Source organism: Streptomyces mesophilus, from assembly GCF_040300965.1.
Lineage (GTDB): Bacteria > Actinomycetota > Actinomycetes > Streptomycetales > Streptomycetaceae > Streptomyces > Streptomyces mesophilus_A.
In genome coordinates this window covers 1-51,790 of record NZ_JBEPEW010000047.1, presented here as the reverse complement: position 1 = coordinate 51,790, position 51,790 = coordinate 1, and the positions used below count along the sequence as shown (strand labels likewise).

Below are 51,790 nucleotides of genomic sequence, written 5' to 3'. Positions count from 1 at the left end.
GCCTTGCGCGCCCGGCGCACCTCACGGCACGGGCCACCGCCCGCTTCACCATCCCGCCACCGCCCCCGCGTTCACGTCCGGCGCGCCCCGCCACGCCGCCGCCCGCCGTCCCGAGGCCCCCCGTCACGGCCCCGGTCGTCGCGCCGCCGCCCGCCGAGGTGCTCCCGCTGCTGATGCCGCCGCCGGGTGTGGAGGCGGCACTGGGCGCGGTGCCCCCGCCGCCGGGTGCGGTCGGACCTCCCGCGGTGCCGCCTGCCGTGCCGCCTGCCGTACCTCCCGCGGTGCCGCCCGCCGTACCTCCCGCAGTGCCGCCCGCCGTACCTCCCGCAGTGCCCCCTGCCGAGAACCCGCCGGGTGACCCGCCCACCGCGCAGCCCCCTGCCCACAATCCGCTGCTCGGTCTGTTCGTCCGCCCGGACCACAGCCCGACCGGACTCGGCCTGCTCAGCGCGCTGTTCCTCGTACTGCTGCCCGCGGCCCTGGCGGCCGCGGTGCTCGGCGCGCGCAGGCGCTGAACCGAACAGGACGGACCACCACCCAGATGACCGAAACCCTCGCCATCGTCGTCGGCGTCGCCCTGCTCGCCGCGGCCGTCGTCCTCGTCAAGCACCGCCTGTGGCCGCTCGGCCCGGACGACGAGCCGCGCGAAGACGTGGCGGAGTACATCTCGATGATGGTCGGCGTCCTCTACGCCCTCATCCTCGGACTCGCCCTGGTCTCGGTCTGGGACAGCCACTCCACGGCGGAGGAGCACACCGCCACCGAGGCGGGCGCCGCCCACCAGATCCATCTCCTCGCCGACGGACTGCCCGGCGCACAGGCGCGGGCCCTGCGCGATCAGATCGAGGCCTACGCCCAGCACGTCACCGCGACCGAATGGCCGGCGATGGCCCAGGGCGAGCTGCCCGGCGGCGCAGGCTGGCAACTCCTGGACCACGTACGCGCCGCGGCGCAGCTGCCCGCCGACGCCACCCCTGCCCAACAGGTCGCCGGACTCGAGACGCTGGGCCAGCTGGGCACCCTGGACGAGGCGCGCAGAGGCCGCGAGGCCGACGCGGCGCAGAGCCTGTCACCGGTGATCTGGCTCGGGCTGATCACCGGTGGGCTGCTCACCGTGGCCTTCATGTTCATGTTCGGCGTCAAGCGCAGCTTCACCCACGTCGTGATGGTGATGGGCCTGTCCGCGCTGATCACGTTCACCGTGCTGCTGATCTATCAGCTCGACAGCCCCTTCAAGGGACTGTTCGCGGTGGGGCCGGACGCGTTCACGCGGTACTTCTGACCTCTCGGGTGCATCGCGGGGCGTACTGGGGAGCCACCCTCAACTCGCCTCGCTCGCCGGACCGTCCACCGGAGCCTTCGCACTCGGATCGACCGCGTCGAGCAGCGGCAGAGGGCGTGGATAGGGCGCGCCCAGGCCGTATGCCTCCGCGAGCCGGTCGGCGAAGGCGGCCGCGATACGGAGCTCGCCGTTGGGGTTGGGATGGGTGCCGTCCCAGGTGTGCTCCGGCGCGCGGAAGTCCGCGGCGGTCTCGGCCACCGGGACACCCTCCTCGGCGGCGACCTTCCGCAGCACCTCGTTCGTCGCGGCGACGAGAGCCGCGAACTCCGGGTCGTCCAGGGCCTTCTGCGTCTCGAGCACCGTCCCGATCAGGACCTTCAGGCCGGGCGCGGGACGGCGCGCGTTCGCCAGGAACTCCCGCAGGTTCGCGGCGAACTGAGGAGGCGTCACCCCGTACCAGAACAGGTCGTTGATCCCGAGCAGTACGAGCAGGTACTCCGGCTCGTACTCGGCGACCTTCTCCTCGATGACGTCCTTCTCCTGGACGTACGGGCGCCCCCACTGGGCGTCGTGGTCGCGGTCGAAGTCGGGGTCGGCGTACGTGGCGTCGTCGTCACCGACCTCCGCGGTGCGGGCGTTGTCCAAGGTGTCCTTGGGGCCGACGAGGTCGATGCTCAGCCCCTGGTTCTTCAGGTGCTTCCAGAAGAAGTACCGCCAGGTCCAGTCACCACTGCTGCCGTGACTGATCGAGTCGCCGACGATCATGATGGGGATATCGCCCTCGGCCGGCTTCTTCATGTGACGCTCCTTGCGTGGGTGGACGGATTCCTCAGCCAGCCCTCACCGGGCAGATACCGCCGTACGACACGCGCCGGCACCCCGGCCACCACACAGTGGTCGGGGAACGTGCCGCGCACCACGGCACCGCCCGCGACCACCACATTGCGGCCGAGGGTGGTCCCCGGCAGCACGATCGCCCCGGTGCCGAGCCAGCAGCCGTCCCCGATGACCACGGGGGAGTTGGCCGGTGGCTGGCTTCCGACGGGGGTGTCCGGATCGGTGTACGTGTGGTTCTGGTCCGTCACGTAGACGTACGGCCCGAGGAACACGTCATCGCCGATCGTGACGGACCGGTGCCCCACGATGTGGCTGCCCCGGCCCACACAGCACCGCGCCCCGATCCGGACCACGAGCCCCGGCTCCGGCTGCTGTCCCGGCCCGAAGAACCCGGCCGAGATGCTGACCTGCGCCCCGACGAGGGTCCCCGCACCGATGGCGATGGCCCGTTCACCGAACACGGCCCCCGGCGGAAACGCGAAGCACGCCCCTTCCCCGAGCCGTGCGAACCGATAGGGCCCGGGCCGTGCCGCGGACACCCGCCCGTACCTCTCGGCGAAAGCCCAGGCACGCTGCACGAAGGCGCTGCACAGACGGTGCAACAGCGGGACTGACATGAGGACTGGATAACCCCTGCACCCGGCCGTCGATCACAGACGCCGAGACCGGCGGCGCACATTCCATCGTCCGGCTCAACGCGGGCAGCACCCGAACCCGTTCCGGGATCAGGCCCTGGCCCCAGAACACGGATCAGGGCCCTGGTCCTCGAACACGGACCAGGGTTCTAGCCCTCGAACACGGACCAGCAGATCTCGTTGCGCAACCGCTGATCGTCGAGGACGAGCTCCCGGATCACCCCGGGCAGCCGCCCCCGCTGCCACCGGCACTCGGCCCGCCCCGCGGCGTCCCCTTCGGCGGCCCGTACCGCCTTGATCGCATACGCGGCCGCACCGAGCTCATGCGCGGCGACATGCGCGACACAGGCGGCCTGCCCGGCGGCGTACGCCGCGTGCCGCGCCGCCCCGCGCAACTCCCTTGCCGCGCCCATGGCATGACCGCCGGCCGCCCTGGCCTCCATCATCCTGAGCTCACCCCGCACCCACGCCCGCGCAGCCCCGATCGCCTCCCGAGGCCGCGAATCCCCGGGCACCTCGGCCTCGAACAACCCGAGCACATGCTCCGCACACTCCGCGGCCCACAGCGCGAGCAACCGGTGATCCGCATCGGTCAGCGTCCCGCCCCGTCGCAGGGTCACGAACCGGGGGTCGCGCACCTTGGGAAGAATCACTGTCGCCCTTCCTCGTACCTCGGCACCTCGCCGCTCCTACTCTCTCCCGTATGAGGGTCCTGATCATCGGCGGCAGTGGCTTCCTGGGTACGGAACTGATCCGCCAGGCCGTGGCGGCGGGGCACGAGACGGCCGCCACGTTCACAACCCGGCGCCCCGACGTTTTCCCCGGCGTCGCATGGTGGCACCTCGACGTCAGGCGCGCGGCGGACGTGGCCGGGCTGATCGCCGACCTCGCACCCTCGGTGGTGCTCAACGCGTCGAGCGGCGGGGCGCATTGGGAGGTCACCGCCGACGGCGCGGCCCACATCGCGCTGTCCGCCGCCGGGCACGGCAGCCGCCTCGTCCATGTCTCGAGCGACGCCGTGTTCTCCGGCGCCCGTACCCGCTATGACGAGAGCTGCCCGCCCGACCCGCTCACCCCGTACGGCGCGGCAAAGGCCGCCGCGGAGACGGTCGTACGCCACCTGGCGCCCGGCGCGGCCGTGGCACGCACCTCTTTGATCATCGGCCGTGGCCGGTCCACGCACGAACGCCTGGTGCACGCCTTGGCCGCCGGCTCCCGTGAGGGTGTGCTCTTCACCGACGACGTCCGCTGCCCGGTCCATGTGACCGATCTGGCGGCCGCGTTGTGGGAGCTGGCGCTCTGTGACACACCCGGAATGTTCCACCTCGCGGGCCCGGACGCCCTCAGCCGCCACGAGCTCGGCGTCCTCATCGCCCGCCGCGACGGCCTCGACCCCACCCGCCTCCCCACCGGTCTGCGCACGGATGCCCCGCATCCCGGCCCCGTAGATGTACGCCTCGACAGTTCGGCGACTCAGCGGCAGTTGAGGACAAGGCTGCGTGGTGCGCGCGAGTTCCTCGGCTGAGGGGAGGGCCAAGAGGCATGGGGTCTTGATCGAGGGTTCCGCGTAGGCGAGGGTCGGTTGACCGCCAACGAGGGAGAAGGCCGTGAACGAGATCCCGTCGAACAGGGTGACCTGGTTCCAGCTGCCCGCCGAGGACGTCCAGCGGGCCTGGCGCTTCTACGGCGAGGTCTTCGGCTGGAGCCGGGAGGAGGCCTACGCCAACGAGGTGCGCCCAGGTGCGATCAACGGCGAGATCGCGGCGCGTGACAAGGCGCTGCGCGAGCCCCGGCTCGTCGTGCGGGTCGACGATATCGACGCGACGATCGAGAAGATCACCGCGGCCGGCGGCCGGTTGGCGGTCGGGCGGACGGAGATCCCCGAGATCGGGATGGTCTACGCCTCGTTCATCGACACCGAAGAGAACACGGTGAACATCGTCGGCGACCTCTAGGCTCGACGATCTCCGGGAACGGCACAGTGGGCTCAGGGAACGGCACGGTGATCGCCGGGAGCGGTACGGCGGGCGGGGGGAAGGGCGGTATGGAGACGCGGCGACGCGGGCGCGCGGTGGACGCGGTGCGCAGGACCGTACTCGGGCTGGGGCTGCGGGTCGACGAGGTCGTGGTCGTTCACGATTCGGACCGAGCCGCCCTGCGCCTGCTTCCTTGTGACGTGCTGGCCCGGGTCGGGCCCGCGGAGGCGGGCGGGTTCGAGTTCGAGGTGGAGGTGGCCCGGCGGGTCACCGCGGCCGGGGCTCCGGTGGGTGAGCTCGAGTCCCGGGTCGATCCCGGTGTCCATCTGTGCGACGGCTTCGCCATCTCGCTGTGGAGGTACTACGAGTCCGCCGGTACGGAGATCGCTCCGGCCGCGTACGCGGATGCGCTCATGCGGCACCATGCCGTCCTGCGCCGGACCGAGCTGGACGCGCCGCATTTCACCGAGCGGGTCGACGCCGCGCTGAGAGAGGTGGACGACGTCGACCGCTCGCCCGAACTGCCCGCGGCCGAACGGGATTTCCTCAGCGCCACGCTCGGCGGACTGGCGTCCGCGATCGGCGACGACCCGGAGCGGGACCAACTGCTGCACGGCGAGCCGCACCCGGGCAACCTCCTCGGCACGAGTCGGGGGCCGCTCTTCGTGGACCTCGCCACGTGCTGCCGGGGACCGGTCGAGTTCGACCTCGCCCACGCCCCCGAAGCCGTGGACGCGTATTACACGGGGGCCGATCCCGCACTCGTCCGTCAGTGCCGCGCCCTCAACTGGGCGTTGTTCTCGGCCTGGAGGTGGCGCGAGGAAGACCGGATGCCCGACCGGGAGCACTGGCGGGCGGAAGGCCTCGACCGGATGCGTGCCGCACTCGGTCGCTGAGTCCCCGCCGCTCCCCGGCCGCCTAGCTCACCTCACCCCGCCCCGCACAGCGGCAGCACCACCGACCGCGACCCGAGCACCCCAGTCCGCACCGCCGCCCAGCACGCCACCGCCGTCGGCTCCACCGCGAGGCCGCGCCGGGCCAGGTCGCGGCGGGCCGCGCCCAGGTCGGGCTCGGGGACCGTGAGGAAGCCGCCGCCGAACTCCCGTACCGCAGCGAGGATTTGACGGGCGCGGGGCGGGTGCGGGATCGCGATGCCGGCGGCCGCGGTGTCCCGCAGTGGCGCCGGATCGGTCAGGTCGGCGGAACCCGCCGCCCACGCGCGGGCCAGCGGGGCGACCGCCTCGGCCTGCACCGCGTACAGCGCGGGGAGCCGGTCGATCAGGCCGGCCGTGTGCAGTTCGCGCAGCGCGAGGGCCGCGCCGAGCAGCAGGGTGCCGTTGCCGACGGGGACCACGAGCGCGTCCGGCAGACGTCCGCCGAGGTCCTCCCAGATCTCGAAGACGTAGGTCTTGGTGCCGTGCAGGAAGTACGGATTGTGCACGTGCGAGGCGTAGAAGGTGCCGGGGGAGTCCGCCGCGGCCCGGGCCGCGCGGGCCGTCGCCTCACGGTCGCCGGGCACCTCTTCGACCTGCGCGCCGAACTGCCGGATCGCGGTCAGCTTCTTGGCGGCGGTACCGGCCGGAACATACACGGTGCACGGCAGTGAGGCGCGGGCGCAGTACGCCGCCACCGCACGCCCCGCGTTGCCGCTGCTGTCCGCGATGACCTGCTCGGGGCCGAGGCGCGACGCGAGTTCGGCGAGCATCACCGCGCCGCGGTCCTTGAAGGACAGGGTCGGCATCAGGAAGTCGAGTTTGGCCGAAACCTGCCCGGTCAGCGAGACCAGTGGCGTACGCCCCTCGCCGAGGCTCACGGAGGGGTTTGCGAGCGGGAGCGAAGCCCCGTACCGCCAAAGCGAGTTGACCCTGCCGCCCAGGGTCTTCAGGTCGCCGGGCGTGGGATGGAAGTCCAGGTCGAGGGGGCCTTCGCAGACGGGACAGCACCAGGCGAGGGTGCCGCCGGGCACCCGCGTGCCGTCCTTGGGGCAGACATGATCCGGCAATGAAGTCATGAGCACACGCTAATCACGCCTGGTCGCTGCAATCCGGTGAAGGCGTGTCATGTCGGCTGTATGGCACGTCTGTTACGTGTGCGCAGGACCCTTGTGGGATTCCTATGGATCCGTCAACCTTTCGCTCAGCGATCCGGCGGACACGTACCGGCATCGGATTGGCATGCCCATGTGTGCACCACGTTCGGACGCCGTTCCACGCACCCCCCGCACCACCCCCCACCAGTGCACCATCCACGAGGAGGATCCCTCAGATGGCACAGAAGCGTCCCGCACGGCGAAGACTGGCCGGCAGATCACTGGCAAGCGTCGGCGCGACGGCCGTGGCGGCCCTCGCCCTCGGCCTCGTCTCCGCCCCCCACGCAGGCGCGGCTCCCGTCGGCAAGATAGAGAACGCCGGCGCATCGGGAGCGATACCGAACAGCTACATCGTCACGCTCGACAAGGACGCCGCGAAATCGGACTCCGCGGAGGGCAAGGCGCTCGCCAAGGAGTACGGCGCTCAGATCGAGCGCACGTACAAGAAGGCGCTCAACGGCTACCAGATCGAGGCCACCGAGGCCGAGGCGGAACGATTCGCCGCTGATCCGGCCGTCGAATCGGTCACCCAGAACCGCACGTTCAAGATCTCCGCGACGCAGCCCAACCCGCCCTCATGGGGCTTGGACCGCATCGACCAGAAGACCCTGCCGCTGAACCAGAGTTACACCTATCCGGACAAGGCCGGTGAGGGCGTCACCGTCTACGTCATCGACACCGGTGTCCGGATCACCCACAGCGACTTCGGCGGCCGTGCCTCCTACGGCTACGACGCGATCGACAACGACAACACCGCCCAGGACGGCCACGGCCACGGCACGCACGTCGCCGGTACGGTCGCGGGCGGCTCCTACGGTGTGGCCAAGAAGGCGAAGGTCGTCGGCGTCCGGGTCCTGAACAACTCCGGTTCCGGCACCACCGCCCAGGTCGTCGCGGGCATCGACTGGGTCACCCAGAACGCGGTCAAGCCGGCCGTCGCGAACATGAGCCTCGGCGGCGGCGCCGACTCGGCCATCGACACCGCCGTACGCAACTCGATCGCCGCGGGCATCACCTACGCCGTCGCCGCCGGCAACGAGTCCACGGACGCCTCGACCCGCTCGCCCGCCCGTGTCGCCGAGGCCATCACGGTCGGCGCGACCACGAGCAGCGACGCCAAGGCGAGCTACTCCAACTACGGTTCGGTCCTCGACCTGTTCGCCCCGGGCTCCTCGATCACCTCGGCGTGGAACACCTCGGACACCGCGACCAACTCCATCTCCGGTACGTCGATGGCCTCCCCGCACGTCGCGGGCGCGGCGGCGATCCACCAGTCGCTGAACCCGTCGGCCACTCCGGCCCAGACGCGTGACGCGCTGGTCGCCGCGAGCAGTACCGGCGTCGTGACCAGCCCTGGCACCGGCTCGCCCAACCGCCTCCTGCAGGTCGGCGGCGGCACCACCAACCCGCCGGGCAAGGCCTTCGACAACGCCACGGACTACGCGATCGCCGACAACGCCACCGTCGACTCGCCGATCACCGTCAGCGGCGTCACGGGCAACGCCCCGGCCACGCTCCAGGTCCCGGTCGTCATCCAGCACACCTACATCGGTGACCTGCGCGTCCAGCTGATCGCCCCGGACGGCACCGCCTACACCCTCAAGGGCTACGGCACGGGCGGCAGCAGCGACAACATCAACACCACGTACACCGTGAACGCCTCCTCCGAGGTCGCCAACGGCACGTGGAAGCTCCGGGTCAGCGACAACGCGAACTACGACACCGGGAAGATCGATTCGTGGGGGCTGCGGTTCTGAGGCTCCCTGTCCACTGAACGGCTCGTGAGGACGACCGCCCCGGACCTCGTCCGGGGCGGTCGTTCACGCCTTCTGTTCCGTACGCGTGCTCACGCCTTCTGCTCCCGTGCGCGCGCGTAATGCCGGGCGGCGCGTGCGCGGTTGCCGCAGGCCGCCGAGCACCACTCGCGGCGCGGGTGGTCCTTGACGAAGAACAGGACACAGCCCGGTCCGTGGCAGGCGCGCAGGTCGTCGAGAGCGGGACCGGCGAACAGGTCGACGGCCGCCTGCGCGATCGAGGCGAGCACCGCCGTCACGGGCGGACCGTCGTGCTGGAGAGTGGACGCGGGCGACTTCTCCCACCGCAGCTCACGCCAGCACGGGGCCGCGGCGGCGCGCTCGTTGAGCATGTCCAGGGCGGCCTGCGGGGGCCGGTCGCCTCGTACGGCACAGGCCGCGATGGCCCGTACGGACTCCCGGAGTTCGCGCGCCTGCTCCAGATCGGTCTCGTCGACCGACCGCAGAACGGACTCGGAGAGCGGGACCGGAAGCCGCTCGTTCACGCCCTCGAGCCAGAGCGCGAGCTGCTCCACCGTCCGCAGACCGTCCTGCGGCCGGCCCCGGACGGCATACGTGGCGTTGGCCAGCTCGATGGGCAACGGTTCGCCGAGCTGTGGCCCCGTGGTGACCTTCTGCACCACGTCAGGGTAGTCGGCGCCGCTGCTCATCGAACCGGCCGTGCTCAGTCGAGGGTGCGGCGCAGGAATCCGCGGATCAGCTCCGCGATCTCCTCGCCGTGGGTCTCGAGGGCGAAGTGGCCGGTGTCGAGCAGGTGCAGTTCCGCGTCCGGCAGATCGCGCAGGAAGGCGCGAGCGCCCTCGGCACCGAAGATCTCGTCGTGCTCGCCCCAGGCGATGAGGACCGGCGGCCGGTGGGTGCGGAAGTACTCCTGGAAGGCGGGGTAGCCGCCGAGGTTGAACTGGTAGTCCCAGAACAGCTGGAGCTGGATCTCCTTGTTCCCCGGACGGTCCAGATACGACTGGTCGAGAACCCAGGCGTCGGGGCTCACGCGGTCGAGGCGGTCGGCGGGCACACCGTGGGTGTACTGCCAGCGCGTGGCATCCGCGGTGAGCAGCTCCCGTACCGCCGCTTCGTTCGCCGCGCGGTCCTCGGCGTGCGCGAACAGCACGTCCCAGAAGGGGGTGAAGCCCTCCAGATACGCGTTCCCGCTCTGGGTGACGATCGCCGTGACACGGTCCGGCTGCCGGGAGGCGATGCGCAGCCCGATCGGCGCCCCGTAGTCATGGATGTACAGGGCGAACCTGTCGATGCCCAGCTTGTCGAGCAGCCCCAGGGTGATCTCGGTGAGCCGCTCGAAGGAGTAGCCGAACTCCTCGTGGGACGGCATCGCCGACTGCCCGAAGCCGATGTGGTCCGGTGCGATCAGGTGGTACTCGTCGCTCAGCCCGGTCTCGGCGAGCAGCTTGTGGAACATCGCCGAACTCGACGGGAACCCGTGCAGCAGCACGAGCGCCGGCTTCGCCGGATCGCCCGCCTCGCGGTAGAAGACGTCGTGGCCCTGGATCTGGACGGTGTGGTGGCGGACGGGCTGGGGGTGGGCGGGGGAGGTGGCCGTGGCTCTGGTGCTCATCTGGGGGTCTGTTCCTTTACGGGTGAAGGGTCTGGGTCTGGGTCTGGGGCAACTGCAGGCGCAGCTCGGCGTTCTCACGCTCGAGGTCGGCGATGCGGTCGTGGAGCGAGACCAGCGCCTCTTCGACGCCGTCGCGGGGGAGCAGCTGGGGGATGTGCTGGGAGCAGTTCCAGTTGAGGCCCTCGACATCGATCAGCACCGCTCGTTCCGGCCGGCCGGAGTAGCCCTCGACCGCAAGCGCGGCGAGCGTCGCGGGGTCGTCCTCCTCCTCGACGACGCGGGCGCGGCCGAGGATCTTGAGCCGGGCCTGATGGCCGTAGTCCATGAGGAAGAGCGAGACGCGGCCGTCGTGGTCGAGGTTGCCGCGGGTGATGTACTGACGGTTTCCTCTCAAGTCCGCGAAACCGAGGGTGTGTTCGTCCAGAACCCGGAGGAATCCGCGCGGTCCGCCGCGGTGCTGGATGTAGGGCCAGCCGGTTTCGCCGACGGTGGCGAGGTAGAAACTGTCGCGCTGCGTGATGAAGGCCGCTTCGTCGGGACCGATCAGATCGACGTCCTCGGGCCCCTCGGCCATACGCCGATAGGCGCGGTGACTCCCGTGCAGTCGTTGGTGCCGCTGAACCGCGGGGGTGAAGGCCAGCTGAGCGAACCGGTTGCTCATGGTTGCCCTCTCTCGGGACGGAGCCAGTTCTAGCGCTTGTAGTCCTTCCCAACCGTTAGGAACGGTGGTTGATTCCGGGTTCGCCGGAATTTCTTCGCGAACTTGCGGCGGTAGGTAAGAGGGGGCGCCGGCGGTGCGGCGGGCCGGTGGCGCGGCGGGCCGGCAGCCCGGTCGAGAATGCACGTATGACCACGGACGTCACCCAACTGCTCGAGTCGGCAGGCCTCTTGGTCCCGGAAGCGACCGCCACGGAGAATGACGTGACGGTGCGAGACGTCTGGGACTACCTCGCCCACGACGAGTGGGAGATCGCACTGACCCTGCTGGAGGAACTCGGGGACGAACGCCCCTTGCCTCTGGCCTTCTGGCATCAACTCGCCGAAGCCGCGGAGCAGTTGCACCTCGACCGCAGCGCGGCATGGTGCCACTGGCGGTGCTCCGAGCTCCGCAACGGCCTGATCCGGGCGGACTTGACGCTGACTCCGGCCGCCGAAGCCCGCCGCAAGACGCCCATCCCCGGCCGCGGAATCCTGCGGCCCATGTGGGACATCGGGCAACGCTCACCGACAGGCGGAACCGCCGTCAGCGTGGCCGCCCTCTGGATCGAGAACGCACCCCAACTGCCGCCGGGAGGGCGCGCGTTGGTACGCCTCGTACCACTCACTCCGTCGCATTGGCGGCACGTGGAGACCGGCCGACGCATCACGATGCACGAGGACCGATCGGTGGCGGGCACGGCAGTCGTCCTGGAGGCCCACCTCCCCGCCGACGCAGCATCGGGCGGATAGCCCTGGCCGGGCCGCCCGGGCCGCCCGGGCCGCTCGGGGCAGCCCTGACCGCGCCGGCTCGGGCAGCGCTGGCCGAGCCGGCCGGATGGTCCTTCGGGCCCCGTTTCCGCTCGCAGGCCGCATGGCCCCTCAGGACCCCATTCCCGCCCGCCGACCCCGGCCTGCGAGAGTGTTCCCGTGCTGCTGGATCCTGAGAACACGCTGTTCGTCCGAGGTGCGATGCCCGTGCTGCTGCTGGCCGACGCACCCGTCCACGACGCCCTGCCCCTGCTCACTTCGGCCGACGGGGCGGTGCCCCTGTGCGAGGGCTGGAGCATCGCCCCTCGCCTCACCCTGTGCGTTGTGGACGGCCCCGGCGACCACGGCCTCGTCGTCCCCGCGCTGGCCGCGCCGGTGATCGGCGAGGCCGACGGCGATACGTCATCGAGCGACGCCGGCGGCGTGAACAGCATGGGCGACTGGTGCGCGGACGCCGAACACGCGGGCGGAGCGGTCGTCCTGTCGGTATCCCGCCTCCCCACCCGCCTCGACTGGCCCACCTTGCTGTCCTCGGGCACGGCGCGGGGTGGGTTCGTGCGGGTTCTGGGCTGAAGGTGGGCCGTTGGTGGCGCTCGGCCGGCGTGAAATCGCGAGGTCGGCCCCGACGTCGTGTCGGCGAGCGCGGCGCACAGGTCAGGCGCCCCATCGGGCGACCACGGCCTCCGCGACGCCGAAGGGCAGTTCGCAGTCCGCGCACTGGGCGCTGCCGAAGACGTAGGTCAGTTTCTGCGCGAGATCGGGATGGCCGTCCGCGGCCATGCGCGTGTGCAGACTCCCGGCCAGACCTCGCATCGCCGAAGGGTCCTGCGGCCGAAGCGGAAGATGCCTGGCGGGAGTGTGGCGCATGTACATGCTGTCCGTGGTCGAGAAGTACCCGTGCTCGCCGAAGACGATGAAGTTCTCCGTCTCGCAGGCTGGGCAGGGCAGTTCGTACTCCTCACCGTTGAGCCCGTCGATCTGCTCGCCCCACACCTGGACGCCCTCGAGGCTGAGCAGAGTCCCCAGCAACTGGACGTAGTTCAGGGCGTCCTCGGTCAGCCCGGGTTCCCGCAGCGCCTCCTCGGTCAGCTCGCGCAACTCGGCGATCGCGGCAGGGTGGGACAGGTGGGGATCATCTCCGCCGTCGGGCCGGTCGATACTCGCGACGATGGCCCCGGCCAGATACAGCGGCGACCTCCGTTCCGCCGCCGACCACCGCCGGGCCGTATCGGCGAGCGCGGGCAGCGCCGCATAACTGGCCGAGTAGACAGTGCCCTGATGACACAGACGGGACCACAGCGCTTCCCACCCGGGATCCTGCGGATCCGGACTGATGTCGGCGAGGAGCCCGGGTATGTCCTGAGCCGTCCCGTAGGCGTGGTGGAGCGTGGACCAGTCCGTCATACGTCCGATCCAAGCAAACGGTCCTGGTTCGCTGGCTGTTGGGTCCGGGCCGGAACGGTCGGTGCAGCTCACTTGACCGTCCGGACGGCTCACACCTTCGAGGCGGCCCGGATCAGCCGCAGCTGCCCCAGCTCGGCGACGTTCTTCATGAGCTCGGCGTTCAGCCAGGCGGCCATGTGCCCGACGGTGTTGTCCGGCGGGCTTTGCCACGGCAGCGTGGAGGGGGCATCCAGATCGGCGTCGGTGAACGAGTCCAAGACCGCGAGCCACTGGGTACGCAGATCCTGGAGCCAGGCGACCGCCGCCGCTCCGTCGCCGGGCCAGACGATATCGGTGCGCTCCCGAGGCGTACGTCCCTGCGCGTGATCGATGGCGGTGCTCCACCACCAGCCGATATGCCAGCTCACCCAGCCGATGGTGGGAACGGGAACGGGGTCGGGCTCCGTATCGGCCCAGTCCGGCCGCCAGCGGCCGGCGGCGTCCGGGCGTACGGTCCACGACAGTTCGGCGGGCTGCCACAGAAAGTCCTCGGGCACGAGCCGCTCCCGGTGGTACTCGAACAGTGACCAGGTCATGTCGAATTGCCAGCGCAGCAGCTCGCAGCGGGGATTGCTCATGGCGCGATCCTGGCACCCACGCGGAACGGCAGCATCACATTTTCCGCCGGCCGCAGAGCGCACCGGCGTCCGCCGCCGAGCACGGGAAAGCGCTTGGCCCGAGCACCCCGTGCCCTACCCGAGACAAAGAAAATGACCAGCGTTTCCGCTGGTCAGACAGGATAGGCGCCCCCGGCAGGACTCGAACCTGCGGCCAAGCGCTTAGAAGATGCGGGCAACTGCTGTCGGTAGGGGGCGCGCCCTGGGCGCTGAGTCCTCCGAGTGCCACCCGCGTCTGTTGCCGTCCGCACTCGTTGCCGTCAGCGCTGCCGTCACGTCCCAGTGCCCGGTGATGCTTCAGATGAGTCGGACGGGCGTTGGTGTCCGCACGCCAGGGTGGCGCCGTCTTTCCCGACCACCGTGAAGTCGAGCACAGCGTTGTAGGGGTCCCCGTCGTGGAACATCCACACCGTGACGTGATCGGGTTTGACGATCACCGAGAACTCGATCTCGACATCCGAGTCGACAGCCGGGATGACCGTGAACACTTCCCCGGGCTTCATCCAGAAGTCCTCGCCGTATGGCTCGACGAACAGACTCGTGAGTTGCTGTCCGCCGTTCTCAACGGGAAGCCTGTTCCTCATGCTTGCTCCCATACGGTCCTGGCGCGGTGTCTGGCGACGGTGGTACGCCCGCCGACAGACTACGGTCGGCGGGCGCACTGGTGACCTCTTCGTCCCGAAGCAACTTGGGTGGGGGCGCTGCCTTGGGCTGGTGTGTCTTTCACCTGCGCTGATGGCCCGTAGACGTTCGCGCTCGTCCGCCGTTGTTCATCGGCGTTGTCACGCAGTTAGACACTCACTGGCTGGGGCGCTCGATGCTCTATCCCTGCTCACGAGCGGGCCCCGGTACATCCTCGCACCCACCCGACTGTCAACGGTCCTTGCCGAGAGTGGGAAGGCCGCCATGGAAGGGACGGTATGCGGAGCCGTTCGCGCGAGGTGTGATGCCGAGCTTCTTCTTCAGCGCGGCGAGGTGCTCCTCGTCCGCGGCCGCCTGCTTGGCTTCGTCCTCAGCGGCCCGTAGCCGTGCTGCCTCCGTGTCGGAGACGATCCGCTTGGCCTTACCCGTGTTGATGTCCTCTGCCTCTAGGAGGAACCCGAGTCCTCACAGTCGGTACCGTTCGGCGGCTTCGTTGTCGCCGCTCTCGAGTGCCTCGCGTTGCTGCGCTTCGAAGCGTCGGGCCATGTCGAGGCAGACGGTGTGCCGGCTTCTACGATCCACGTTTTCCCAGACATGGTGTTGTCGCTGGCTCCCATGGTCCCCCTTCGACGCCTGCGTGACGGATCGTAGGCGCCTGACTGTGAGAGCGGGGGACTTTCGTGGAGCTGCGTGAAGCGAGCTTGGTCGGGCTGAGATCGTTGGGGGTGTCAGCGACGGCGAATGCCTGCCAATGCCGTCGACCAGAGCGAGCAGCGACGGCCGACGGTGAGCAGCTTGGGAAGCTGCGGGCACTTGGGGCTTGCTTGGGCACTGACCTGTGCGAACAGCGTGGCGGTTGCTCTGTCGGCCTGGGCTGCTTTCACCGTGGTTCCCCGCTGTTCCCCGCTCGATCTGGTGCGCTTGTGGTGCGGCCGTGGTCGCCCGCGTTAGAAGCTGGAGTCACCTGAACACGCAGACTACGCGCCCATAGTCTTCGATCTGTTGCTGCTGTTCGTCTGGGCGAGGAGTGTGCTCATCGTCCCCGCACCTGAGGACTGTTCCGTCGTCTCCTTCAAAAACGGAGACGACGCCTCCGTGATAGCTGCAAGCTCCTTGCCGACCGATGGAGTCTGACGGCCACCCGTCTGCGCACTCATAGCCCTGATACGTCCAGTGAACTGGCGTGTACGTGGCGGATGGTGTCCCAGAACTGACGGGCGGATCCTCGTCATCATCGTTCCACCCACTGAATTGGGCTGTGACCGGGAGGACGACGAAGATCCCCACGCCGATAAGACCTCCCAGGGAGTAGGCCACCACCCGAGCAACCCGCCACGCACGGCTCTCGACGAGCCTTTGCAGGAGACTACGCACGGAAGACTTCTAGCGTAGCAACGGGCTGTGGCGAGCTTCTTCGCCGACATTGGCGGCAACTCCTCAGATCCTGACGCGGCTGCTACAGGTCGTCGTGTTTCGCACTCCCGCACCCCCAACACGCGTTCCAACTGTGGTGGTGGGGAGGCGGGGTGCGTGCGGGGGCGTTCACCTGCGTTCATGGGCGGCTGGTCTGGGTGCGGGAGTGGGGTTGCGGTCTGGCATGAACGTCAGCGAACGGTGGTGAATGAGACGGAAACTGAGACGGCGGAGGTGGTGGAGCCGCCCTGGATCGACGGGCGGGGCCAAGCGCTGGGGGCAGGAGACGAGCGAGTGATCGTCCCGTGGCTTCTGCCGAGAGGGCTCACCGCGCGCGGTGTGGTTCCACGTGATGACACCTTTCCCGCCGGGTGTACCCCCCGGGAACATCCACACTGACGAATTCCCAGAAGGGTTCGGACTCGCGGAAGTGTCCGCCGCCCGTGTGCCACTGGAGCCCGGGATAGGCTCGGCGCAGAGACCGGAGAGCGGCCGAGGCCAGGCCGCAGCGTTTGTAGCCGTCGTATGTGTAGGGCGATTCGACCCAGCCGATCTTGCACTGATCGCACACCAGGTACTCGACATCGAAAGCCAGGTCAGATCTGTAGTAGGCCGCTCGGATGCGCCAGCCTGTCCGCTCGTAGTGCCCTGCGGGCCGGTCGACCCAGGGTCTCGGCGGTGTGGCGGATCCGTCGAAGCGGTACGACTCGGGTAGCACCCATCGGCGGAGGCGGTCACGCCAGGTCGGCTTGTCCGGCCACTCCCGCACCCACTGCACATGGTCAGCGAACTGCGCCACGACGGAGGCCACCGCTTCCTTTTCTGCCACCAACTCCCCTTCTATCTCATCAGGCGTCCGCGTCGTCCTAAGCTGTCCATGCGTCTGACGGGGGGCGAACGCGTACGCCATGTCGGATGTACGGGCTTCGGCCGGCGATGCGCCGATGCATGCCATCGATCTCCACGCTGCCGGATCCTGGCCGCCGCACGGGCGCCGGAGCATAGGACCAGTTTGGTGCGTCAGGCAGCGGCGCCTTCAATACCTCCTCGCCCATCCCGTGATTGACGCCCTGGCACCCGCAGCCGCACAGCGAGTCTGGTGATGCCGGCGCGCAGCTGGCTGAGCCACAGAACAGTGTGCCGTCGTCGTCCGGAGGCAGACACAGTCCAGCCTGTGAGCCGCCGCAGTCGCGGCCGAGGTTCTTGCGTGTGGTGCCGCAGACATCTTCGCTACTACGCCCCTCTAGCACCGAAGTCGGGAGGTACCGTTGCGTCCCTGTCTACCCGCCGCCGAGGAGGTACAACCAATGGGCATTCTTGAAGAAGTTGAAAGTAGCCGTCAGAATATTCGATCAGACGGCTACACGATGTCGATCGGTGAAGTTATAAACCTTTACCGCGACAAAGAAATTCAAATCAGGCCCGAGTATCAAAGGCTGTTCCGATGGCCTATCGAGAAGCAGTCTCGTCTGATCGAATCAATTTTGTTGGACATTCCACTCCCCACTATCTTCGTCGCGCAGCGAGAAGACGGCGTGTGGGAGGTTGTTGACGGACTTCAGCGACTATCGACAATCCTGTCGTTTATGGGGGAGCTTCGAGACGAAAGTACGGGCGAGGTTTACCCGCCGAGCAAGCTAACCAAGACCAAGTATCTACCCTCCCTGGAAGGGATGACCTTCGCAACCGACGCGCCACACTTCTCCCCTGAGCTGAAAATCCACTTCAAGCGAGCGCGCCTGGATTTCAGGATTCTGTTGCGTGAATCTGACGACCGCGTCAAATATGAACTCTTCGACAGATTGAACAGCGGTGGCGTCCCGACTTCTCCGCAAGAGGTCAGGACCGCTCAATTGCTGATGATCAATTCTAGCTTCTTCGAATGGCTGGATCGCCTGCGCTCAGAAGGGCCCTTCTCGGAGTGCACCCCGCTCACTGGTAGGCAGATCTCCGAGCAGTACGACTTGGAGCTAGCAACTCGATTCTTTGTCCTGCGAAACGCCACCTCGTCACAGCTAAAGAGCTTCGCCGACATGGACACCTTCCTTTCGGATCAGGTTCTAGAAATGGCTGTTTCTCCGGACTTCAACTCCGCGGAGCAGCAGGTAGTTTTTGAGAACGTATTCGAGGTGCTTTCCTCGTTGGGTCCAGATATTTTCCGGCGTTACGACGTCCGCAAGGGGCGACCTTCAGGGGCGTTTAGTGTATCCGCTTTTGAAGCGGTGACTCTCGGTGTTGCTCAGAATATCGATGGCTGGAAAGCCTTGGAGCGGAGCGCCCAGGAATCTTTGCTACGCGCTAAGCTCTCTGAACTCTGGAACGACGAGCAGTTCCGGAAGTACTCGGGCGCTGGCGTACGTGCTACATCGCGCGTGCCGATGATGGGCCCTGTGGGTGGTCGAATCTTTGTGGCGAGTTGACGATGACCACCATCCGCACGATTGATCATCTTGAGTCGTCGTTGACGGAAGACCTCAAATGGCGGACCCACGAGATGCAGCTCTGGGAGCAGGTTGCTTCATCGTGTCGGGCCCACCAGGTCGCCGGGGTACTCCGCGGGGGCCTGGCCCTTGTCTATGCTCACTGGGAGGGCTACGTAAAAGAGGGCGCTCGCGCCTATCTTGAGTACATAAGCAGAAAAGGACTCAAGGTAAACGAATTGCGGTCCGAGATCGCAGCCGTTGCTCTTAGGTCGCAGCTAGGTCGGGGTGAGGCCTCGAAAAACTCTTCCGCGCATACGGCGATTGTCGATTTGCTAAGGGAGGCCGATACTCTACCCGCTAATCTTCCTTATGTTTCTTCAACGATTCGCACCCGATCGAACTTGAAGTTTGAGGTTTTCGCGGACATCATGCATTCAATCGGCTGCGACGCAAGCCGTCACGAGATCTACCAGTCCACGATCGACAAGCGCCTGCTGAGGCATCGTAATGATATCGCGCACGGCCGCGAGGAATATGTCAGCCTGTCCGACTGGATCGACATCAGGGATCGCGTATTGGTGATCTTGAAAGACGTGAGAAGTCAGATTTCAAATGCCGCAGCGAACGAGGAATACCGGCGAAAAACCTGAGGAGAGAATGCGAGGTCGGTGGAGCGGCTTTGGGGTGGCGCTGCTTTGGCGCGAGTGATCATGGCCCCGTAAGCTTCCGGCGCGTCGGGCAGTCTATGGACCTGCCCGTTAAAGCACGACGTTGGGGCCATGATCTTCGAGGCTCGCGCCAAAGTGGCTGCGTAAAGCCGTGGAGCCGACCGCCCCAGCCACGACGTACCCCTTTCTGGCATCAGGTGGCTGCATGCTTTGAGCGCGGCACGGGCGCTGGCCGGGCTGGAGCGGGGCGGAGACAGGAGCGCAGGCCCGGCCGGGGGCCGGGCCGCGCGCGGGGAGCGGAGCGAGCCGCCTTGATGAAGTAGAGAAACTCCTACCGCGCCGGGTTCAGGGTGCGTCCGTCGTGCGACCGGACGTAAGGCCCGTGCTCTCGAAGGGCGTCGAGCACTCGTACTGAGTAGACCTCGCCCATGCGATCGGCGACCTCTGCCGGAGTCAGCCAGTCAACGGCGATGGACTCGTCTGAGAGCTTCTCCTGTCCGCCTTCGGGGCGGCAGCGGAACACCAGGGCCACGATGCCTCTGGCGGTGTTCTTGTAGACCCCGGTGAGGCGCTCGACTTCGACCTTGATGCCGGTCTCCTCGTACACCTCGCGACGAACACCCTCTTCGGGTTGCTCGGCCAGCTCCAGGACTCCGCCCGGAGGCTCCCAAGTCCCGTTGTCCGCACGCCTGATCGCCAGAATGCGGCCGTCCTCCCGCACGACCGCGCCCGCTACGGACACAGAGTGGCGCGGCGTTGACCTTTCGTCGTGGGCACTGTTACTCATGTAGAGGAGCATAGGAGGCAGGCAAGGACTATGACGAGTGCAGTAGGAGCAAAAACGGGGAAGCCCCGGTATCTCCAGATCGCTGACGACATCGAGCAGCAGATCAGGACCGGTGTGCTCGCGCCTGCCTCCGAGGTAGAGAGCGAAGCTCAGCTCATGGACCGCTACAAGGTCTCGTCGGGGACCGTGCGCAAGGCCATCGCCGAACTGCGGGCCGCGGGCCTGGTTGAGACCCACCACGGCAAGGGCTCGTTCGTGAAGTCCCGGCCGCCGGTCACCCGGAAGTCCTCTGATCGCTTCCGTCGCTCGCACCGCCGTGCCGGCAAAGCGGCCTACATCGCGGAGACCGAGCAGGCCGGGGTGAAGCCGACCGTGCGAGTCCTGTCGGTTGGCCCGGTCTCGGCCCCGGCAGAGATCGCCGAACGGCTGTCAGTGAAGGAGGGCGCCAAGGTTCTGGCCCGGCGTCGCCTCTACTTCAGCGACGGCACGCCGACCGAGGAAGCGACGTCGTACCTGCCGTGGGACGTCGCAAGGGACATCCCCGAGCTGTTCGAGGAGAACCCCGGCGGTGGCGGTATCTATGCCCGACTCGAAGAGCACGGGCACGAGTTCGCCGAGTACACCGAGACCGTGCGTGCACGACTGGCCACCAAGCAAGAAGCCACCGCGCTGAGCCTCAGCCCTGGTTCGCCCGTGATCCACCTGACGCGCAATGCCGTGACAACGACCGGGCGCGTGGTCGAGGTGTGCGACACGATCATGGCCGCTGACCAGTTCGTTCTCGACTACCGGATCCCCGCTACAGACTGACGCTCCGTCAACTCGCAGTGGCCCGCCAAGAATCTTCGGCTTGGCGGGTTGACTCATGTATAGGAGAGGGTAACTCTTGTTCACATCACTCATGTACATGAGTGCCTGAGTTTGACTCATCTAGAGGAGTGATCCACTGTGCGTCAGATCCCCGTCGACACCTCCGCTGCCTCCGTGATGGTGGCCAAGCCCCCGCAGCCCAAGATCAAGGACCGCCGTTCCGGCGAGGTTGCGACCGACATGGAGACCGGCGCGACGCTCATGACCGTGGAGGTCATGTTCGCCGCGAACGATGAGGTTGAGCTGCTGTCCGTCGTGGTTCCCGAGCCGGGTATCTCCGGTGAGATGGTGATGGGTACGCCCGTCGCGCTCACGGGCCTGACCGCCCGTCCGTGGGAGAACGACTTCGGCAACGGCAAGCGGCACGGCATCTCGTTCCGCGCGGTCGCCGTGACCTCGCTTGTCGCTGGTGCCTCGAAGCCGAAGGCGGCCTGATCATGCCCGAGTTAACGGTCACGCTGCTGCTGGTCGTTGCCACCGCGCTGATTCTGCGATGGCGGCGCCCCGCCTGGTACTGGCTAACCTTCGGCGTCACGCTCGCCGCGCTCCGCGTCCTAATCCGCTACGGCTCAGTGATGGACGCCTGCGGCCTCACGGCCCCGCCCGCTCGCTGGCGCGTGCGCCTGGCCAGGATGACCAACCAGGAGATGCCCGGCCCTCGCGCACCGCGCATCCTGCGCCTGCGGCCCACGAGGACCGGCCTGGCCCTGCGGATCAAGCTTCGGCCCGGACAGGACGCCTTCGACGTGGCTGCCTCCACGGACCGGCTCCGGCACTCCTTCGGCCTGTACGGCGTCACCTCACGCGAACTGCGCTCGGGCGTGGTCGAGATCCGGATGACCGGCTACGACGTGCTCAAACGCGTCCAGATGCCCGCCAAGACCGACCCGGCGCCGATGCGCATCCCGGTCGCGCTGCGCGAAGACGGTGCGGTGCACTACCGCGACTACCGGGCCATCCCGCACGCCCTCACCCTCGGCGCCACCGAGTCCGGCAAGTCGGTGTACCTGCGCAACCTGGTCACCGAACTCGCCCCGCGCGATGTGGCGTTGGTCGGCATCGACTGCAAACAGGGCGTCGAACTGTTCCCGCTCGCCCGCCGCTTCTCCGCCCTCGCGGACAACCCCGACACCGCCGCCGATCTCCTGGACGCGCTGGTCGAGCACATGGAGGGCGTCTACCAGCTCATACGCGCCCATCAGGGCGTCGCCTCTGCCATCCCGGATGCGGAGATCGCCGCCGACATCTGGGACCTGCCCGAAGACCTGCGCCCCGTTCCGATCGTGCTCCTGGTGGACGAGGTGGCCGAACTGGCCCTGTTCGCCAACCGTGATCAGGAAAAGCGCCGAGACCGGATCATCACCGCCCTGGTGCGCCTGGCTCAGCTCGGCCGCGCCGCCGGGGTCTACCTGGAAATCTGCGGGCAGCGCTTCGGCTCCGAACTCGGCAAGGGCATCACCATGTTGCGCGCCCAGCTCTCCGGCCGCACCGCGCACCGGGTCAACGACGAGACCAGCGCGAACATGGCCTTCGGCGACATCGCTCCGGATGCCGTCCTGGCCGCGATCTCCATCCCGGCCGACCTGCGCGGGGTCGCGATCTCCGGCGACTCGACCGGTGGTTGGTCCCGCATCCGGGCCCCGCACACCTCGCTGCGCAAGGCCGCGAACATCTGCAACCGGCACGCCGACCGCACCCCGGACCTGCCCGCCCTGGACCCGTTCCGTCCTGTCCTGCCGCGCCTGAAGCCGGTTCCTGCTCCGGCCGTTGAGTCCGCCCCGGCCGCTGCCTGATCTCCCGCTTCATCGGTTGGCGTGACCGCCTCGCGCCAGGTCCCTACCCGAGCCATGCCCAAAGGAGAACGCCCGCCATGTGCCCCCACTGCGAGGACTTCGCCCGCACCGTGGTCCTCCTCGGTCAACTGGCCCTGTACGCAGACCAGATCGACGCTGACCCGGCGTTCGTGGAATCGGTCGGCCCGTCGCTCGCCGCGTCCCTGCCCGCGCCGCCGCCCGGTCTGTTCCCGCCCGGCTACGACCCGAACGAGGGTCCCGAGTACCCGGGCGAGGGGTGGTGACCGTGGCCCCCAGGAAGCCCCCTGCCGCGAAGAAGTGCGGTCCGTGCAGGGGCACCGGTGAGGTCTCCCGACCGGTCCGAGTCGGCCGTACTCGCCGCACCGTCGGCCAGCAAACCGGCATGTGCCTCGCCTGCTTCGGCACCGGCAAGGCCACCGGCTGAATCCGCCAGGGCCGGGCGGCCGGACATCGCTCCCCGCCCAGCCCTCGGCCCAACCCACTGAAGGAGGTGAAGACCCGTGAACCGCTCGATCCGACTGGATGCCGTCCTCGTACAGGCCGTGATCGCTGGCGCCCTGTCCTTCGCCCACCTGCACGACATCGCCGCCGCTGCCGGACAGACCGGCTGGAAGGCCTGGGCCTACCCGATCTCGGTCGACCTGCTCTTGGTCGCTGCCTGGCGACGGCTGCGCACTGGGGGCCCGTCTCGGCTGGCCTGGTGCTGGTTCCTGGTTGCCCTGGCTGCGTCGCTCGGCGCCAATGTCGCCACCGCCGGATTCCTCGACCTCGAACACCCTCCGGCCTGGCTGCGGTTCGGCGTTGCCGGATGGCCCGCCCTCGCTTTCCTCGGCGGCACCCTCCTCGCCCACGCACCCGAGCACGAGACCGAGAACGAGGACCGGCCGCCTGTTGTGCCGGCACCCGCGGCCCCGGCCCCCGGTCCCGAGGCGACTCCGGCTTTGCCCGCCGCCGACCCCGTGCCCGAGGTTCCGGCCGCGCTGGTCGCGCACGCCCGCAAGGTCGCCGACGACCACCACGTCCGCACCGGTACGCCGATCGACACCGACACCCTGCGCGCCCGCCTTGGCGTCCCGGCCCCGATGGCCGACGCGATCGCTGCCCAACTCACTTGATCCGAAAGGAGAACCCCCGTCATGCCTGCCCGCGACTTCTTCCACTCCGTGATGCGGATCGGCCCGGTGCAGATCGGCACCCACCGCAACCAGCACGGCCACACCAAGCACGCCGCGGTGTGCACCAACGACCGGTGCGGCTGGTCCGCCGACTACGGCACCTCGTCGGCCGCCCAGCTCGCCGCCCGCACCCACCGCTGCCGCGCCGCCGACTAGGGAGATCCGCCATGGACGTTCCGCTCTGGCTCGCCCTGATCATCGTCGGCTACCTCGGCGTCAAGCTCATCCGCCCGCCCTGGTGGCTCGTCCTGGCCCTGCTCCTGGGCGGCTACCTCCTCGCCGACAGCCTCTTCGCCCCGCTCATCGACACCACCGTCAAGTAACGCGCCCCAGAAAGGAGATCACCCAATGTTCCGCCCCAAGATCCCGACCATGCCCCAGCCGACCGGCCACATCACCCCGCCCGCGATCGTGCAGCCGACGGCCGTCATCCCAAGCACGCAGCCCCCGCCGCCCGCGCCCGCCCCGGCTCCGGCGCGGCCCACGGTGCAGCTCACCCCCGGCACCGCGCTCGCCCTCGTCGGCGGCGGCACCGCCGTGGTCCTCGTGATCGGCGCCGTCCTGGTCTCGCTGCTGCTCGCTGTCGCCATCACCGCCGCCTCGCTCGCAGTATGCGCGCTGGTGATCCGCTCGATCCTCGCCAGCGACACCCGAAGCTGACCGGCCCCCGGGCGGCTCTGAAACCGCCAAGTCTCCGCCGCCCGGGAGCCGTCCCTGCCCGAACCAACTGATCCGGAAGGAACCTCCATCATGACCAGCCCCGTCAACCCACACGCGCAGGTCTGCCGTTACTGCAACGGCTTCGCCTCCGTCGCCGTATCCTCCGGCGGCCGAGACCAGCGCGGCCACCTGCGCACGATCACAATCGACTGCCCGACCTGCCTGGGCTTCGGCACGTTGCCCGTCCAGCCCCGCCCGACCGCGAGCGCGTGGGAGGTGGCTGCCTGATGGGCATCTTCCGCGACCGCCTGCCGCGTGACCTCTCCGAGCCGCTCGACTCCGACATCGACAAGGCCGTAAGGGTCGGTAACGCCCACCGCCGCCACGACCTCGACCGCCACCCGCGGCCGTCGAAGACCAAGGGCGACACCTCCGGACCGTCCTCCACGTCGGCCAGCACCCCGCAGCGCCGGGGGTGGCGCCGGTGACCAACACCGCGACCTTCGCGGGCCTCGACCCGACCACCCTCAGCGACCTGCTGCGGGTGGCCGGGTCCGACGGCTTCGACCGCTGGCAAGACCAGATCAAGCGCACCGGTGGCTGCGCCGACCCGATCCACCTGACCGGCTGGACCCTCACCAAGGACAAGACCAGCGGGCAGACCCTGCACCACTACACCACCGCCGACGAGCCGGGCGGACGCCTGCGCGTCGCCTGCGGCAACCGCCGCGCCTCCCGCTGCCCGTCCTGCGCCTGGACCTACGCCGGAGACACCTACCACCTGATCCGCGCCGGACTCGTCGGCGACGACGCTCGGGACATCCCCGGCACAGTCCGCGATCACCCTCGCGTCTTCGCCACCTTGACCGCTCCGTCCTTCGGCCCCGTCCACAACCGACCCGACCGCGGCATCTGCCGCTGCGGCACGCGGCACACCCCAGAAGACCCTGCCCTCGGCACCGCCCTGGACCCAGCCACCTACGACTACGCGGGCACCGTCCTCTTCAACAACCTGTCCAGTGAGCTGTGGATGCGCTTCACGAACCGGCTCCGCCGTGAGATCGCCGCTCGCGCCGGACTCACCCAACGCGAACTCGCCGACACCGCCCGCGTCTCGTACGGCAAGGTCGCCGAGTTCCAGAAGCGCGGCGCCGTGCACTTCCATGCCGTGATCCGCCTCGATGGCCCCGACGGACCAGACACGTCGCCCCCGTCTTGGGCCAGCGTCCCCCTGCTCGAGGGTGCGATCCGCGCTGCTGCCACGCACGCATACACGAGCGTCAGCGTCCCGGCCGCGGACGGGCACCCGGCCCGCACCTTCCGCTGGGGCCAGCAACTTGACGTACGCCCCGTAAAAGCCTTCGGTGACGGCTCCGACCTCACCGAACAGGCCGTCGCCTCCTACGTCGCCAAGTACGCCACCAAAGCCGCCGAGAACACAGGCACCCTCGACCGCCGCATCGGCGAACTGGCCGACCTCGACCGCCACGGCGTCCCCGATCACGCCCGCCGCCTGATCACCGCCTGCCGCGGCCTCGATCCGCATTACCCGGACCGGCGCCTGTGGGCCTGGGCTCACATGCTCGGCTTCCGCGGCCACTTCAGCTCGAAGTCCCGCCGCTACTCCACCACCCTCGGGCAACTACGCCAGGCCCGTGCCGACTTCCGCGCCGCGCTGGAACGCGAGGCCCTCGGCCTGCCCGACTTCGAGCCGGACACGGTCCTCGTCCTCGCCGACTGGCAGTACGCAGGACACGGCCACACCCCAGGCGAATCCGCCCTCGCCGCCACCATCGCCCGCGACATCCAACTCAACCGCGAGACCGCACGCGAAGCCCTGCGCGACCAAGTAGCCCTGGAAGGAGTCGCAGCATGACCACCGCCCCCGCCGAACTACTGACCGTGCCGGAGGTCATGGCGCGACTCAAGTACGGACGCTCCAAGGTCTACGACCTGATCCGCTCGAAGCGCCTCGTCTCGATCACCGATGGCCGCTGTCGGCGTATACCAGCGGACGCCCTGAACGCCTACATCCGCGACCGGATCGCAGAGGAGGACTGATGGCCAAGCGCAACCCCAACGGAGAGGGAACGATCTACCGCCGCAAGGACGGGCGGTACGAAGGTGCTGCCTACGTCCTCATGCCGGACGGCACCTACAAGCGGCGCCGTGTCTACGGCAGCACATGGGATGAGGCGCGGCAGAAGCTCACCGAGATGCTCTCGAAGAGTGATCAGCACATCCCAGCAGCCGACACCACCGAGTCGCTCAGCACCTACCTCGCGTACTGGCTCGATCACGTAGTCCGCCACAAGGTCCGGCCGTCGACGGTCTACAGCTACAGCAAGTGCGTGAACGCGTACATCGTCCCGAGGCTCGGCAAGAAGAAGCTCGCCCGGCTGTCGGCCAAGGACATCCGGCTCTTCCTCGACTGGGCTCGGCAGGCCTGTCAGTGCTGCGCACAGGGCAGGGACGCGGCTCGCCCTGAGGACAAGCGCCGGTGCTGTGCCGCTACGCCCAAGGTCTGCTGTGATCGTCACCTGTCGCCGCGCATGGTCCAGTACCTGCACGCTGTGCTGCGCAATGCCTTGCAGCATGCCGTCCGCGAGGAGCTCGTTCAGCGCAACGTCGCCAAGCTGGTTCAAGTCCAGACGCCCCGCTACCGAGTTGGACGAGGGCTGTCGATCGCCGAAGCAAGGAAGCTGCTCGCCGAGGTGAAGGACAACCGGCTGCATGCCGCGTACGTCCTGGCCCTCTACCTCGGGCTCCGCCGTGGCGAACTGCTCGGCCTCCACTGGTCAGACGTCGATCTCGAACGTGGCTCGTTGGAGATCCGCACCGCGCTCCAGCGCGTCAACGGTGAGCTGACGCTGACCGCGCCGAAGACTCGCTGATCGGAACGCCCCGTGCCCCTGCCGGCCGTTTGCGTCGACGCGCTTCGCGATCACCGGGAGCGGCAGGAACTCGAACGCCGCGAGGCTGGTGACAGGTGGAAGGACTCGGGCCTGATCTTTACGACTCGCGTCGGTACGCCGATCGAGCCCCGGAACCTGAACCGGCACTTCTACCCGATCCGTGAGCGGCTCGGTCTGCCTGTCCGATTCCACGATCTCCGGCACACCTGTGTCACGCTCCTGCTCGGCCTCGGCGTCCCGCCGCACATCGTCCGGGACATCGTCGGGCACAGTGCGCTGGACGTGACCATGAACATCTATGCGCACGCTGAGATGACCGAGAAGCGCGAGGCACTGAACAAGCTCGGTACGCTCCTGAGCGAGGAGTGATCTAGCCGTTGCCGTCAGCGTTGCCGTCAGACGCGCGAAACGCCCTGGAGGAGAAGATCCCTCCGGGGCGTTGGTGCTGGTCAGAGCCAGCGCCCCCGGCAGGACTCGAACCTGCGGCCAAGCGCTTAGAAGGCGCCTGCTCTATCCACTGAGCTACGGGGGCCGGTGTGTGGCCGGTGGCTTGGACGGCGGACTGGGGGGAGATCCGTGACCTTGCCGGGGACAAGGATAGGGGTCGCCGCCCCCTGTCCCGCGCGCTTCTGCTCCGTGGCACGATGTGGAGTTTCAGTGAAGCGGTTTCTGATAATCGCAGGCAGGTACGAATCCTGCATCGCTTTTGGCGTCTCGCGCCCCGGGTGTTGTGCACTCGTTATGCCTGCGCCCCAGTCGTCACGGTCGTCCCGGTTGCCTCGATGTCGCCGTGATTGCTCCGCTCCTCCATGCGTCCCTCCGTCGCGCGAACATGCGTTCCCGCGTACGCGAACATGCATCCTTCCCCGCGCGCGAACATGCGTCCCTCCGTACGCGAATCGTGTCGATCAGACGACCATCGGCGCGCAGAGGGGCCCATATCCTTCAGAAACCAAACAAAATTGGGCATTCTTCGCATGTGGTGACCTTGGACGTACGGCCTCAGCTGCTCGACGCACTCTCCGCCCTGCGCGACCGTGTCGCCGCCGCGCGCTTTCCGCTCCCGTTGGCGGGTGCGCCAAGGGCGCGGGCCAACCGGGAGGAGCTGCTCGCACAGCTCGACGACTATCTGGTGCCCCGTCTCAAGCAGCCCGAAGCGCCGCTGCTCGTCGTGATCGGGGGCTCGACCGGGGCCGGCAAGTCCACGCTGGTGAACTCGCTGGTCGGACGGCAGGTCAGCGAGGCGGGAGTGCTGCGGCCCACGACCCGGACGCCGGTGCTCGTCTGCCACCCGGACGATCACCACTGGTTCGCCGACCTGCGCGTACTGCCCGAACTCACCCGCGTATGGGTGCCGCAGAGCAGCGACAAGGGCGGGCGCGACGCGACCGCCAAACCCGGTGAGCGGGCGCTGAGGGTCGAGACCGCGGCCACGTTGCCGCGCGGACTCGCCCTGCTCGACGCGCCCGACATCGACTCGCTCGTCGCCGAGAACCGGGTCCTTGCCGCCGAGTTGATCTGCGCGGCCGACGTCTGGGTGATGGTCACGACCGCCGCGCGCTACGCCGACGCCGTGCCCTGGCACCTGCTGCGCACCGCCAAGGAGTACGACGCCACCCTGGTGACCGTGCTCGACCGGGTGCCGCATCAGGTCGTGGCCGAGGTGTCGCGGCAGTACGGGGCGCTGCTCGCGAAGGCCGGTCTGGGCGAGGTGCCCCGGTTCACCGTGCCCGAGCTGCCCGAGTCCACCGGTGGCGGCGGGCTGCTGCCGGCCACGGCCGTGGCGCCCTTGCGGGCCTGGCTCACTCATCGCGTACAGGATGAGCAGGCCAGGGGCTTCGCCCTCAGCCGTACGGCGACGGGGCTGCTCGATTCGCTGAACTCGCGCATGCCCGAGCTCGCGAGCGCCGTGGCCGCCCAGCACGCCGCCTCGGTGCGTCTGACGACCGTGGTCGACGAGGCGTACGAGAGCGAGCAGGCGCGGGTGCGCGGGCGCCTGCAGGCCGGTGCGGTGCTGGCCGGAGGAGCGCTCGCGCGATGGCGGGCCTATCCCCTCGACTGCACGGCGGGCGAGCTGCTCGACGCCGTGGTGGAGAGCCTCGCCACGGTCCTCGTATGTGCCGTTTCGGCTGCTGACCGCCGTATCGACGAGGCATGGCAGCGGGACGCGGCGGCAGGGGAGTTGACCGCGCGCGAGAGCGACGGCGAAGGGGCGGAGCACCGGATCGGGCTGTCCGTACGGCGCTGGCGGCGGGTGCTCGAGGAGTACGTCGAGGAGGAACTGCGCGGCCTCGACAACCCGTCCTCGAGCTCGCGTTCGGGCAAGTCGGGCGCCGCTGACGCCGAGCCCGTCGCAGCGCTGCTCGCCACGGCGCTGCTCGGCGGGCGCAGGGCGCGTTCCGCTGGGGAGTCGCTCGCCGAGCGGATCGGGGCGCAGGGCGCCCTGAAGCTGCGCGACCGCGGGGGCAAGCTGCTGAGTTCGTACGTGGAGAAGGCGCTGAAGGCCGAACGGGACCGTCGACTCGCCCCCCTCGACACCCTCGACGTCCATCCGGAACCCCAGGCCGAGTTGATCGCCGCGCTGTCCGTACTGCAGAAGGAGAGGTGACCGCCATGACTGCCGTCACTGACCACACCGGCGGGCAGGAGCCCGCGGAGCCCGTAGCGGCCGCGGAGACGGAACCCCCGGAGCAAGCGGAGGTCACGGAGGCCGCCGAGGCGGAGGAGACCGTCTGGGACGACGGTCTGATCGCGCGCCGGGTCGCGGCCGAGGAGGAGATCCGGGCGCGCGAGGAGGCGTACCACTCGCGCGGTCTGACCTACGACGCGCCGCTGCGGGCCCGGCTCGACGCGATGCGTGAGCTCGTCGGCCTTTCGCGTACGCGTCTGGACGGCCGGACGCTCGCCGAGGCCGGGCGGGTGCTCGACCAGGCCGCGGCCCGGCGGGGTCTGTCCGAGCGGCACACCGTGGTCGCCGTGGCGGGTGCGACGGGGAGCGGGAAGTCGACGCTGTTCAACACCCTTGCCGGGGTGGCCATTTCGGATACGGGAGTGCGTCGGCCGACCACTGCCGCGCCGCTGGCCTGCAGTTGGTCCGACGGGGCGGCCGCGCTCCTGGACCGCCTCGAGATCCCCGGGCGGCTTCGGCGCCGGCCGCTCCAGGGGCCCGATCCGGACCCTCGCCTCGCCGGTCTCGTACTGATCGATCTGCCGGACCACGACTCGGCCGCGGTCGAACACCGTGAGCACGTGGACCGGATGCTGAAGCTCGTCGACGCGGTGATCTGGGTGGTGGACCCGGAGAAGTACGGGGACGCCGTCCTGCACGAGCGCTATCTGCGGCCGCTCGCCGGTCATGCCGAGGTCACCTTTGTGGTCCTCAACCAGACGGACCGGCTGCCCGGGGACTCCGCCGACCTGGTGCTCGACGATCTGCGCCGGCTGCTCGACGAGGACGGGATCGCGCTCGGCGAGCACGGGGAACCCGGTGCGACGGTGCTCGCGCTGTCCGCCCTGACCGGCGATGGCGTGGGCGAACTGCGTGATGCGCTCGGACAGTTCGTCGCCGAACGGGGTGCTGCCGCACGGCGGATCTCGGCGGATCTGGACGCGGCGGCCCGGCAGCTCAAGCCGGTGTACGCGCCGGGCCGGCGGATCGGGCTGAGCGAGCGGGCGCGCGAGGAGTTCACGGACCGGCTCTCCGAGGCGGTGGGCGCGGGGGCGGCGGGTGAGGCGGCCGAGCGGTCTTGGCGGCGGGGGGCGAGCAAGGCGTGCGGTACGCCGTGGCTCAGGCTCTGGCGCTGGTACGAGGCGCAGCGCACCGGTCCCGCCGCCGCACCGGACGACTCGGCGCCCGTGGACGAGGAGGCGACGGCGCGCCAGCGCGTCGAGCAGGCGGTACGTACGGTCGGCGACGAAGCGGCGGCCGGGCTTCCCGCGCCCTGGGCGCAGGCGGTACGGGACGCCGCGGCGCGGGGCGGTGAGGGGCTGCCGGAGGCGCTCGACGAGTTGGCGGTGAGTGCGGCGCTGCCCGCGCGCAAGCCGCCGCGGCCGGGCTGGTGGCCCATGGCGGTCCTGGTGCAGGCCCTGATGACGCTGCTCCAAGTGGTCGGCGGGATCTGGCTGTTCGGGCAGGTCGTCGGGGTCGCCGAGCCGAATCTGACGGCTCCGGTGCTGCTGATGATGGCGGGCATCGTGGGCGGTCCCTGTGTGGAGTGGGCCTGCCGGATGGCCGCGCGCGGGCCTGCGAGACGGTACGGACAGGAGGCCGAGCGGAAGCTGCGCGAGGCGGCCGCGGCATGCGGGCGGCAGCGGGTGCTCGATCCGGTCGCGTCGGAGCTGCTGCGGTACCGGGAGGTGCGGGAGCAGTACATGAAGGTGCTCGGGGTGGTGCCGTCGGTGATGGGCGGTTCGGGAGGTTCGGGAGTCGGTACCGGGGCGTTTTCGGTGGGTTCGGGTGCCGTCGGATCCCTCGGGCGGGTGACGGAGTTGTCCACAACCAGCCGGTAGTCCACAGGGTCAAGCGGGCTCGTGCCGTGCGGTGCAGCCTGAGATCGCGGCGGAGCGCCGGAGGTCTCAGCCGCAGCCGTACGGGGCGGGCCCGTACGCATGCCGTGCGCGGATTCGCGCACAGGGGAGGGTGATCGGGATGAACGAGACCTTGGTGACGGTCGTGGGGAATGTCGCGACGGCACCGGTGACGCGGGTGACGGCGAACGGGGCGATGGTCAGGTTCCGGCTCGCTTCGACGGCGCGGTATTACGACCGGACGACGCAGGACTGGCGGGACGGACATACCAATTTCCTCACCGTGTTCGCCTGGCGTGGCCTCGCGGAGAACGTGGCCTCGTCGGTGTCCCTGGGCGATCCCGTGGTGATCCAGGGCCGGTTGAAGGTGAAGCAGGAGAGCGGAGTGTCGGGGACCCAGAGCGTGCTGGGTGTCGATATCGAGGCGCTGGCGCTCGGGCATGACCTGTCGCGGGGCACGGCCGCGTTCCGGCGGGTGTCGCGGGCCAATCCGGCGCTGACGGCCGGGGCGGGCGACGCAGGGTCGGGCGACGCCGGGGCTCCGGGGAGTGCGGAGCCTCAGTTCGAGCGGGACCCGGGCAGTGAGGCCGGGGGCGCCCAGGAGGGATTCCTGCCGGACCGGGAGCCGGAGCCGGCTTTCTGAGGTGTACGTGGTGGAGCGGCCGGAGCGTTCACAGGATCTGCACCGGCCCTCCGCGGGGCCTGGCGATCAGCGGTCATGGGCTGCGGGTGGCGGCAAGTCGCCGTAGGGCAGGGGGAGTTGGGCGGTGATTTGTCGATAAGGGCAGGTCGCGGGGGTTACCGGCGATAACAATTGCGCGTCGGAAGGGTTATCGGACCGCATGACAGGGATGCGTGATGCTGCACATCCCTAGGATGCCGGGCGTAGCTCACGGGGCAGTTGAGGTTGAGTCTGCTGGCGGGACCGTCCCCCCATGTGTTCATGGGTCCTGCCCGGAGGGGAAGTTCGCTTGTTTGCGTCACGCACGTCGTTCGTCGTCCGCCACCGGGGTGCCGCCCGCCTCGCTGTGGCGTTGCTCGTCCCCGGGCTGCTCGTGGCCGGTGCGCTGGCCGGCGCGCCAGGGGCCGCCGCCGAGGAGAACCCGCAGCTGCCGGGTGGTGCGACCGCCACCCTCGGTGGTCTGGAGACCTTCGGGCAGGCCGTCATCCGTGAGGGCGGCGAGGAGCGGGCGGTACCGGCCGGGCTCTTCGAGATGTCCGTCGACGGCGGCGGCATGCTCAAGACGTACTGCATCGATGTCGACAGCCCGACGCAGCAGGACGCGAAGTACCAGGAGACCTCCTGGAGCTCCACCTCGCTGAACGCCAACAAGCAGGCCGGGAAGATCCGTTGGATCCTGCAGCACTCGTATCCGCAGGTGAACGATCTCGACGAGCTGGCCCGCAAGGCGGATGCCGAGGGGCTGACCGAGGCGGATGCCGCGGCCGGCACCCAGGTGGCGATCTGGCGCCACTCGGACGCCGTCGAGGTGTCGGCGACCGATCCGCAGGCGGAGCGCCTCGCGGACTACCTCGAGAAGAACGCCCGGAACATGCGGGAGCCGAAGGCCTCCTTGATCCTCGACCCGCCGGCCGTGTCCGGGCGGTCCGGTGAGAGGGTCGGTCCGGTCACGGTGCGCACCGATGCGCACAGCGTCACCGTGAACCCGCCGGCGGACGCGGCGGCGAGCGGCGTCAAGGTCGTGGGCGAGGACGGCAGGCCGGTGAGCTCGGTGGCCGATGGCAGTGAGCTGTACTTCGACGTGCCCAAGGGCGCGGCCGGGAAGGCGGCGCTCACGGTGCAGGCCTCGACGAGCGTGCCGGTGGGCCGGGCCTTCGTCTCCGACACCGGGAGCCAGACGCAGATCCTCGCCGGATCCAGTGAGTCGACGGTCTCGGCGACGGCGACGGTGAACTGGGCGGAGAAGGGCGCGATCCCCGCGCTCTCCGCCGAGCGCAACTGCGCCGAGGGCGGGCTGGACATCACGGCCGCGAACCGGGGCGAGAAGGACTTCACGTTCTCGCTGATGGGTTTCGAGCACACCATCGCGGCGGGGGAGTCGCGCACGGTGACGATCCCGTTGCAGGAGGACCAGGCGTACGACTTCACGATCACGGGCCCGAACGGTTTCGCGGAGCGTTTCAAGGGCGTCCTCGACTGCCGCACGAAGGCATCGGGCGCGGGCGCCAACGAGATCGCCCCGCAATCCGCCCCGAGCCCGGCGACGGCCGGAGGCACGGCGGGCCGGACCCACGACCTGGCGGAGACGGGCAGCTCGAACGCGACGCCGGTGATCGCGGGCGTCGCGGTGGGCTTCTTGGCGCTCGGCGGCTTGGTGGTCTTCCTGCTGCGCCGCAAGGGCGAGACGGACGAGTCCGGGGAGTGACGGGGGCTTGACGGGGTCGGTCGGGCCGGGGGTGGGGCCAGGGGTGGCCTTGCGTTTTGGGCGGCCAGATCGGGTGAGGGTGTGATCGGGGGCTGGGGCGGGCGCCTTTGCCGGTGGTGACTGGCTGTTCCCTCGACGGTGGGTGATCCGTCGTCTGCCGCCGCGTTCGATGGCCGGTGAGGTGCCACGTAATTCCCCGGGTCCGCCCGGCAGTTGAGGCTAAGTTGGCCTTCATGGGCATGCGGGGCCGGGGTTATCGCTATGTGGGGCCCGTCGACTTGAAGGGCCTGATCCGGCCGGGAGGCGAGGGGTTCAGCGTGCGCTCGCCGGCGGACTTTGCCGCGTGGGCGTCGCACCGGGGCGCCGAGGAGTGGTCCGAGCCCTTCACCTTTGTTGTCGATATGGCGGGGAGTCTGCGTCTCGCGTCGCGCCGCAGCGAGCACGTCGTGTGCGCGGCCGGCGAGGAGGTCCTGAGTGCCGGCGAGATCAGCTTTCAGCGGGAGGCGGGCCGCCGGTGGGCGGTCCTGGAGGTCAGCAACCAGTCGACCGGGTACTGCCCTGACGTCAGCTCATGGCCGGCTGTTGCCGTAGCTCTGGACCGGGCCGGTGTCAGCGGTCCGTCCGGTTTCACACACGAGGTGGTGTTCCGCCGGTGTCCCTCGTGCCGGGAGATCAACATCGTGCGCGAGGCGGACTTCGTCTGCGTGTTCTGCGACGGGGTTCTGCCGCAGGAATGGAACGTGGACGGGGGCGGGGACGTGCCCGGTGGCCGGTGGCTTCCGGGCGGCCGGGGACACGGTCGGTGACGGGCCGGTTACCGGGATGATCCAGGAACGGCCAGGTCACGGAGGGTGGGCCATACCGGTTTCCCCCGAGGGGTGGCCGTCAGGCAAGATGGGGTGTATCTGCCCACTTCCAGTTTGCCGGACGGTTTCTCTTGGCTGAGTTCATCTACACCATGCGCAAGACGCGCAAGGCGCACGGCGACAAGGTGATTCTTGATGACGTCACCTTGAACTTCCTGCCCGGCGCGAAGATCGGTGTGGTCGGTCCCAACGGTGCGGGTAAGTCCACCGTGCTGAAGATCATGGCCGGCATCGAGCAGCCGTCCAACGGTGACGCCTTCCTGTCGCCCGGTTACAGCGTCGGCATCCTCATGCAGGAGCCCGAGCTCGACGAGTCCAAGACCGTTCTGGAGAACGTGCAGGACGGCGCCGCCGAGATCATGGGCAAGCTCAAGCGCTTCAACGAGGTGGCCGAGCTCATGGCCACCGACTACAGCGACGCGCTCATGGAGGAGATGGGCAAGCTCCAGGAGGACCTGGACCACGCCAACGCGTGGGACCTGGACGCCCAGCTGGAGCAGGCCATGGACGCCCTGGGCTGCCCGCCCGGCGACTGGCCCGTCACCAACCTCTCCGGTGGTGAGAAGCGCCGCGTAGCGCTCTGCCGTCTCCTCATCGAGGCGCCCGACCTGCTGCTCCTCGACGAGCCCACCAACCACCTCGACGCCGAGTCCGTGAACTGGCTGGAGCAGCACCTCGCCCAGTACAAGGGCACCGTCGTGGCCATCACCCACGACCGGTACTTCCTCGACAACGTCGCCGAGTGGATCCTCGAGCTGGACCGCGGCCGCGCGATCCCCTACGAGGGCAACTACTCCACGTATCTGCAGCGCAAGTCCGAGCGCCTCAAGGTCGAGGGCAAGAAGGACGAGAAGCGCCAGAAGCGGCTCAAGGAAGAGCTGGAGTGGGTGCGCTCCAACGCCAAGGGGCGGCAGGCCAAGTCCAAGGCGCGTCTTGCTCGTTACGAGGAGATGGCCGCCGAGGCCGACAAGATGCGGAAGCTGGACTTCGAGGAGATCCAGATCCCGCCGGGCCCGCGTCTGGGCTCGATCGTCGTCGAGGTCAACAACCTCAGCAAGGCGTTCGGCGACAAGGTCCTCATCGACGACCTCAGCTTCACGCTGCCGCGCAACGGCATCGTGGGCGTCATCGGTCCGAACGGTGCGGGCAAGACCACGCTGTTCAAGATGATCCAGGGCCTGGAGACGCCGGACTCCGGCGAGATCAAGGTTGGCGACACGGTCAAGATCTCCTACGTCGACCAGACCCGCGGCAACATCGACCCGAAGAAGACGCTGTGGGCCGTCGTCTCCGACGAGCTCGACTACATCAACGTCGGCCAGGTCGAGATGCCGAGCCGCGCGTACGTCAGCGCCTTCGGCTTCAAGGGGCCGGACCAGCAGAAGCCGGCCGGTGTGCTCTCCGGTGGTGAGCGCAACCGCCTCAACCTCGCGCTGACCCTCAAGCAGGGCGGCAACCTGCTGCTCCTCGACGAGCCGACGAACGACCTGGACGTCGAGACCCTGAGCAGTCTCGAGAACGCTCTTCTCGAGTTCCCCGGTGCGGCCGTGGTCGTCTCCCACGACCGGTGGTTCCTGGACCGGGTGGCCACGCACATCCTCGCGTACGAGGGTGACTCCAAGTGGTTCTGGTTCGAGGGCAACTTCGAGTCGTACGAGAAGAACAAGATCGAGCGGCTCGGCCCGGACGCGGCCCGTCCGCACCGCGCCACCTACAAGAAGCTGACCCGCGGCTGATGGCTCGCCACGTATACGCCTGCCCCTTGCGCTGGGCGGACATGGATGCGTACGGCCACATCAACAATGTGGTCTTTCTTCGGTATCTCGAAGAAGCGCGTATCGACTTCCTGTTCCGCCCGGACAAGGACTTCCAGCAGGGGTCGGTCGTGGCACGCCATGAGATCGACTACAAGCGGCAGTTGGTGCACCGGCACCGTCCGGTGAGCATCGAGCTGTGGGTCACGAAGATACGAGCGGCTTCGTTCACGATCGAGTACGAGGTGAAGGACGAGGACGCCGTGTACGTACGGGCCTCGACCGTCATCGTGCCGTTCGACTTCGAGGCCCAGCGGCCGCGGCGGATCACCGCCGAGGAGCGGGAGTTCCTCGAGGAGTACGCCGATGACACCGGTGAGAACAAGAAGGACGGCAAGGAAGCAGAGGCCGTCGCGGCATGACCGTGCTGCCGCTGGCCGCTGAGGGGGAGGCGGCGTCGCTCGCCGCCTTCCTTCAGCGGCTCCTCAAGTACGACCGGGCCGCCGCGGTCCGGTTGCAGGCCGCGGGGGAGGCGCTCGCCGTTTTCGGGCGGGCGCCTGCGCTGGATGTCGTGGTCGTACGGGTCGTCGCGCTTGCCGAGGCCGCCGAGCTCGACCGTACGGTCTCGGCGGGCGAGCTCCTGGAGGCCGTCGAACCCGCGGCGGTGACCGTCCCCACCGCCGTGACCGGGCCCGCGTGGGCCGGAATGCTGCCGCCGCGCGGTGGCTGGCACAAGCAGGAAGGACTGCCGGAGAGCGGGCCGTTGGGGCTTGCGGTGCAGGCGGCGGTCGGTGAGTTCAAGGGGCGCGTCGAGGAGCTTCCCGAGGACAAGCGCACGCGCGGTGAACTCGACCGGATCGGGGCGGAGATCTGGGGGCGGACCCTCGGGTCCACTCCGCTTCCGTTGCGGGCCGCGCATGCTGCGTATGTCTTCGGGCTGTTGCGGCCCGATGCGTCTGCGGATCTGCTGACGGCCGGTTCGTGGCTGCGGCTGCGTACGCCGTACGGGTCGGTGGCCTTGCGCAAGGCGGGTGGGTTGCCTGGCCTCGGGGTCACGCCCCTTTAGGGGCACGGGGGTTCAGGCCACCCCGCCCTACGCGTGAGCGTCCCCGGAATCGTCCGGCCACACCCCGATGTGATCCGTCTCCAGCTCCAGGGCCACCCGGTCCCGCATCCCCAGCGTCTGGGTGTACTCGGCGGGGAGCTGGAGGCGGCCGGCGCGGTCGAGCATGGCGTACTCGCGGGCGATCAGGTGCTCCTCGCCCGTGGTCTCGTCCACCCGCGTACGCCGCAGGACCTCCGTGGACGTGCGGCCGTCGCGGATCGCGACCGTGCGGCGGACCTCCGTGGCCACCGTCTGGTCGTGCGTGACGATCACGATCGTCGTGCCGAGCTCCTCGTTGGCCGCGCGGAACGACTCGAAAATCATCCGCCCGGTCGCCGAGTCCAGCTCACCCGTGGGTTCGTCGGCGAGCAGCACCTCGGGATCGTTGGCGAGCGCCACGGCGATCGCGACCCGCTGCTGCTGACCGCCGGACAGCTGGGCGGGCCGCCGGTCGCGCAGCTCGCCCACGCCGAGCAGCTCGAGCAGCTCCTCGGCCCGTGCCGCCTTCTTCGCCCTGCCCCTTACGCCGCGCAGCTGCATCGGAAGGGCCACGTTCTGCGCCGCGGTCAGATACGGCAGCAGATTGCGGCCGGTCTGCTGCCAGACGAAACCGACGATCTCGCGGCGATAGCGCAGCCGCTCCTTGGCGCCCATCGACAGCAGATCGCAGTCCGCCACCTTCGCCTGGCCCGCCGTGGGCTCGTCGAGGCCGGCGAGGATGTTCATCAGCGTCGACTTGCCGCTGCCGGACGCGCCGACCAGAGCCATCAACTCGCCCTTGGTGACGAGCAGATCGAGGCCCTGGAGCGCCTGCACCTCGACCCCGTCGGCCGTGAAGATACGGACCAGGCGGTCGCAGGAGATCAGCGCGTCATGCCCGTACGCGGGCCGGTCGCGGCGGCTCGCGGCCCGCTGTTCCAGCTCGGCGAGGGTCACGGCCGTCGTCTCGGAAGTGGTCATCGCGAATCTCCAGCCCTGAGTTCGGTGAGGGAGGTCTGCCGTGCCGTCCACCAGGCCTGTACGAGGGCGACCGAGACGGCGAGCAGCACCACCCCGCCCGCGGGCACCAGCAACGACCAGGGGTCCATGCGCAGTTGTACGTCGCCGAAGACATCGGCCTGTGCGGCGAGCGCGATCTGGCCGAGTTCGAGCCCCGGCGCGAGCAGCTCCATCGCGGCGACGGCGACCAGCGCACCGCCGACCGCGGCGAGCAGCGCCTGCGGCAGCGCTTCGAGAACGAGCAGCCGCCTGGCCTGCCCCTTGCCGAGGCCCATGGTGCGCAACCTCGCGACCAGCGCGGTGCGTTCGGGCGCGGACTGCAGCAGGGAGAGCAGCACGGCCAGTACGGCATAGCCCGCTCCGGCCGCCACCGCGAAGCCGTACACCGTCTCGGCGCCGCTCTGCAGCGGGGAGTCGGCCATGGCGGCGCGTTCCTCGGTGCGCTGCTCGAAGGCGACCGAGTCGCCCGCGGTGGCCACCGCCTTGCGCAGCTTCGCCGGGTCGTATCCGCTGCCCGTGGCGAACAGCGCGCTGTCGTAGGCGTCCGGCAGCCGGCTCGCGTCGATCAGCAGGAACTCCGCCCCGAAACTCGCGGGCGTCGTCTCGCGCACCCCCGTCACCTTGGCCGTGAAGTCACCCGCCGGGGTGCGCAGGGCGTGCTCGCCGCGGCCGAGCCGCTCGGCGGCCTTCGGTGTGGCGAGCGCGGGCAGGGCGCCGGAGCCGGCGGCCTTCAACTCGCCCGCGGAGAAAGTGCCCTGACCGGTGCGGTCGGACAGCCGTGCGTAGGACTCGGGGTCCACCGCGATCAGCGTGATCTCCTTGCCGCCGTCGGGCATCCGCAGATTGGCGTCGAGGTAGACGGGGCTGACCTCGCGGATGCCGTCGAGTGCGCGCAGCCGTCCGGCGAGTTCCTTCGGCAGCGACTTGTTGGGCTGCGCGTTGATCCGTACGTCCGCGCCGACCGCCTGCAGCGCCGCTTCGTCACGCGCGTCGGCGATCCCGGCGATCACCGAACCGCCGAAGGCCGCCGTGGTCAGCGCCACGAGCAGCGCGAGCAGCGGCAGCGCCTGCGCGGCCGAGGTGCGTCCGGCCCGCGCCAGCGAGAGGAAACCGATCGCTCCGCGCCGGCGCATCAGGGGACGGCCGGCGATACGGATGGGCAGCGGATAGAGCCGTACGAGAAGCAGCGCGGCGATCAGGGCCACCATCACCGGAGCGGCGCTGACCAGGCCGTCCGCTTCCTCGCTGCCGCGCCGGCGCAGGGCCGCCACGGCGCCCACGGCCAGGACGAGGGCGGTCAGTTCGGCGATCGTGCGGCGCGGTGAAGGCCTGGCGTCGACCAGGTCGTCGCGCCCGCCGTGGGCACGCAGCCGCAGATGGCCGACGACCGCGCGTACCGGAAGAGCCGTCAGCGCGATCACAGCGACAAGGGCCGCGCCGACGAGCGAGGGGACGAGCCGCGCCTCGGGCCTGACCAGGGTCGCCAGCCACCAGCCGAGCGCGGCGGCGGGCACGGCGACCACGGCGGTCTCGGCGCAGATCCGGCCGGTGATCCCGCGCACCGAACCACCACGGGCGCGCAGCAGGGTGACCTCGCCGGTGCGCCGGGCCGCGGTGAGGGCGCCGGTCATCAGGAGCACGACCAGGGCGACCGCGCCGATGCCGTATACGGCGACGGACACGACGGGGGTGATCGCGTCCCGTGAGCTCTTGAACTCGGCGAGGAGCCGGTCCAGATCGGTGTTCGCGGTGGCGTTCAGCCACGTGGAGTCCCGCAGTCTGGCGAGCGCGGGTCCGTTCTCGAGCGAGGCCACTCGGGCCTCGACGGCCTCGAGATCGTTGACGTCGAGGGAGTCGATGTCCGACGGGATCCGCCAGTAGGCGTAGGGGCCGGCGTCGAGGTTCAGGAGGAACCCCGAAGCCTCCGGCGCGAGCAGCAGGCCCGCCAGCCAGTACCTCACCGGATCCGGCGCCGGCGGGGACCAGGCCAGGGACGGGGTGCGGAGCGTCGGGTCGAAGGCCCAGTAACTCCCCTGGGGATTGCGGGGTTCGACGATCCCCGTGACCTTCACGCCCACCTTCCCGCCTTCGAGGCGGGTGAAGTGGATGACCGAACCCACCTCGATCTTCAAGGCCTTGGCCGTCTCCGCGGTGACCACGCCCTCGGCCTCCCTGCTCTGGGAGGTGACTCCCTCACCCTGCGGCAGCCGGCCTTCGACGAGCCGTGAGTGCCGGCCGACCTCGTCCTGGGCGGAGATCAGGAACTCCGGTGATTTGGCCTCCGGTCGCGGCAGCCATGTGTCGGTGGCCGCCTTGGGCCGGTTGGTCTGCACGCCCCGGGCGATCTCGGAACGGTCGGGGACCAGCGGAGCCTTCACCTGCGCGAGGATGCTCGGCCCCATCGGGCGGAGCGCGTCCGGGGCGAAGCTGAACTCGTCCCCGGGCGCGTAATCGCCTGCGGTCTGCATGCCGACTTCGATCCCGCTGCGGTTGAGGCCCGCATCGGCCAAGGCGGTCCGCAGCCCGTTGGTCTCGTAGGTCTCGACGGCACGCGGAAACACCGCCGCCAGGAACGAGGTCACCAGGACCAGGAGCGCCAGCGCCACCGCCGGCAGCGGAGCGGCCTTCAGCCGGGTCCGCACCCAAGGCGCAACTGCCTTCACCGCCATGTCAGTTGCCCCCATCGTGACGCAGCGAGACCACTGGCTCGGTCCGCCTGAGTGCGATCGCCGCGATCACGAGGACCGGTACCGCCGCGACTGCCGCGAGCAGGATCGCCACCCGGCCCACGGGCAGCTCCACGAGCACCCACGGCACGGGCTTGCCCGCGTCCCCGGTCAGCACGATCAGCGGCACCACGGCCCGGGTCAGTACGGTGCCGAGCGCCAGACCGACAAGGAGTGCGAGGCCGATCAGTGCGCCCTGCTCGGCCGCGATCAGCCGCGCGAGTTGGCGTTGCGGCGTGCCCAGAGCCCGTAGCACCGAGAACTCGGCGGCCCGTTCCCTGAGCGAACCGGCGGCGCTCACCGCGAAGCCCACGGCTGCGAGCGCCGCGGCCACCAAGGCGACCGCGAGCAAGGCCGACTGCGGTCCGGCGCCGAGCGGATCGTCCCGCAGCTCCTCGGCGATCTCGTCCCGTACGAGGATCAGCTCGGGATCGACATCGGGCCGCGCCCGCAGTTCGCCGGCGATCCGGTCGCCGTTGCCGGGATCGGTGGTCAGCCACCACTCGTTCGGAACGAGCGGGGGTTTGTCCTCCTGCGCGAGCACCGCATTCACCGCGCGCAGGTCGACGAGGACCGCGCCGCCGTTCGTGACGGTCGTCGGCAGCTCGGGCACGACCTTCGCGATCCGTACGCGCACAGGTGAGTTCGACACGGGCAGATCGACCGAAGCGCCGACCTTCGCGCCGCTCGCTTCGAGGAAGCGCTCGGTCACCACGGCGGCGGGCACCGGAGCCTCCGGTCGCGCGGCGGTGATCCGTACCCGGCGCTCGAGGTGATCACCGGGGCTCAACCAGCCCACGGTCGTCTCGTACGAGGCCGAGACGGGCGCACCCGCCGTGGACCCGGTGTCCACGGCGGTCTGGGGCCCCTCCGTATCGGTGGAGTCCTCGGCGGGGGCGAGGTCCTCGGCGGCTCCCGCCCAGCGCTGTCCGGCCGGGGCGGTGAGCTCGCGCCCGCCTGCGCTGAGCGCCGTGACCGCGAACTCGTGCGCCTCGGCCTTCACCGGGGACGCCGGTACCAGGAGTTCGAATCCGATCAGGCGGTAGGGCCCGTACTTCGCGAACTCGGCGGTGAGGGTGCGGGTGCGGCCGTCCGCCGACACCCGGCCGAGTTCCAGGGTCTCGGTGCCGCCGTACCGGTTTTCCAGGAGGGCGTTCACCGTCGTCGGTCCCGGCTCGCTCGGACGCGGGGAGTCGATCCGTACGGAGGCCGCCAACTGATCGGCCTCGGAGGGGATTTCGAACCCGTACGGGGCGGTCTTCTTCCCTGTGTCGAGCGCGTTCCGGAGCTCGCGCCCGCTGCCCAGGTCCTCACGCAGCAGCATGCCGTCCGCCGCGTGCCGGGTGTCCATCACGAGCACCTGTGCCGAGCGCTCGCCCGACAGCTCCATCGTGGTGCGCACCGCGGGCGCGGCCGCGCGCACTCCGGCAAGCGAGGAGTACACCGCGCCTTGGTCCGCACCGGGTATCCGTCCGCCCTGTACCCGTACCTCTGAGCCGGCCCTGAAGTCGGCCTGGTCCTCCTGGGACCGGTCCCACGACGCGCCCTGGCCGATCGCCAACATGCCCATGGCGACGGCCAGTACGAGCAGCAGCACCGGCCCGGCGCCCCGCAACGGGCGCCGGCTCAGCTGCCAGCCGGCCAGTGCGCCGGGCAGTCCGCGCCCCTTGGCGGCCCGGCGTTCGCCGAGCTTCGCGGCCGGCGGGAGCAGCCGCAGCGTCAGGATCGTGCCGGCGAGCAGCGCGAGCGCGGGGGCGCCGACGAGCAGCGGGTCCACGCCGAGTTCGCCCTCGGTGTCCCCGCTGAGCACACCGCCGCCGGAGGTCTGCCGGTCCAGCTGCCAGTACGCCACGGCGGCGATCACCAGGAGGCCGACATCGGCGCCCGCGCGGACCGGCGCGGGCAGCGACTTCATCCGGACCGAGCGGCGCAGCCCGGTGAACGACAGCGCGGGCGCGACCACGGCGGTCGCGCAGCCGAGCGCCACGATCAGAGCGACCAGCCACACGGCGAAGGTCGGTGCGGTCTCCAGCTCGAGACCGATGCGCTCGAGCGCGCCCTGACCGGCGAGGAGTTTCGTCAACGGGCCCGCGAGCAGCGGCGAGAGCAGCGCGGCGGGCACCGCGAGCAGCAGCGACTCGGCGGCCGAGAACCAGGCGACGCGGCCGCGGGAACCGCCGCGCGCCACGAGGAGATCCGTTTCTCCGGCGCGTTCGGATGACAGCAGTCGTGCGACGAGCAGCAGCGCGTATCCGGCGAGCAGGATCAGCTGGAGCGCGACGATGAGCAGGGTCGAGCGGGCCACGAGCAGGGAGCGTTCGGCCCGTTCGAGCACAGTGGGCAGTTGGGTGTCGGCGGTGAGTCCTGCGGTGATCCCGGAGATCTTCGCGAACTGCGCGCTGCCCTTCTCGGCAGCCTCCTTCAAGTCCGCGATGCGGTCCACCCGTACGTCACGGAAGTCGGCGGTCGCGAGCCAGGCGCTGTCCCCGGGCTGCACACGGCCCTCGGCGAACGTGGCCGGGTCGGTCAGCAGCGGACCGTAGGTGGTGAAGTCGAGCTTGCGGGCACCGCGCCCGTTCAACTCGTCGACCTGCCAGTACGGATCCGTGGCGTCCTCGGGCTGATAGACGCCGGTCACCTGGACGGTCACGGGCGGGCCGTCGAGCCGGTCGGCGAGCTTCACGGGCGGACCGCCCGGGGCCAACTTCAGCTCCTTGGCGGCGGCTTGGGGGAGCGCCACCTGGATGGCGCCCTTGTCCGCGGCCTTCGGCCAGGCGCCCTCGACGAGCCGGATCCTGGAACGGTCCAGGTCCGCGAGATGGGTGAGATAGGGATCGCCCGAGCGGTCCTGCGGCGCCTGGAAGGAGCGCGGCAGCGCATACGGGCTGGACTTCTCGTACGCGCGCAGGGAGACCGGCAGTCCGTCGAAAACGCGCCGCGCCCCGGCCTCGACCTTCCGCTCGACCTCGGCTCTCTCCCCGGGCGTGACATCCGTCCGTACGACCAAGGACGCCGGCGCCGCGGAACGGGTCAACAGGGAGTGGCGCAGGGCCGCATCGCCGATCGCCCCCGAGAAACCGGTGAGGGTGGCGAGCACGGACGTGGTCAGGAGGACCGCGAGCAGCGCGGCCACGAGCAGCAGCCGGTGGGCGCGCACACGCAGAAAGATGAACCCCGTCACCCGATCACCGGTCCCCGTCCCCTGGGCGGAGCCCCCGCTCCGTAGCCCTGAACCGTGACTCTTTCAGGTCGGATACGGGAAGGGAAACCGCTCTCTGGCCGAATTTGACCAGATCGTGACCGCAATACGGGGAGGGAGCACCGCATTCCGGAAAGGGAGCTTCGGAAGGGGCTCCGAAAGGGGCTTCGGAGGGGGGCTTCCCTGTTCGGTGCGCTGAGCTTTTCCGCTCAGCCCGCGGTGTTGACCATCGAGGCGGCCGCGTACGTCAGGTAGTTCCAGAGCGTGCGGTCGTGCTCCTCGGAGAGCCCGAGCTCGTCGACTGCCGCGCGCATGTGCTTCAGCCAGGCGTCATGCGCGGCCCGGTCCACCTGGAACGGTGCGTGCCGCATGCGCAGCCGGGGATGGCCGCGGTTGTCGCTGTACGTACGGGGCCCGCCCCAGTACTGCATCAGGAACAGCGCGAGCCGCTCCTCGGCCGGACCGAGGTCCTCCTCCGGGTACATCGGCTTGAGCAGCGGGTCCTCGGCAACCCCCTGGTAGAAGTGGTGCACCAGGCGCCGGAAGGTCTCCTCGCCGCCGACCTGCTCGTAGAAGGTCTGCTCCTGAAGCGTGCCGCGCGGGATCTCGTTCACTCCTCCATGGTCTCAGACCGACCGGCCGAGGACCGGGGGACTAGGACTCCTGTCCAGCAGCTCCGGCAGGCGCGGGGCCTCGCATCCGGGAGCAAATCGCAGCACAGTGGGTATATGGGTGCGCCCTTTGAGCCCGAACAGCCCGAGCCCGAACAGCCGGAGCCCGGTCAGTCCGGTCGGCCCGGGCCCGAACGGCCGGAGCCCGGTCGGCCCGAGCCGCCTCCGTCCGATCCGCCTCCGTCCGGACCGCCTCCGTCCGGACCGCCTCCGTCCGGACCGCCTCCGTCCGGACCGCCTCCGTCCGGACCGCTTCCGCCCGACGCGCGTGGTGACGACGATCCCGCCGCCGCGGCTGCCGCCGTGGCGCGCGCGGGTCTGGTGCGGGAGATCGAGGAGAGCGGCGCGTTCGACGGGGAGCCCCGGTGGCGGGCGGCGTTCGCCGAGGTCCCGCGGCATCTGTTCGTGCCGTACTACTACGCCTCGGTCGCCGGCGGCTACGAGCGGCTGTGGGGCGAGGATCCCAGCGCGGCGCGCAGGGCCCGCTGGCTCCAGGGGGTCTACGCGGACGCCCCGCTGGCCACCAGGGTGCGCGACGGCGATCTGGTCTCCTCCAGCAGCCAGCCCTCGCTGATGGCGAGGATGCTGGCCGAACTCGACGTCCACGACGGGCAGTCGGTCCTGGAGATCGGCGCGGGCACCGGCTACAACGCGGCGCTTCTCGCTCACCGCCTCGGCGACGACCTGGTCACCACGGTCGACCTCGAACCGGAGATCACGGAGGCGGCCCGCCGGCATCTGGCCCGGGCCGGCTACCGTCCGGCGGTCGTCACGGGCGACGGTGCGCGGGGTTGCGCGGCCCGTGCCCCGTACGACCGGATCATCGCGACCTGCACGATGTCGACGATCCCGCAGCCCTGGCTCGATCAGTGCCGGCCCGGAGCTCGGATCCTGGCGCCGCTGGCGACGGGGCTCATCGCCCTCGAGGTGCGCGACAGCTCGCACGCGGAGGGCCGCTTCCTGCAGACGCCCGCGTACTTCGTCCCCCTGCGCGGCGATACGAGGGACGCCGAGCGTCCCCGTTACGCGTCCTCGCTGCCGCGCCGCATCGCCCAGGACGAACTCTTCCGTTTCCTCCTCACCCTCACCTCGGGCTCCCTGGATCCCGAGGAGGCCTTCGCCCTGTGGCGGCGCGAGGCCAGGCCGACGCGGGAGCGGTTCGGGGTGACGGTGGAGTCGGGTGCGGTGTGGGCCTGGCTGGATGATCCGAGTGGACCGTACGTGTGGCCACTCGGCCCCGCCGGCGCTTGAGGCGATCCGCACAAAGTCACAGCCGGGAAGGGACGGGGGTGGGGGAGTAGGCCCGCCGCAGACGCCCACCAGCGCGTACGACGAAACGCCCGGCCCCCCGAAACGGGAAGCCGGGCGCCAAGCCGAACCCTCAGCCCCGCCGCAGCGTGATCGTCGTCCAGGCACCCACGTGGACACGGTCGCCGTCCTGGAGCGGGACCGGGACGAAGGGCTGAATCGGTTCCTCGCCGCCGTTGACCGTCGTGCCGTTGGTCGAGTTCTGGTCGACCACCGCCCAGCCGCCGTCCGGCTGCTGGACCAGGACCGCGTGCTGGTGCGAGACGCCCGGATCCTCCGGCGGGACCGAGAGGTCGATGTCCGGGATCTCGCCCGTGGAGTGGCGGCGGCGGCCGATGGTGATCTGGTTGCCGGTGAGTCTGCGCTCCTGCTCCGGGGAGTACGCGGGCAGGTTGAGGCTCGCCGCCTCGGGACCGCTGCGGTGCATCATCGCCATGAAGTACTCGCGGTCCGGACCGATCACCGCCATCCAGCCCGCCGGAGCCTGCTGCTGCGGCGCCGGGTAGCCTCCGCCGGCCAGCGGGTGCTGGACCGGCGGCGCGGTCTGCTGGGACGGCGGCGGCAGCATCCAGTCGTCGTCGCCCTGGGTGCCCATGGGCGCACCCGGGCCGGGCGGCGGAGGGCCGGGCTGCTGATAGCCCTGCGCGGGAGGCGGAGGCGGCGGTCCGCCCATCGGTCCGTTGGGGGCGGCCCCCGGTCCGTGCGGTCCGTTCGGGCCGGGGCCGCCGAACGGGCCGCCCTGGCCCGGACCGCCCATGGGCCCGGACGGATCCGGGTGCAGGGGCTCGGCCGGACGGTTCATCTGCGAGGGGCGCGAGCTGGTGTACTCGCCGCCGTGCTGCGGCTGCTGCGCCTGGAACCCCGGCGGCAGATTGATGCCGGGCACGGGCTGGCGCGGAGCCGCGGGCGTGTACGAGGTCGCCGTGTTGGTGAGGAAGTTCCAGCGGCATTCCTCGCAGTACGGCTCGTTCGCCTCACGCGGGGTCTGGCACTGGGGGCACAGCTGCGGCGGGGAGGCCGGCTGCGGCGCACCGTAACCACCCTCCTGCGGGTAGCCGTAGCCACCCTGCTGGCCCTGCTGCGGGTAGCCGTAACCGGCGCCCGGGGGCGGCGGGGGCGGAGGGACGGCGCCGGGGGGCGCGCTCGCACCGGTCATGCGGTGGCCGCAGACCTCGCACCAGTCGTCGGAACCCGACTGGTGTCCGTTCGGGCAGGTCGGCATGTCGGCGCTTCCCCCTCTCCTTCTACGGCGCTGGGGCCGCTCAGTCAGTACCTTTCGGTACGTTCGGTACTCGGCGCGTCACTCAGGGCGTACCGCGGGGCGTGCCCAAGAGCCTTACCGTCACGGCCCGTTGCCATGCCGTCGCGCTGTGTTCACTTCTTGACGCGAACCGTCTTGGTCGACCGGGTTTCGAGAGTCATCTCGTCGGCGTCCTCGACCTTCGCCTTCAATCGCACAGTACCTGTCGCGGCGTCCTCGACGTCGACCACCTTCGCAAGCAGTTTCGCAGTGTCCTCGTTCCCGGAGGCCGCCGCGAGCTGAACTGCCCTGCCCAGCTTGGCTGTCGCCCCGTCCATGTCGCCGGCCTTGCGTGCCTCGAGACCCTGCTGGATGACCTGGGCCAGCTCGGCCTGCCCGGTGTAGTGGGCCACCTGCGGGTTGATCGAGGTGGAGGCCGCCATGTCGTCGGTCCATACGGCGCGTACGAGGCCCTGCGACAGCGTCTGGACGCTTCCGTCGCCCTGCGGCACCACCAGGGAGACCCGGGCCGCCAGCATCTCCTGACCCAGATCGGCGTTCGGAACCTGAACGCAGACGTGATAGTCCCGGGACTCGTCACCCCAGGAGCCGGTCGGGTAGTCACCGGCCCGCGGACCCGCCTCGGTGCGCCGGCTGGTCAACTCCTCGACGGTCGGCGCGACTTGCTTCACGAACTTGATCTCCGTGCCCACCGGCGTCCACAGCCGCAGCGCCACATCGGCGACTTCCTTGCCCATGGCCGCCTCCATCATCTGCGTGAAGTCGGCGGCGAGCCCGGCCGGGTCGGCGACGATGTCGGCGGTCCCGAGCAGCGCCGAGGCGATCCCGGTGACCTCCTTGACCTCCCAGTCCGTCCCCACGCCACGGGCGTCACAGGTGTAGCGGCCCGCACAGGCGTCGAGCGCCGCCTTCAGGTCCTCGGGCGACTCGTGCTCATTGCGCCCGTCGGTGAGCAGGATCCCGTGCCGTATGGAGACGTCCGCCGAAGCGAGCAGCCGGTCCGCCAGCTTCAGCCAGGTGCCGATCGCCGTACCGCCGCCGGCGCTCAGCTTGCGCAGCGCCTGCTTGGCCTGGTCGCGGGTGGTCGCATCGGCCACGGCGAGCTGACCGCCGCCCGGATAGACCTCCTTGGCCACATGCGTACCGCCGATGATCGCGAAGTGCACGCCGTCGCGCAGGGTGTCGACCGCCGCGGCCGTGGCGTCGCGGGCATTGCGCATCTTGGTCGGCGGATAGTCCATCGAACCGGAGCAGTCCACCATGATCGCCACCGCCGCGTCCGGCGTGCTGCCCGCCGCGTACGCGCGCACCGCCGTGCCGCCGACGGTGCCGCCGCCGGTCGAGGTCACGGTGACGATCGCGTTGACTTCACGACCGCCCTCGGGCAGGTACTCGTTCTGATAGACGTCCACCGAGAACTGCGGAACGTTCGACTTCGAGAAATTCGCCATGCTGTTGTGCTCCCCCCTCAGCAGCGCCGTGCGGTCCCTGCCCGTCGCGAGCAGGGCTGGGCGGCACTTTGTGCTGACGTAACCGAGTTGTGTGGGTACCGCACCCCCGGCGCGGCGTCCCGTCTCAGGCCGATCCTGCCCCTTGCGGTGCAAGGGAGAACGGCAGTACCGCCACTGTTACGTTGTCGTGGCCCCCGCCGTCCAGAGCGTGACCGACCAGGACCTGCGCGCAGTGCAGCGGACGCTCGGCCGCATCGGCCGGCACGACGGCGGCCATCTCGGCCGCGCCCTCCGCGTAATTCCACAGTCCGTCGGTGCACACCACCACTACACCCGCACGGTCCGGCTTGAAGGAAGCGGTGTGCGGCTCCAGTTCGTACGCATCGGCGCCGAGCCAGCCCGTGATGGCGTGGGCGCGCTCGTCCGCGTACGCCTCCGCCTCGTTCATCAGACCCGCGGCCACCATCTGCGCGGCCCAGGAGTCGTCCTCGGTGAGCCGGGCCGCGGGGGAGGTGCGGTCCTCGGGCACCCAGTACACGCGCGAGTCACCGACCCAGCCCACGACCAGGAGTCCGCCGGCGATCACCGAGCCCACGATGGTGCAGGCCGGGGCGTTCTGATGGCGGTGCGGGTCGTGCTCGCGGGCGTGCGTGGGGTCCTGCGCAAGGGAGTTGACCGCGTCGTACGCCGCGATGATCGCGTCGTGCATGGCCTGCTGCGGGTGCGTGCCGCGCGGCAGCGAGGCGAGCAGCGACTCGTTGGCGGCCTGTGAGGCCGCGGCCGAGGCCTCGTCGGGGCGGGTCGCCGAGGACACCCCGTCGCAGACGATCGCGACGACCGCGGGCGAACCGTCGGGCAGCGCGGTCGCGGAGACCGCGAACGCGTCCTCGTTGCGGTGGTGGCGCAGACCGCGGTCGCTGACCGCCGCCACGGCGTCCAACTCCCGCTCCATGTGGTCGCGTTCACGCGGCTGTGCATGGCCGCAGTGCTCGCAGTAGCCGTCCTGGTCGACCGTGCCCGTACGGCAGGCGACGCAGAGCTTGGTGCCGGCCGGGGGAGTGGCCGCCGGGGGCGCGACCGTACGCGGGTCGGGTGCCTGCAGCGCGTACTCGTCGGGGCCCGCCGGGTGGTCGAACCGCACCTCGCCGGTCAGCTCGCCGCCCGAGGAGTCGGTGCCGCGCAGCTCGCCCGGGTGGGACGTGTCCGTGCTGATGTCCGGGGCCTCGGGCCATTCGACCGACCCTGCCGGCTCCTCGGCGGCGGAACCGCCTTGTGCGGACGCCCCGTTGATGGCGATCGTCGGGTGGTCCTCGGCGGCGGCCGGCTCAGGGGCGGCCGACAGATCGAACCCGCACGCGCCGCAGTAGAGGTCGCCGGTCTCCAGCGGCTCCTCGCAGCTCGGGCACGACGACATCTCTGCCCCCTCGGTCAGCTGGCGCATCTGCGACATCAATTCACACCCACGTCCGGGGGCGGAAACGGTTGGCCCGCTCCACCAGTTCGATCCTCTCGTCACCGCGCTGTGCCAGCCGGGCCAGCATCCGGTACGAGCGTTCGAGGCCGAACCTGAGGCCCCGCTCGTCAAGGGTGCTGCCGAGCAGCAGGGAGCCCGACGACTGCACGGTCCCCTGCGGTGGCGCGGCACCGCGGCTACCGGAGAGTACCCAGTCGAGCGCGGTACCCAGGACCTCGGCCGACAACTGCTCGCGGCGTACGGCGTCGAGCCCGAACTGCTGCAGCGCCTCGACCTGTCCCGCGGCCGCGGTCAGATCGTCGAGCAGCGGTTCGTGCACCGCCTGGTCCCGGAGCCGGGCCCGTACGGCCGCGACCCGCGCCGCCGTGTAGTGAATGGATGCCTCCGGTACGGACTCCAGGGTACGCACCGCACCGCGCCGGTCCCCGGCGGCCAGCTGAACCCGGGCGAGCCCGAAGGCCGCGCTCACGTAGCTGGGGTCCGTGGTCCATACGAGGCGGTAGTACTCGGCGGCGTTGTCGAGCTGGTCGAGGACCTCCGCGCAGACGCCGAGCGCCAGCTTGGGGGCGGGTTCGCCCGGGAACGCGTCGTAGATCGCGTCGAAGGACAGCGCCGCCGTCTCGAAGTCGCCGGTGGTGAGCGACACCACACCGCGGTACCAGACCACGCGCCAGTCGTCGGCGTGTGCCCGCTCCAGGTTCTCCAGGAGCTGGGTGGCGGGCGCCTGTTCGTTCATCTCCAGGAGCGCGCGCAGCTCGCGCAGGCGCAGCTCCAGGGAGGTGGCCGGTGCCGCGTGCAGGGCCGTGATCAGCTCGGCCGGAGCCGCCGCCATCAGACCAGCGAGGAAGCCCGCGTTGGGGTCGCCCGGGTCGACCCGCGGTACGGGCAGCGCGAGGGCGGTCGCGGCGTGCGCGAGCGGCTTGACGATCGAGCCGCGGGACGCGGGCGCGGGCAGGGTGGAC

53 protein-coding genes and 1 tRNA gene are annotated in these 51,790 nt (G+C 69.8%); 33 read left to right on the top strand and 21 right to left on the bottom strand.

Annotation, left to right across the window (positions count from 1 at the left end):
* Together ABT367_RS18665 and ABT367_RS18660 are read left to right on the top strand one after the other, a co-directional pair.
* On the top strand, positions 1 to 515 hold a 515-nt coding region (locus ABT367_RS18665), incomplete at its 5' end, for a hypothetical protein (protein WP_352254177.1).
* Between the two features lie 26 nt (positions 516 to 541).
* Complete coding sequence (locus ABT367_RS18660; protein WP_352254176.1) at positions 542 to 1,282, top strand: hypothetical protein; 741 nt, start codon at positions 542 to 544, stop codon at positions 1,280 to 1,282.
* A 39-nt stretch (positions 1,283 to 1,321) separates the two neighbouring features.
* On the opposite strand, the gene ABT367_RS18655 is transcribed toward ABT367_RS18660, so the two are convergent.
* From ABT367_RS18655 to ABT367_RS18645, 3 genes are all read right to left on the bottom strand, one after another.
* Positions 1,322 to 2,080, bottom strand: coding sequence for an SGNH/GDSL hydrolase family protein (locus ABT367_RS18655; protein WP_352254175.1), 759 nt, complete (start codon positions 2,078 to 2,080; stop codon positions 1,322 to 1,324).
* The gene (locus tag ABT367_RS18650) at positions 2,077 to 2,736 is read right to left on the bottom strand and encodes an acyltransferase (RefSeq protein ID WP_352254174.1); all 660 of its coding nucleotides are present in this window, start codon (positions 2,734 to 2,736) and stop codon (positions 2,077 to 2,079) included. Before ABT367_RS18650 ends, ABT367_RS18655 begins: the two co-directional genes overlap by 4 nt.
* Positions 2,737 to 2,903: 167 nt before the next feature.
* Entirely contained in the window at positions 2,904 to 3,407 is a 504-nt protein-coding gene (locus ABT367_RS18645) for a putative immunity protein (RefSeq protein ID WP_352254173.1), read from the bottom strand.
* A gap of 50 nt (positions 3,408 to 3,457) precedes the next feature.
* On the opposite strand from ABT367_RS18645, the gene ABT367_RS18640 reads away from it, so the two are divergent.
* The 3 genes from ABT367_RS18640 (at position 3,458) to ABT367_RS18630 (ending at position 5,626) form a co-directional block, all read left to right on the top strand.
* A complete protein-coding gene (locus ABT367_RS18640; protein ID WP_352254172.1) occupies positions 3,458 to 4,279 on the top strand; it encodes an SDR family oxidoreductase in 822 nt (273 codons plus the stop codon).
* Positions 4,280 to 4,361: 82 nt separating this feature from the next.
* Positions 4,362 to 4,709 carry a VOC family protein gene (locus tag ABT367_RS18635; RefSeq protein WP_352254171.1) on the top strand — a complete coding sequence of 116 codons (348 nt, stop codon included), beginning with the start codon at positions 4,362 to 4,364 and terminating at the stop codon, positions 4,707 to 4,709.
* 89 nt (positions 4,710 to 4,798) lie between these two features.
* Positions 4,799 to 5,626 carry a phosphotransferase gene (locus ABT367_RS18630; protein ID WP_352254170.1) on the top strand — a complete coding sequence of 276 codons (828 nt, stop codon included), beginning with the start codon at positions 4,799 to 4,801 and terminating at the stop codon, positions 5,624 to 5,626.
* Between the two features lie 32 nt (positions 5,627 to 5,658).
* Here ABT367_RS18630 and ABT367_RS18625 read toward each other — a convergent pair whose 3' ends face one another.
* Positions 5,659 to 6,741: a pyridoxal-phosphate dependent enzyme gene (locus ABT367_RS18625; protein ID WP_352254169.1), complete on the bottom strand. Its 1,083-nt coding sequence runs from the start codon at positions 6,739 to 6,741 to the stop codon at positions 5,659 to 5,661.
* A 254-nt stretch (positions 6,742 to 6,995) separates the two neighbouring features.
* Between ABT367_RS18625 and ABT367_RS18620 the strand changes: the two genes are divergently transcribed.
* A complete protein-coding gene (locus tag ABT367_RS18620; RefSeq protein WP_352254168.1) occupies positions 6,996 to 8,576 on the top strand; it encodes a S8 family peptidase in 1,581 nt (526 codons plus the stop codon).
* Positions 8,577 to 8,665: 89 nt separating this feature from the next.
* Here the strand turns inward: ABT367_RS18620 and ABT367_RS18615 are convergent, their stop codons facing one another.
* Genes ABT367_RS18615 through ABT367_RS18605 form a run of 3 tightly spaced genes read right to left on the bottom strand, consistent with a single transcriptional unit; the run spans position 8,666 to position 10,867 of the window.
* A complete protein-coding gene (locus tag ABT367_RS18615) occupies positions 8,666 to 9,283 on the bottom strand; it encodes a CGNR zinc finger domain-containing protein (protein WP_352254167.1) in 618 nt (205 codons plus the stop codon).
* Between the two features lie 14 nt (positions 9,284 to 9,297).
* Positions 9,298 to 10,206, bottom strand: a complete 909-nt coding sequence (locus tag ABT367_RS18610; protein WP_352254166.1) for an alpha/beta fold hydrolase — start codon at positions 10,204 to 10,206, stop codon at positions 9,298 to 9,300.
* Positions 10,207 to 10,222: 16 nt separating this feature from the next.
* The gene (locus ABT367_RS18605) at positions 10,223 to 10,867 is read right to left on the bottom strand and encodes a pyridoxamine 5'-phosphate oxidase family protein (protein ID WP_352254165.1); all 645 of its coding nucleotides are present in this window, start codon (positions 10,865 to 10,867) and stop codon (positions 10,223 to 10,225) included.
* Between the two features lie 185 nt (positions 10,868 to 11,052).
* On the opposite strand from ABT367_RS18605, the gene ABT367_RS18600 reads away from it, so the two are divergent.
* Positions 11,053 to 11,655: a hypothetical protein gene (locus ABT367_RS18600; protein ID WP_352254164.1), complete on the top strand. Its 603-nt coding sequence runs from the start codon at positions 11,053 to 11,055 to the stop codon at positions 11,653 to 11,655.
* A gap of 177 nt (positions 11,656 to 11,832) precedes the next feature.
* Positions 11,833 to 12,246: a hypothetical protein gene (locus ABT367_RS18595; protein WP_352254163.1), complete on the top strand. Its 414-nt coding sequence runs from the start codon at positions 11,833 to 11,835 to the stop codon at positions 12,244 to 12,246.
* 81 nt (positions 12,247 to 12,327) lie between these two features.
* Here the strand turns inward: ABT367_RS18595 and ABT367_RS18590 are convergent, their stop codons facing one another.
* The 4 genes from ABT367_RS18590 to ABT367_RS18575 form a co-directional block, all read right to left on the bottom strand.
* Positions 12,328 to 13,077 carry a hypothetical protein gene (locus ABT367_RS18590; protein WP_352254162.1) on the bottom strand — a complete coding sequence of 250 codons (750 nt, stop codon included), beginning with the start codon at positions 13,075 to 13,077 and terminating at the stop codon, positions 12,328 to 12,330.
* Positions 13,078 to 13,166: 89 nt separating this feature from the next.
* Positions 13,167 to 13,694 (bottom strand): DinB family protein, encoded by a 528-nt coding sequence (locus ABT367_RS18585; RefSeq protein WP_352254161.1) that lies wholly within the window; start codon positions 13,692 to 13,694, stop codon positions 13,167 to 13,169.
* 311 nt (positions 13,695 to 14,005) lie between these two features.
* A complete protein-coding gene (locus tag ABT367_RS18580; RefSeq protein WP_352254160.1) occupies positions 14,006 to 14,329 on the bottom strand; it encodes a hypothetical protein in 324 nt (107 codons plus the stop codon).
* Between the two features lie 1,784 nt (positions 14,330 to 16,113).
* Positions 16,114 to 16,617, bottom strand: a complete 504-nt coding sequence (locus tag ABT367_RS18575; protein WP_352254159.1) for a hypothetical protein — start codon at positions 16,615 to 16,617, stop codon at positions 16,114 to 16,116.
* A gap of 478 nt (positions 16,618 to 17,095) precedes the next feature.
* Between ABT367_RS18575 and ABT367_RS18570 the strand changes: the two genes are divergently transcribed.
* Entirely contained in the window at positions 17,096 to 18,208 is a 1,113-nt protein-coding gene (locus ABT367_RS18570) for a DUF262 domain-containing protein (protein WP_352254158.1), read from the top strand.
* Positions 18,209 to 18,210: 2 nt separating this feature from the next.
* Positions 18,211 to 18,861 (top strand): MAE_28990/MAE_18760 family HEPN-like nuclease, encoded by a 651-nt coding sequence (locus ABT367_RS18565; protein ID WP_352254157.1) that lies wholly within the window; start codon positions 18,211 to 18,213, stop codon positions 18,859 to 18,861.
* 349 nt (positions 18,862 to 19,210) lie between these two features.
* On the opposite strand, the gene ABT367_RS18560 is transcribed toward ABT367_RS18565, so the two are convergent.
* The gene (locus tag ABT367_RS18560) at positions 19,211 to 19,678 is read right to left on the bottom strand and encodes an NUDIX domain-containing protein (RefSeq protein ID WP_352254156.1); all 468 of its coding nucleotides are present in this window, start codon (positions 19,676 to 19,678) and stop codon (positions 19,211 to 19,213) included.
* A gap of 18 nt (positions 19,679 to 19,696) precedes the next feature.
* Here ABT367_RS18560 and ABT367_RS18555 point away from each other — a divergent pair, with 18 nt between their 5' ends.
* The 14 genes from ABT367_RS18555 (at position 19,697) to ABT367_RS18490 (ending at position 27,469) form a co-directional block, all read left to right on the top strand.
* A complete protein-coding gene (locus ABT367_RS18555; RefSeq protein ID WP_352254155.1) occupies positions 19,697 to 20,476 on the top strand; it encodes a GntR family transcriptional regulator in 780 nt (259 codons plus the stop codon).
* Positions 20,477 to 20,614: 138 nt separating this feature from the next.
* The gene (locus tag ABT367_RS18550) at positions 20,615 to 20,971 is read left to right on the top strand and encodes a hypothetical protein (RefSeq protein WP_352254154.1); all 357 of its coding nucleotides are present in this window, start codon (positions 20,615 to 20,617) and stop codon (positions 20,969 to 20,971) included.
* Positions 20,972 to 20,973: 2 nt separating this feature from the next.
* The gene (locus ABT367_RS18545; protein ID WP_352254153.1) at positions 20,974 to 22,329 is read left to right on the top strand and encodes an FtsK/SpoIIIE domain-containing protein; all 1,356 of its coding nucleotides are present in this window, start codon (positions 20,974 to 20,976) and stop codon (positions 22,327 to 22,329) included.
* Positions 22,330 to 22,406: 77 nt separating this feature from the next.
* Positions 22,407 to 22,613, top strand: a complete 207-nt coding sequence (locus ABT367_RS18540; protein WP_352254152.1) for a hypothetical protein — start codon at positions 22,407 to 22,409, stop codon at positions 22,611 to 22,613.
* A gap of 237 nt (positions 22,614 to 22,850) precedes the next feature.
* Positions 22,851 to 23,465 carry a DUF2637 domain-containing protein gene (locus tag ABT367_RS18535; RefSeq protein ID WP_352254151.1) on the top strand — a complete coding sequence of 205 codons (615 nt, stop codon included), beginning with the start codon at positions 22,851 to 22,853 and terminating at the stop codon, positions 23,463 to 23,465.
* A gap of 21 nt (positions 23,466 to 23,486) precedes the next feature.
* Complete coding sequence (locus ABT367_RS18530; protein WP_352254150.1) at positions 23,487 to 23,681, top strand: mobile element transfer protein; 195 nt, start codon at positions 23,487 to 23,489, stop codon at positions 23,679 to 23,681.
* An 11-nt stretch (positions 23,682 to 23,692) separates the two neighbouring features.
* Positions 23,693 to 23,848 (top strand): hypothetical protein, encoded by a 156-nt coding sequence (locus tag ABT367_RS18525; RefSeq protein WP_352254149.1) that lies wholly within the window; start codon positions 23,693 to 23,695, stop codon positions 23,846 to 23,848.
* Positions 23,849 to 23,873: 25 nt separating this feature from the next.
* A complete protein-coding gene (locus ABT367_RS18520; protein WP_352254148.1) occupies positions 23,874 to 24,185 on the top strand; it encodes a SpdD-like protein in 312 nt (103 codons plus the stop codon).
* Positions 24,186 to 24,275: 90 nt separating this feature from the next.
* On the top strand, positions 24,276 to 24,473 hold the full coding sequence (locus tag ABT367_RS18515) for a hypothetical protein (protein ID WP_352254147.1): 198 nt from the start codon (positions 24,276 to 24,278) through the stop codon (positions 24,471 to 24,473).
* Entirely contained in the window at positions 24,473 to 24,673 is a 201-nt protein-coding gene (locus ABT367_RS18510; RefSeq protein ID WP_352254146.1) for a hypothetical protein, read from the top strand. Before ABT367_RS18515 ends, ABT367_RS18510 begins: the two co-directional genes overlap by 1 nt.
* Positions 24,670 to 26,061, top strand: coding sequence for a replication initiator protein RepSA (gene repSA / locus ABT367_RS18505; protein ID WP_352254145.1), 1,392 nt, complete (start codon positions 24,670 to 24,672; stop codon positions 26,059 to 26,061). The genes ABT367_RS18510 and repSA overlap by 4 nt, the downstream gene beginning before the upstream one ends.
* Positions 26,058 to 26,246 carry a helix-turn-helix transcriptional regulator gene (locus tag ABT367_RS18500; protein WP_187819876.1) on the top strand — a complete coding sequence of 63 codons (189 nt, stop codon included), beginning with the start codon at positions 26,058 to 26,060 and terminating at the stop codon, positions 26,244 to 26,246. Before repSA ends, ABT367_RS18500 begins: the two co-directional genes overlap by 4 nt.
* A complete protein-coding gene (locus ABT367_RS18495) occupies positions 26,246 to 27,079 on the top strand; it encodes a tyrosine-type recombinase/integrase (protein WP_352254144.1) in 834 nt (277 codons plus the stop codon). Before ABT367_RS18500 ends, ABT367_RS18495 begins: the two co-directional genes overlap by 1 nt.
* A gap of 12 nt (positions 27,080 to 27,091) precedes the next feature.
* A complete protein-coding gene (locus ABT367_RS18490) occupies positions 27,092 to 27,469 on the top strand; it encodes a tyrosine-type recombinase/integrase (RefSeq protein WP_352254143.1) in 378 nt (125 codons plus the stop codon).
* Between the two features lie 90 nt (positions 27,470 to 27,559).
* Here ABT367_RS18490 and ABT367_RS18485 read toward each other — a convergent pair.
* Positions 27,560 to 27,632: transfer RNA gene (locus ABT367_RS18485), tRNA-Arg, on the bottom strand.
* A 447-nt stretch (positions 27,633 to 28,079) separates the two neighbouring features.
* Between ABT367_RS18485 and ABT367_RS18480 the strand changes: the two genes are divergently transcribed.
* From ABT367_RS18480 to ABT367_RS18445, 8 genes are all read left to right on the top strand, one after another.
* The gene (locus ABT367_RS18480; RefSeq protein ID WP_352254142.1) at positions 28,080 to 29,708 is read left to right on the top strand and encodes a dynamin family protein; all 1,629 of its coding nucleotides are present in this window, start codon (positions 28,080 to 28,082) and stop codon (positions 29,706 to 29,708) included.
* A gap of 5 nt (positions 29,709 to 29,713) precedes the next feature.
* Entirely contained in the window at positions 29,714 to 31,609 is a 1,896-nt protein-coding gene (locus ABT367_RS18475) for a YfjP family GTPase (protein ID WP_352254141.1), read from the top strand.
* 139 nt (positions 31,610 to 31,748) lie between these two features.
* A complete protein-coding gene (locus tag ABT367_RS18470; protein WP_352254140.1) occupies positions 31,749 to 32,270 on the top strand; it encodes a single-stranded DNA-binding protein in 522 nt (173 codons plus the stop codon).
* Positions 32,271 to 32,598: 328 nt separating this feature from the next.
* The gene (locus ABT367_RS18465; protein WP_352254139.1) at positions 32,599 to 34,014 is read left to right on the top strand and encodes a Cys-Gln thioester bond-forming surface protein; all 1,416 of its coding nucleotides are present in this window, start codon (positions 32,599 to 32,601) and stop codon (positions 34,012 to 34,014) included.
* 233 nt (positions 34,015 to 34,247) lie between these two features.
* Entirely contained in the window at positions 34,248 to 34,820 is a 573-nt protein-coding gene (locus tag ABT367_RS18460; RefSeq protein WP_352254138.1) for a hypothetical protein, read from the top strand.
* Between the two features lie 131 nt (positions 34,821 to 34,951).
* Positions 34,952 to 36,616, top strand: a complete 1,665-nt coding sequence (gene ettA / locus ABT367_RS18455; protein WP_352254137.1) for an energy-dependent translational throttle protein EttA — start codon at positions 34,952 to 34,954, stop codon at positions 36,614 to 36,616.
* Positions 36,616 to 37,056 carry an acyl-CoA thioesterase gene (locus ABT367_RS18450; RefSeq protein WP_352254136.1) on the top strand — a complete coding sequence of 147 codons (441 nt, stop codon included), beginning with the start codon at positions 36,616 to 36,618 and terminating at the stop codon, positions 37,054 to 37,056. The genes ettA and ABT367_RS18450 overlap by 1 nt, the downstream gene beginning before the upstream one ends.
* Positions 37,053 to 37,700, top strand: coding sequence for a hypothetical protein (locus ABT367_RS18445; RefSeq protein WP_352254135.1), 648 nt, complete (start codon positions 37,053 to 37,055; stop codon positions 37,698 to 37,700). The genes ABT367_RS18450 and ABT367_RS18445 overlap by 4 nt, the downstream gene beginning before the upstream one ends.
* Positions 37,701 to 37,727: 27 nt before the next feature.
* Here ABT367_RS18445 and ABT367_RS18440 read toward each other — a convergent pair whose 3' ends face one another.
* The 4 genes from ABT367_RS18440 to ABT367_RS18425 all read right to left on the bottom strand — a co-directional run bounded on the left by ABT367_RS18440 (position 37,728) and on the right by ABT367_RS18425 (position 45,277).
* Positions 37,728 to 38,699, bottom strand: a complete 972-nt coding sequence (locus ABT367_RS18440; RefSeq protein WP_352254134.1) for an ABC transporter ATP-binding protein — start codon at positions 38,697 to 38,699, stop codon at positions 37,728 to 37,730.
* On the bottom strand, positions 38,696 to 41,407 hold the full coding sequence (locus tag ABT367_RS18435; RefSeq protein WP_352254133.1) for an FtsX-like permease family protein: 2,712 nt from the start codon (positions 41,405 to 41,407) through the stop codon (positions 38,696 to 38,698). The genes ABT367_RS18440 and ABT367_RS18435 overlap by 4 nt, the downstream gene beginning before the upstream one ends.
* Before the next feature lies 1 nt (position 41,408).
* Complete coding sequence (locus tag ABT367_RS18430) at positions 41,409 to 44,621, bottom strand: FtsX-like permease family protein (protein ID WP_434975489.1); 3,213 nt, start codon at positions 44,619 to 44,621, stop codon at positions 41,409 to 41,411.
* Positions 44,622 to 44,872: 251 nt separating this feature from the next.
* Positions 44,873 to 45,277, bottom strand: coding sequence for a globin (locus tag ABT367_RS18425; protein ID WP_165335782.1), 405 nt, complete (start codon positions 45,275 to 45,277; stop codon positions 44,873 to 44,875).
* Positions 45,278 to 45,637: 360 nt separating this feature from the next.
* Between ABT367_RS18425 and ABT367_RS18420 the strand changes: the two genes are divergently transcribed.
* Entirely contained in the window at positions 45,638 to 46,585 is a 948-nt protein-coding gene (locus ABT367_RS18420) for a methyltransferase domain-containing protein (protein WP_352254131.1), read from the top strand.
* Positions 46,586 to 46,715: 130 nt separating this feature from the next.
* Here the strand turns inward: ABT367_RS18420 and ABT367_RS18415 are convergent, their stop codons facing one another.
* From ABT367_RS18415 to ABT367_RS18400, 4 genes are all read right to left on the bottom strand, one after another.
* On the bottom strand, positions 46,716 to 47,864 hold the full coding sequence (locus ABT367_RS18415; protein ID WP_352254130.1) for an FHA domain-containing protein: 1,149 nt from the start codon (positions 47,862 to 47,864) through the stop codon (positions 46,716 to 46,718).
* Between the two features lie 152 nt (positions 47,865 to 48,016).
* On the bottom strand, positions 48,017 to 49,354 hold the full coding sequence (locus ABT367_RS18410) for a vWA domain-containing protein (protein ID WP_352254129.1): 1,338 nt from the start codon (positions 49,352 to 49,354) through the stop codon (positions 48,017 to 48,019).
* 124 nt (positions 49,355 to 49,478) lie between these two features.
* Positions 49,479 to 50,795 (bottom strand): PP2C family protein-serine/threonine phosphatase, encoded by a 1,317-nt coding sequence (locus ABT367_RS18405; protein ID WP_352254178.1) that lies wholly within the window; start codon positions 50,793 to 50,795, stop codon positions 49,479 to 49,481.
* Positions 50,796 to 50,808: 13 nt separating this feature from the next.
* The coding region (locus ABT367_RS18400; RefSeq protein WP_352254128.1) for a tetratricopeptide repeat protein at positions 50,809 to 51,790 on the bottom strand (982 nt) is incomplete at its 5' end.

Coding starts and splice junctions, on each gene's coding strand:
- ABT367_RS18640 (WP_352254172.1), top strand. CDS start 3,458: ATGAGGGTCCTGATCATCGGCGGCAGTGGCTTCCTGGGTACGGAACTG.
- ABT367_RS18540 (WP_352254152.1), top strand. CDS start 22,407: ATGTGCCCCCACTGCGAGGACTTCGCCCGCACCGTGGTCCTCCTCGGT.
- ABT367_RS18495 (WP_352254144.1), top strand. CDS start 26,246: ATGGCCAAGCGCAACCCCAACGGAGAGGGAACGATCTACCGCCGCAAG.
- ABT367_RS18625 (WP_352254169.1), bottom strand. CDS start 6,741: ATGACTTCATTGCCGGATCATGTCTGCCCCAAGGACGGCACGCGGGTG.
- ABT367_RS18650 (WP_352254174.1), bottom strand. CDS start 2,736: ATGTCAGTCCCGCTGTTGCACCGTCTGTGCAGCGCCTTCGTGCAGCGT.
- ABT367_RS18590 (WP_352254162.1), bottom strand. CDS start 13,077: ATGACGGACTGGTCCACGCTCCACCACGCCTACGGGACGGCTCAGGAC.
- ABT367_RS18585 (WP_352254161.1), bottom strand. CDS start 13,694: ATGAGCAATCCCCGCTGCGAGCTGCTGCGCTGGCAATTCGACATGACC.
- ABT367_RS18475 (WP_352254141.1), top strand. CDS start 29,714: ATGACTGCCGTCACTGACCACACCGGCGGGCAGGAGCCCGCGGAGCCC.
- ABT367_RS18660 (WP_352254176.1), top strand. CDS start 542: ATGACCGAAACCCTCGCCATCGTCGTCGGCGTCGCCCTGCTCGCCGCG.
- ABT367_RS18435 (WP_352254133.1), bottom strand. CDS start 41,407: ATGGCGGTGAAGGCAGTTGCGCCTTGGGTGCGGACCCGGCTGAAGGCC.
- ABT367_RS18520 (WP_352254148.1), top strand. CDS start 23,874: ATGTTCCGCCCCAAGATCCCGACCATGCCCCAGCCGACCGGCCACATC.
- ABT367_RS18545 (WP_352254153.1), top strand. CDS start 20,974: ATGCCCGAGTTAACGGTCACGCTGCTGCTGGTCGTTGCCACCGCGCTG.
- ABT367_RS18580 (WP_352254160.1), bottom strand. CDS start 14,329: ATGGGAGCAAGCATGAGGAACAGGCTTCCCGTTGAGAACGGCGGACAG.
- ABT367_RS18555 (WP_352254155.1), top strand. CDS start 19,697: ATGACGAGTGCAGTAGGAGCAAAAACGGGGAAGCCCCGGTATCTCCAG.
- ABT367_RS18610 (WP_352254166.1), bottom strand. CDS start 10,206: ATGAGCACCAGAGCCACGGCCACCTCCCCCGCCCACCCCCAGCCCGTC.
- ABT367_RS18515 (WP_352254147.1), top strand. CDS start 24,276: ATGACCAGCCCCGTCAACCCACACGCGCAGGTCTGCCGTTACTGCAAC.
- ABT367_RS18410 (WP_352254129.1), bottom strand. CDS start 49,354: ATGGCGAATTTCTCGAAGTCGAACGTTCCGCAGTTCTCGGTGGACGTC.
- ABT367_RS18600 (WP_352254164.1), top strand. CDS start 11,053: ATGACCACGGACGTCACCCAACTGCTCGAGTCGGCAGGCCTCTTGGTC.
- ABT367_RS18655 (WP_352254175.1), bottom strand. CDS start 2,080: ATGAAGAAGCCGGCCGAGGGCGATATCCCCATCATGATCGTCGGCGAC.
- ABT367_RS18445 (WP_352254135.1), top strand. CDS start 37,053: ATGACCGTGCTGCCGCTGGCCGCTGAGGGGGAGGCGGCGTCGCTCGCC.
- ABT367_RS18560 (WP_352254156.1), bottom strand. CDS start 19,678: ATGCTCCTCTACATGAGTAACAGTGCCCACGACGAAAGGTCAACGCCG.
- ABT367_RS18405 (WP_352254178.1), bottom strand. CDS start 50,795: ATGCGCCAGCTGACCGAGGGGGCAGAGATGTCGTCGTGCCCGAGCTGC.
- ABT367_RS18605 (WP_352254165.1), bottom strand. CDS start 10,867: ATGAGCAACCGGTTCGCTCAGCTGGCCTTCACCCCCGCGGTTCAGCGG.
- ABT367_RS18510 (WP_352254146.1), top strand. CDS start 24,473: ATGGGCATCTTCCGCGACCGCCTGCCGCGTGACCTCTCCGAGCCGCTC.
- ABT367_RS18450 (WP_352254136.1), top strand. CDS start 36,616: ATGGCTCGCCACGTATACGCCTGCCCCTTGCGCTGGGCGGACATGGAT.
- ABT367_RS18530 (WP_352254150.1), top strand. CDS start 23,487: ATGCCTGCCCGCGACTTCTTCCACTCCGTGATGCGGATCGGCCCGGTG.
- ABT367_RS18565 (WP_352254157.1), top strand. CDS start 18,211: ATGACCACCATCCGCACGATTGATCATCTTGAGTCGTCGTTGACGGAA.
- ABT367_RS18415 (WP_352254130.1), bottom strand. CDS start 47,864: ATGCCGACCTGCCCGAACGGACACCAGTCGGGTTCCGACGACTGGTGC.
- ABT367_RS18460 (WP_352254138.1), top strand. CDS start 34,248: ATGGGCATGCGGGGCCGGGGTTATCGCTATGTGGGGCCCGTCGACTTG.
- ABT367_RS18500 (WP_187819876.1), top strand. CDS start 26,058: ATGACCACCGCCCCCGCCGAACTACTGACCGTGCCGGAGGTCATGGCG.
- ABT367_RS18440 (WP_352254134.1), bottom strand. CDS start 38,699: ATGACCACTTCCGAGACGACGGCCGTGACCCTCGCCGAGCTGGAACAG.
- ABT367_RS18525 (WP_352254149.1), top strand. CDS start 23,693: ATGGACGTTCCGCTCTGGCTCGCCCTGATCATCGTCGGCTACCTCGGC.
- ABT367_RS18570 (WP_352254158.1), top strand. CDS start 17,096: ATGGGCATTCTTGAAGAAGTTGAAAGTAGCCGTCAGAATATTCGATCA.
- ABT367_RS18470 (WP_352254140.1), top strand. CDS start 31,749: ATGAACGAGACCTTGGTGACGGTCGTGGGGAATGTCGCGACGGCACCG.
- ABT367_RS18615 (WP_352254167.1), bottom strand. CDS start 9,283: ATGAGCAGCGGCGCCGACTACCCTGACGTGGTGCAGAAGGTCACCACG.
- ABT367_RS18620 (WP_352254168.1), top strand. CDS start 6,996: ATGGCACAGAAGCGTCCCGCACGGCGAAGACTGGCCGGCAGATCACTG.
- ABT367_RS18630 (WP_352254170.1), top strand. CDS start 4,799: ATGGAGACGCGGCGACGCGGGCGCGCGGTGGACGCGGTGCGCAGGACC.